This window comes from Ruegeria halocynthiae (assembly GCF_000743705.1).
GTDB classification, from domain to species: domain Bacteria; phylum Pseudomonadota; class Alphaproteobacteria; order Rhodobacterales; family Rhodobacteraceae; genus Ruegeria; species Ruegeria halocynthiae_B.
Genome location: NZ_JQEZ01000004.1, coordinates 115344 through 172139 on the forward strand (window position 1 = coordinate 115344; position 56796 = coordinate 172139).

The following is a 56796-nucleotide window of genomic DNA, read 5'->3' on the forward strand; positions in this document are numbered from 1 at the left end:
CCACGTGGCCACAGGCGAGACCTATCACGTCTATATCAACCCCGAACGGTCAATGCCCGAAGAGGCGTTTGGCGTGCATGGCATCGGCCCCGACCTTCTGGACAACCCGCGCCCGCCCGAAAAGGGCGAGGTCACGCTGAAGGACAAGCCGGTTTTTGCCAAGGTCGGTCAGGGATTCCTGGATTTCGTCAGGGATTCGAAACTGGTGATCCACAACGCCTCTTTCGACATGAAATTCCTGAACGCAGAACTCAAATGGATGGGTTTGCCGCAGATCCCGATGGATCAGGCGCTGGATACGCTGGCCATTGCGCGCAAGCGGTTTCCGGGTTCACCGGCCTCGCTGGACGCATTGTGTCGTCGATTCAATATCGACAATACGAACCGGGTGCTGCACGGGGCGTTGCTCGACTCGGAAATTCTGGCCGAAGTCTATCTGGAACTGACCGGTGGGCGGCAGCCGGATTTTGGCCTGTCCACGGCGGCGTCTTCTGCTGCGGGTGGCGCGGATAACTGGCGTCCGACTGCGCGCCCGACCCCCTTGGCGTCAAAGATCACCGACGAAGAACGTGCGGCGCATGAGGCTTTTGTTGAAAAACTGGGCGAAAACGCCCTGTGGACCCGCGCCTGAGGTCAAGCCCGGCGCGGGTCAATCTTATCAGGCGTCGGTTTTCTGGGATTCAGCCTGACGACGCATCAGTTCATTGCGGTACAGGGCGACAAAGTCGATGTTGTCCAGATTGACGGGCGGATAGCCACCGTCGCGGGTGATGTCGCTGACGATGCGGCGCAGGAACGGGAACAACATGCGCGGGCATTCGATCATCAGGAACGGGTGCAGCTGATCTTCGGCGACACCTTCGATGTGAAACAGGCCGCAATAGTCAAGCTCACACAGGAACAGGATGTCTTCCAGACCCTTGGCCTTGGACTTGAGGTTCAGCTTGACTGACACTTCGTACTGGTGCTCGGTCGGGCGCTTTTTCGCGTCCAGGTTCACCTGAACGGCGATTTCGGGCTGAACGTCACCGGACACGCCTTTTTGCGCCATTACGTTTTCAAAGGACATGTCCCGAATGAATTGTCCCAGAACGCGCATCTGAATTTGCGGGGCGGCCTGTGCCGCGGTGTTTTCTGCAGGGCTTTCGTCAGCCATGGAACTACTCCAAAAATGAAATTCTCCACTGCTTAGCAAGTTGGGCGCGGCACCTCAATGCTGGTGCGGCCCTTCGACCCATTTGGATGGCTTTGACGGGTCTTGACGCGGGCGGACCTCGGTGAATTCGCCGTCGATCACGTCATCGGGATCAGACTGGGCAGGACCGGTGCGAAACTGCGCGCCGGTGCCCATCTGGAACTGTGTGAACTTTACCCGGGACTTGAGATACCGAAAGACCGAAACGCGCACCGCCGGGATAAGCAGAGCAAACCCAACCGCATCGGTGAAAAACCCCGGCGTCAGCAGCAAAACACCGGACAGCAGGATCATTGCGCCATGGGCCAGAGGTTCGGTCGGATCGTCCAGTTCGGCAAAGGATCGCTGCAGATTGGCCAGCGCCATGCGACCTTGTGTCCTGACCAGCGCAGTGCCCAGAACCGCCGTCAGAACCACGATTGCAAGGGTTGGCCACAGGCCGATCAGGCCACCAACCTGAATGAACAGGGCAATCTCGATGATCGGAACCAATAAAAATGCCAAGAACAGATACATATGCGTTATCCTTTACCAGAGGCCCAACGGTGGACTTGCCACGAACTGTCACCTACATAGTGGCAAGAGGCTGCGTATACAAAGTCGCGGTCTGAAAAGAGGATGAAATGAACGAACCGATGATCCAGTTGCTGGTCCTGGCCGGAATTGCCATTTTCCTTATCCTGCGCCTGAAAAGTGTGCTGGGTACCCGTGAAGGTTTTGAGAAACCTCCCGTTCAGCAACAGCCAGACACGCAGAGTGCCCGCCACGGGTTCGAAGTGATCGACGGTGGCCCGGATCACGACATCACCGACCATGTCGCCGAAGACAGCGAACAGGCACAGACGCTGGCCGCGATGAAGCGGATCGAGCCCGCATTTTCCGTCACCGAATTCGTGCAGGGTGCGCGTGGTGCCTATGAAATGATCGTCATGGGGTTCGAAAAGGGAAATCTGGACGAGATCCAGCCCTTCCTGTCCGAAGAGGTGTTCGATACTTTCGTCTCGGTCGTTGCCGATCGCGAAGACAAGGGCCTGACCATCGAGGCCGAGTTCATTGGCGTTCGTGAAACCACGCTGGCCGATGCGAAGTTCGACAAGGATACCAATCAGGCCGAGATCACCATGAAATTCGTGGGTGAGCTGACCTCGGTCGTGCGGGATCGCGGCGGCGATATCGTCGAAGGCAATCCGAACACCGTCAAACGCCAAAAGGACAGCTGGACCTTTGCCCGCGTCATGGGCGAGGACGATCCGAACTGGCTGCTTGTCGCCACGGACGCATGATTGCCGCACTCCGGTCGCTTATCCTGGTGGGCGCAATGACCACCGCAAGCGCCGCCGGAGCAGAGGCGATGCGCTCGATCCTGTCGTTTGACGACCTTGAAGGCTGGGCCGCCGATGATCACGGGGCGGCCCTTTCGGTTTTTCTGAACACTTGCGGCGATCTGAAAGACCCGGACTGGCGTGCCCTGTGCGGCGTGGCCGGCACCTATGAACCAGACGCGGCGCGGTCGTTTTTTGAGCTGTTCTTTCGCCCGGTTCTGGTCGAAGACGGCAAGGACGCGCTGTTCACCGGATATTTTGAACCAGAATTGGATGGATCGCGCAGCCGGACCGACCGGTTCAAATACCCGATCTACAAGATGCCGCCCGAGGCGCGCGCCGAAGGTCCATGGCTAAGCCGCCGGGAAATCCTGACCGGTGACGTGATGACCGGACGAGAGTTGGAAATTGCCTGGGTCGATGACCCGGTCGAATTGTTCTTTCTGCAAATCCAGGGCTCGGGCCGTATTCGCCTGCCCGGTGGCGGTGGATTGCGGGTGGGCTATGGTGGTGCAAACGGGCATCCCTATCGGTCAATCGGGTCCGAGTTGATCCGGCAAGGGGCGTTGGGCGCGCATGAGGTCAGCGCCCAGATGATCCGCGCCTGGGTCCGCAAAAACCCCGAGGCCGGGGCGGAACTGCTGTTTCACAACCCGTCCTATGTGTTTTTTCGCGAAGTCACACGCGTCGCGCCCGAGCACGGTCCGCTGGGGGCAATGAACCGATCCGTCACCACCATGCGCAGTATTGCCGCCGATCCGGCCTATACGCCGTTGGGGGCTCCGGTCTGGGTGGAAAAGGATGGCAAAAAACCGTTGCGGCGATTGATGATCGCGCAAGATACCGGGGCTGCCATCAAAGGCGCACAGCGGGCGGATATTTTCTTTGGCACCGGCGACGCCGCCGGTCAGGCGGCCGGGCGTCTGAAAGACCCAGGCCGGATGGTGCTTTTGCTGCCGATCCAGCGCGCCTATGCCCTGATCCCGGATGAGTTCTGATGACCCGTCGCAAACTGACCACAGAAGAGATTGATCTGTGGCGCAAGGTCACCCAACAGGCCGAGCGTCTGCACCCCGAACTGCCCCAGTCGGTGCATCCGACCACCCTGCCCAAGCCCAAGCCGACCAAGGCCCCGAAGGCGCGGATTGAGGCGTTCGAACTTGGCCAGACCGCCGCGACCAAACCCGCACGTAACGCGCTGAAACCTTCGGTCACGGACGCCCTGCGCGCAAGCCCGGTGCAAATGGACACCAAGGCCTTTGGCCGGATGAAACGGGGCAAGCTGAAACCCGAAGGCAAGCTGGACCTACATGGTATGCGCATGGATACGGCGTATCCTGCTCTGATCCGGTTCATCCTGACGGCTCAGGCGCAGGGCAAGCGTCTGGTTCTGGTGGTGACAGGCAAGGGCAAGGACCGTGATGAGCCCGGCCCGATCCCCACGCCCCGGGGTGTGTTGCGCAATCAGGTGCCGCAATGGCTGTCGCTGCCGCCCGTGGCGCAGGCCGTGTTGCAGGTAACGCCCGCCCACATCAGCCACGGCGGAGATGGGGCCTATTACGTCTACCTGCGCCGCACCCGCTAAAGGGTGCGGGCCGCACGGGTGATGCCAACCCAGGCCAACAAACAGACCAGCACAAAAAAGCCGCCGATCCACAGGAATTGTGTGTTCAACGAGACACCCTGGTCGATCAACACGCCGGTTAACCCCGGCCCGATGGCAGATCCCAGCACCATGACCGCCGTTGCCATCGCCTTGATCGCGCCGATATGCCGGGTGCCGTAGAATTCCGCCCAGAACGCGCTGGGCAAGGTGTTGTTGGCCCCAACCGTCAGGCCCAAAAAAACCAAAGCCGCCAAAGCCCCGCCAATCGACCCAGTTGTCGAAAGGATCACAAAGCCAACGGACATGGGAAGTTGGTAAAACGGCATCATGCGGGCCGTGCCCCATTTATCCAGCGCCCACCCCGCCGCAAACATCGACAGCAGCGATACACCGGTGAAAACCGGGAACAGGGCGACAAGCTCGATATGTTGCCAGCCTTTGATTTCGGCCAGATGGACCTGATGAAAGAAAAAGGCGGTAATAAAGGCGGATGGGCCAAGCAAGGCGGGTGCCATGAACCAGAACAGGGGATGAAACAGCGCCTCGCGCCGGGTCCAGTGATGGCCCTGCATCCCGGCGGCTGAGTATTCGCTGGCCAGACTTTGTGGTGTTCGTTCCTGGCGCAGCATCCGCGTAAGTGCTGGTATCCCCAGCAGCGTGATGCCTGCCGCAATCACCCAAAGCCAACGCCAGTCCAGAAAGGCCATGGCGGCGACAAAGATCAGTGGCAGCAGGGCCTCGCCCATGGCAAATCCGGTCGATGCAATGGATAACGCTCTGCCACGGGTTACAGTGAACCAGCGCGTCATGGCGACAAGGGCCAGATGGGTGCTCATCCCCTGTCCGAAAAGGCGCAGCAGAAAGATCACCACCGGCAGCAGGATCAGCCACCGGTTCAACGCCATGCACAGCGCCGCAAGCGCAAGCCCGGCCAGAACCACCGGCCCCAGGGTCCGCACGCGGAACGTGTCGGTCAGGGCCCCGGCCCAGATCATCACCACCGCTGAAACAGTCGTACCCAGCGAGTACAGGCTGCCCCAGGCCCCGTGACTCAGCCCGAATTCCGCCCGGATTTCACCCGAAAAGATCGAGATGAAAAAAGTCTGCCCAAAGCTGGACATAAAGGTCAAAAGCACCCCGGCACCCAACCAGGTGGCATTGTCCTGCAAGTAATGACGCAGGCGGGAGTGCATCATGGGGAACTGACCTGCGCCTGCCCGGTTTCGGTCAGAACGATTTCGGTTGCCCCGCTGGGATTGCGGGCCTCTGCCGGTACAAGCACGTCAATTCCGCGCCGGTTCGTGTCAAAGGTCTGGCCCACGCGGCGGGCCGAGGTCAGGATTGCCAGCAAAGCCGGTGATGTCGCCGCCACAAAATGGGACGAGGCGGCGTCGCTGTTGAAGGCGGTCGTATCCAGAATGCTGATCTTATAGTCGGCCAGTGTTTCAGCCGAGCTGATATTGCCCAGCCGCTCACCCTTGGCTGTGCCGCGCAGGCGGGCCGAGATGCCAAGCAGTTTGTCCTTTTGCGAGACCATCACGACAAACGGATCCGGCAGGGTCTTGATACTGTCCATTTGGGATCGGAACAGATCCACATCCAGATCGGGCGAGATCAGAACCACCCCCTCGATGTTTCTGCTGGCCCAGCCCGGTTCGCGCAACTCGGCCTGGCGCATCATTTCCATCGTCAGCGCGCCGCCCATGGAATGGGCAACGATGACCACCCTGCGAATACCCATCGACTTGAGCTGCCGCACCGTCTGTTCCAGCCCATCGCGGGCAAACAACATACTGTCCAGATCATAGGCATAGCCATATCCGGTGGCCTGGCTGGGCCAGGAATATACCATCGTGGCGCCGGGTATGCCGATATCGCGGCTTAGCTGAGCAGCCCGGAAAGTGGTTTCGGATTGGGTGGTGTTATAGCCGTGTACAAAGATCGAAACCTCATCAGTCCCGCGCAAACGGGTTTTAAGGTCCTGTGGTCCCTGCAGCTCATCCACACGGGCCATGACGAATTGTGTTTCGGGATCGGGGTTGGCGTAAGAAAAATCCAGTGTTCCCGGCGTGTGGTTCGGCGGGATCGAAACCGTCATTTCCAGATACTTCAGCCCGCCCCCGCGCCCAAACCTGTAAGACCCATCCGGTTCCCGCGCACGCGTCGTTGTGGCGTAAACCGTTTCCGGTGTGCCCACGTTCAATGCCGCCGGAACAGTCTGAGAGATTGAGCGATCCACACAAGCGGTCAGCATGAGTGGAATCAGGAAAAGAACGATATAGCGCAGCACAACTGACCCTTTGGGTGTTTCGTGCCTACGCTATCTATTTCTTGGCCCGCGTCCAGCGGCGCAGGGCGGAAAATGCGGCGAAAACCGGCTGGCGGCGTTACAAAACGTAACGACTCAGGTCGGTCGATTTGGTCAGCTCGCCCAGATTGTCGTCCACAAACTGCGCGTTCACCGTGATTTCGGCGCCGGCCTGGTCGGGCGCGGTGAACGACAGCTCTTCGAACACGCGTTCCATCACCGTGTACAGCCGCCGCGCGCCGATGTTCTCGATACTCTGGTTCACATCTGCCGCGATGCGGGCCAGTGCTGCAATCCCGTCCTCGGTAAAGCTGACGGTGACTTCTTCGGTGCCCATCAGGGCGGTGTACTGAAGGGTCAGAGCGTTGTCGGTTTCGGTCAGGATGCGCACGAAATCCTCTTCGGTCAGGGCGCGCAATTCTACACGGATCGGCAAGCGGCCCTGCAATTCCGGCAGCAGGTCCGATGGTTTGGCGATGTGGAACGCACCCGACGCGATGAACAGGATGTGGTCGGTTTTCACCGGCCCGTGCTTGGTGGATACGGTTGTGCCTTCGATCAGAGGCAGCAGGTCGCGCTGCACGCCCTCGCGGCTGACATCGCCACCGCGCGCGTCTGTGCGGGCGCAGACCTTGTCGATTTCATCCAGAAACACGATGCCGTTCTGTTCAACGGATTCCAGCGCGACACGGTTGACCGTTTCATCATCCAGCAGCTTGTCGGCCTCTTCCCCAATCAGCGCTTCATAGCTTTCGGCGACAGTCAGGCGTTTTTTGACGGTGCGCCCGCCAAAGGCTTTGCCGAAGATATCACCCAGATTCATCATCCCCATCTGGCTGCCCGGCTGACCCGGAACTTCGAACATCGGCATCGGGTTTGAACTGTCGGACAGCTCCAGCTCGATCACCGTGTCGTCCAGCTCACCTGCTTTCAGCTTTTTGCGGAACATCTCACGCGTGGCGTCACGGGCGTCGGTTCCGGCGATGGTTTCGATCACGCGGTCTTCGGCGGCCTGATAGGCCTTGGCCTTGACGTCCTCGCGCATGTACTCCCGCGTCTGCAGGATCGCGGCATCGGCCAGATCGCGCACGATCTGTTCGACGTCACGGCCGACATATCCGACCTCGGTGAATTTGGTGGCTTCGACCTTGATAAAGGGCGCGCGGGCCAGTTTGGCCAGGCGGCGGCTGATCTCGGTCTTGCCCACCCCGGTGGGGCCGATCATCAGGATGTTCTTTGGATAAACCTCGTCCCGGATATCATCGGCCAGCTGCTTGCGCCGCCACCGATTGCGCAGCGCCACGGCCACGGCACGTTTGGCATCCTTTTGCCCGATGATAAAACGATCCAGTTCCGAGACAATCTCGCGCGGGGTCAGGTCGGTCAAGGGGCAGTCCTTTCGATCGGCATGGGTCAGATGCGGCTTAGGTAATCACCGCCGGGGCGAAAACAACCAAGCTTTTTTCCTTGGCAGCGTTGGTTAGCAACGCCCCACCGGGTTTGCAAATGCTTTCCATAGGTGAAACGCGCGCCTTCTGGTACTGTGTTTTCAAGGCGTTGAGGGTCAGGAGCGCGGATATGACGAAAATTGCCAAGATCACCCTTCTGTTTGTGGTTTTTGTCGACCTGATCGGGCAAGGGCTGGTTTTCCCGATTATCAACTCTCTGATCATGGAGACGAAATCGGGTTTCCTGCCGCAAAGCACCGCCACAGGAACGCGCCATTTGTACTATGGGCTGGTGATCGGATGCTTTTTTCTGTCGTGGTTTCTGGGTGTGGTCTATGTCTCCAAGGTCTCGGATTCCATTGGGCGCAAGAATGCGTTGCTGGTGTGTCTGTGTGGTGCCTTGGCAGGCTATGCGCTGACCATCGCGGCGCTGTATCTCAACAGTCTGTTGTTGCTGATCGTCGGGCGTTCGATCACCGGCTTTACCGCCGGGAACCAGCCCATCGCGCAGGCGGCGATGATCGATGGCAGTACGGATGCCGCTGACCGGGACCGCAACATGGGCTATATTATCACCGGCGTCAGCTTTGGTCTTGTGGGCGGCCCGATCATTGGCGCGGTGCTGTCGGACGCGAACCTTCTGGGCAGTTTCGCCACCCTGAAAACCCCGTTCTACGGCGCGTTTGTCTTGGTGATGATCGCGATTTTCCTGGTGCTGTTCTATTTCAAGGACACCCGGACCGAGCGTACGGCCTTTGTGTTCCGTCCCCGTGACATCACCGACAGTCTGGTTGCGGTGCGCGAACATCCGATGGTTCTGAAAATCCTGCCGGTCTATGCGCTGTTCATGATTGCCAACGTCACCTTCTATGTGTTCGTCGACAATTTCCTGACCAGCGCCTGGGGGTATGGCGTGATCGGCGGCAGCATGGCGATGGTGGTGATCGGCTTTGCGCTGGCGTTTTCCAGCACGTTCCTTGTCAAACCCGCGCAAGAGAGGTTCAGCAAGCACCAGATCATCTATACCTCACTTGTGGTCATGGTGATCTGCGGTTTTGGCTTTGCCTTCAGCCCCAGCGGCGTGCTGAGTTATGTTCCGGTCTTCTTCTTCTATTTCTTCTTCGGTGTGTCCTACCCAACCATGCTGGGGCTGTTCTCATCCGCCGTCAGCGAGACCGATCAGGGTTGGGTCATGGGGGTAACCACCGCCGTCTTCTGTCTGGCGGGTGGTGTCATGTCCCTGGTCGGCGGCGGATTGATGAGCTTTGATATCCGCCTGCCCTATTACATCGTCGTCGCGACAGCGTTGATGGGTCTGATCGGAATGCACCTGCGCTGGAAAGGCAAAGAGATCAAAACGCTATTGGCCTGAGATCGTCTCTACCGTCAGCTTGCCGTTGGTATAAACACAGATGTCGGCGGCGATCGCCATGGCTTCGCGGGCCACGTCCTCGGCGGGTTTGTCGCTGTTCATCATCGCGCGCGCGGCGGCCAGGGCAAAGTTGCCGCCTGATCCGATGGCGGCCACGTTGTGTTCAGGTTCCAGTACGTCGCCTGCCCCGGTGATCACCAGCAGATCTTTGCCATCGGTGACGATCAGCATCGCCTCAAGCTTTTGCAGGTACTTATCCGTGCGCCAGTCCTTGGCCAGTTCGACCGAAGCGCGCGCCAGTTGGCCGGGTGTGGCCTCAAGCTTGGCTTCCAGCCGTTCCAACAGCGTAAAGGCATCGGCGGTCGAACCGGCGAAACCGGCCACAACCTCGAACCCGCCGGGCGACAGGCGGCGTACCTTGCGGGCGGTGCCCTTGATCACGGTCTGGCCCAGGCTGACCTGTCCGTCCCCGGCAATCACCACTTGACCGCCTTTCTTGACGCCAATGATGGTTGTGCCGTGCCAACCGGGAAAATCGCTGTCCGCCATAAAAGCCTCCGTTTCCATCTGGCGTCCTATATGGGCCGGACCCGCCCGCAGCGCAACAGGTCACAAACGGTGCGAAAGATATGCAAGAATCGCAAACCGGGGTTACCGGACTAGCAATTGTGGGACTCAGCCGAAACTTCTACATGAGCCTCACAACCGACAATGGGTCGGCTGTTTCAGTTATAAGGAATGCGCAAATGGCAACCACCGCAAACATCCATGCGCCGCTCGGAGCAGCTACCGTCCTGCATGTAGTGGACGCGTTCATCGGATCATTCGAAAAAGCAGTCGCGTGGAATGAATCCCGCAAGACCCGCAAGGCCCTGTCGGTCCTGAGCGACGAACAGCTGGAAGATATCGGCCTGTGCCGCGCGGATATCAAGAACCTCTGATCCGCGTCCCACCGGACCATTAAAGACAAGCCGCTCGTCCGAGCGGCTTTTTCTTTGTCAGGACAGTTTATATTGGTCCGAGAGGTCCGGCAAAAAAGCCTCGACCGCGGCGGTTGCCACGACATGTCGCGTGCCGGATTCAGTATCTTGAACATCAAGCCCGCCTTTGACGGCCCGCACCTCGGCCCGGCCCCGGGGCAGATCGGCGGCAACCAGGTCACAATCCACTTGATCCGGGTTTTGCACCGCAATCGTGACACGCACGCGCATTTCGCTGTGGTCGATGCCCAGCTTGGAAAACAGCGTGATGGATGAATGGTGCAGCGCATCCTGCACAGCCCGCCGCGCAGCCTTGGTGTAATCCTGCCCGTACAGATCGTTCCCGGTGCCCATTTCCAGAATGATACGCTTTTCAGTCATTGCGCCGGCTCCATATCAAAAGACACGATGATGGCCGCATTGGCTATGACGGTGCGGCCGTCGGTGTGCGGCTTTTCAATGTCCAGCCCACCCTGCGCGACGGTGATGTTCGGGTGACCATAGGGGAATATGGCCTTCAGCGCGTCTTGATCGACCTTGTCGGGCTGCTGCACGCCAATCTCGGCGTCGATGATCATGGCTTCTTTCGGGAAATCGAACAGTTCGGCCATGTTGACCGAATTGTGCCACAGCGCGTCTTTGATGGCCCGCAGCGCGGCCTCGGTATAGTCCTCGCGCCGCAGCGAGGTGCCCATGCCAAATTCAACAAGAACCCGTGTTTTCGCCATTTGTTCCTCCGGCATAAAAAAGGCGCCCTGATGCAGGCGCCTTTGATCTGTATGTCTCTGATCGGAGCACGGATCAGATGGATTCTTCGATCCAGCTTTGCAGGGCAGCCTTTGGTGCCGCGCCCGCGCGGTTCGAAACAACCTGACCGTCCTTGAAGATGAACAGCGCCGGGATACCGCGCACGCCCATGGCGGCGGCGGCATTGGGGTTGCTGTCGACGTCGACCTTGGCGATCTTCACCTTGTCGCCGTATTCCGCCGCCAGCTCTTCCAGAGCGGGGCCGATCTGCTTACAGGGTCCGCACCACTCGGCCCAGAAATCGACAACCACGGGGATGTCAGAGTTCTTGACTTCGGCGTCAAAGGTATCGTCGGTAACGGCTACGGTCGACATATTCTGTCTCCTGAATGGGGAATGCTTGGTCACAGAACCTAGGTGCGGGGTAATCCAAGGTCAAGGCATCCGCGTCCGGGCCAGCGCGCCCGTCACAAGATCGTGTGGCAGCCACATCAGATGCGCCGCCCGGGTCCACAGGATCGCAGTGCGGATTTCATGGCCCGGATAAATCTGCGCCAGCGCGTGCGCATAGGCTCCCATCTGTCGCAGCAAGCCTTCGGGGCAGGTTTCCGGGTTGTCGGGAACCGTGATGTTTGTTTTGAAATCAATAACCTGCACCTCTGTCTCGGTCACGATCAGGCGGTCAATGACCCCATGCATTCGCTGCCCGTTCAGATCGGCGGTGACCGGAACCTCGGCCAATGCGTAATCCGCGAAAACGGGCCTCAGATTATCTGCGCTCAGCACGGCCTGCGCCTCGGCCAACAGCTCTTGCCGGTCCGCGTCCTGCATATCGGGCAGAACCCGGGCGCAGAGCTGGGGCCAGATTTGCGGCTCGGCAGATGGCAGGTGTTCCAACAGCAGGTGCAGACGCGTGCCGCGCAGTTTTGCGGCCTCTTCATCCTGACCGGCCTCACTCGGCAGCGCCTTGGCCCCGCCCAACTCCGAAGGGCTGAGCGTTTCCGGCATCGGGTCCGGCGCGGGGGCGGCAGACAGGAACCGGCCAGGCAGGTCCGTGTCCGCAGTCGCAGTTTCCGGCTTTACAACAAGCGGCGGCGCGTCCCAATCCCCATGCGACAGCCGCAAGGTTCCGGACCCGTGCAGCTGCGTGGCCCCTGCCCGCTCCATCGCGGCCTCGACCATCTGATACCAGCTGGTTCCATCCTTGCCGACATCCCCCGCCGCACCAACGATCAGCCACTTTTCCGCTCGTGTCAGAGCCACATATAGCAAGCGAAGCCGCTCGTTTTCTTCGCGTGCGCGGGCCTGTTCGCGTGCGCGGGCGATCAGCGCCGGAGAGGCGTCCGCAGGCACTTTCCAAAGCGGCGTGCCATCCGCCACCATGATCTCGGCATCGCGCGGGGCCTGTCGTTTGCCGGTATCCGGCAGGATCACGATCGGCGCTTCCAGCCCCTTGGAACCATGCACCGTCATCACCCGGATCATATTGCCAACGCCGGTCATCTGCCGTTTGATTTCCAGATCGTCGGTCTGCATCCAGACCAGAAATCCGGTCAGGCTGGGGATATCGGTACGCTCATAGGCCAGCGCCTGTGACAACAGCGCGTTGATGCCATCCTCGGCCTCGGCCCCCAGACGCCCCAGCAGTTTGCGCCGCCCGTCATGGCGGGTCAGAATGCGTTCGATCAGGTCATAAGGGCGCAGAAAGTCGATCTGGCTGCGCAGATCATTAAGAATTTCCAGCGTTTCGGGAAATTCTTCGGCCCGTTGGCGCAGTGCAGCCCACAGGAACTGTTCCTTGCGGCGGTGGGCCAGATCGAAAAGCTGTTGTTCGGTCCACCCGAACAGCGGCGATTTCAGCACGGTCGCCAGTGACAGGCTGTCTTCGGGCGTGGCCAAAAAGCCAAGCAGCGCGGCCAGGTCTTTGACCGCCAACTCTGCACCCACTTTCAGCCGGTCGGCCCCGGCGATGGGCAGATTGGCGGCTTTGCAGGCCCGGATGATTTCCGCAAACAGGTCCGATCGGCGCTGTACGAGGATCAGAAAGTCCCTGGGCTGCACCCTGCGCCGTATGAATGTGCCGGGCGTATCGCCGTCCTCGGGGATCGTCTCGCCCGTCTCGATCATGGTCTTGATCGACTGCGCCACCTGTTCGGCCAGAATGACTGTGTGGTGACGCGCGCCGGGCCGGTCCACGGGGTCGGTCCAATCAACGTCATCATCCTCGTCGACCTTGTCGACCACCGGCCACAGATCGACTCGCCCGGGCAGATCGCCCTTAAAGGCGCGGTGCAGGCTGTCTTTGTGAAACCCGGCGTCAGTGCGGTTTTCGAACAGGATATCGACCAGCGACAGGATCGCACTGGACGACCGAAAGGAATATTCCAGCGTCGAATCCCACAGTTTAGAGCCTGATTCTGCCAATCTTCGGCCAAATTCCTCTTGCATTCGGTCAAAGGCCTGCGGGTCGGCACCCTGAAAGGAATAGATCGACTGTTTCTTGTCGCCGACCACAAAGATCGTGCGTTCAACCCCGGACCGGGCCCCCTCGCCGCTGGTGAATTCCTGCGCCAGTTTTTCGACCACATCCCATTGATCGGGGCTGGTGTCCTGCGCCTCGTCCACCAGAATGTGGTCGATGCCGCCATCCAGCCGGTACAGCACCCATTCCGCCACCGCCGGATCGTTCAGTACCTGTCGCGCGCGCAGGATCAGGTCGTCGAAATCCAGCCAGCCGCGCAGCTGTTTGCGCCGTTCGTATTCCGGCAGGAACGCAGTGGCAAAGCGGTGCAGTATATGCGTCTTGCGCGCGGCGATCAGGCCCAGCCGATGTGCGCGCGCGGCTTCGATGCGCAGCATGAACGCCTCAAGCTGTGGCATATACCCGGCCAGCGCCCCTTCGCGCAGGGCTTTGGTGGGAAAGCTGTTGATCTTGGCGGTAAAGGGCTCCTTTGCCCCTTTGCCAGTCAGAAATACGCTTTCCAACAGGGGCAGTTTGCTGATCCGGGCCTCGGTAAACACCGCCAGTTTGGCCGCAGCCTTGGCGTTGTTGCCGCCGCTTTCGGTCAGGGCGGGCAGGATAGCGCGGATCAGATCGACCTCGCCGCCCATATAGGCGCGGCTTAGCAGCGCGTCCTCGTCAAACCCGTCGGGCAAATCGAACTGCTGCAACAGATCGGACCAGTTCAAAGGTTGCGCAAACAGGTTGCGTTTGTGGGTAAGGGCGGCGGTCAGCTTGTCGAACCCGGTATCGGTGACAAAGCGCGCGACCTCTTCGATCAGCCTGGCCTGAGGGCCTTCGGCGAAGTCCTCGACAATTTCATCGCGCAACAGGGCGGCGGCGCGGTCCTCCATCTCGGAAAACTGGGGGCTGACCCCGGCCTCAAGCGGAAAGCGCCGCAGCAGCGAGGCACAGAAAGAGTGGATCGTCTGGATTTTCAGACCACCCGGCGTTTCGATCGCGCGGGCAAACAGGGTGCGGGCCTGCGCCAGCCGGTCGGGGTCAATCACCCCCTGCACACCAAGATCGGTCAGTTGTGCCAGCAGAGGGTCATCCCCCAGCATGGCCCATTGCCCCAGCCGTTTGAACAGACGGTTCTGCATCTCGCTGGCGGCAGCCTTGGTATAGGTCAGGCACAGGATGTGCTGTGGCTGCACACCCCCCAGCAACAGGCGCGCCACCCGGTCGGTCAGAACCCGCGTCTTGCCTGATCCCGCATTGGCCGCCAGCCAGGTTGAGGCATCGGGCCGCGCGGCCTGCACCTGCCGTTCCGTGGCATCGTTGCGGGCACTCATGTCAGATCTTCGGGTGTGGTTTCATCGGTGCGGTCCCATTCGCCGAACCGGGCCAGATGGTCATAATCGCCAATATCGGTGTCTTTGTGCAGCATCCGACGCGCGGTGAAACCCTGATCAGGCTCTAAATAGGCAGAAATCAGTTCTTTCAGCTCAGCCAGAACCTTGTCGGGCGGCTCTTTGACAAGCGGTGCGGCGACCTCTTTGTAGGCGCCGCCCATGCCAATAAACACCGCCTCGGCGACAGGGATCGGGTCGAACCCTTTGATGCCTCCCCGCTCGGCCATGGCGGCCTCGATCAGCAGCTGCTTGTCGAATTTGGCCTGCTGGCTTTCAGTCGGAGGGGTGCCGGTCTTGTAATCCACAATCCGCAGCGCGCCACGGCTGTTGCGGTCGATCCGGTCGGCGCGGCCTGCGATGGTGAAATCCAGCGGGGTCAGCGCCAGTTTCATGACGGCCTCAAAGGCGACCGGCCCGCCATCGCCCCGCCGGGCGATCTCGGCGCTCAGGAAATCATCGGCAATCCGCTCCAGCCGCGCCAGCCACAGCTTGCGGGCAGTGGGCCAGGCAACATGTTGGTTCAGCAGGGTTTCGGCGCGTTTCAGGAAATTCTCACGGGTCAGCAGGGCCGCGTCCAACACGCTGTCTTTGACGAAATGCTCAAGGATTTCGTGGATAACGATGCCGCGCAACAGGGCATCGGGGGCCTGCACCAACGGGTCCAGCGGCCGCAGCCGCAGCACATGCTTGGCGTAGATCGCATAGGGATCGCGGATCAGCCGCTTGATCTCGGTCACGCTCAGGCCCCGTGGGCGCGACGCGACCGGCGGGCGTGGCGATGGGCGCGGTGCCGGATCAAGCCGCGGCGCGACTTCAAGCTGTTCTGACCAGCGCACCCATTGCTGCCCGCGGGTGCGCATTGCGGAAAGGGCGTCAGGACCACCCTGCCCCGGCAAGCCCTGCAACAGGTTCGTCATGCGGTTCAACCAGCGCGACGGCACGGTTTCGGCGTCATCCGAGCGTGTCGCGCGGGTCAGCCAGACCTCTGGCGCGCCGACCGCCTGTTGAAAATCATGGGCCGACAGGCCGATGCGGCGTTCTGGCAGCAACAGCCCGGCCTTGTCGCGCATCTGGCGGTTCAGCCAGGGGTCCGGTGCGGCGGCCTCGGGCCAGCTGCCTTCGTTCAACCCGCCCAGAATCAGCAGATCCGCCCCCTGCACGCGTGCCTCAAGCGTGCCCCAGATCATGATGTGCGGATGTGGCGCGTCGCGGTCGCGTACCTCTTCGCCAGCCAACAGCGCGCCCAGAAGGTCGGCAAAATCATGGGCAGTCATTGGGCCGCCGTGCTGCGCCTCGGCCTCCAGCGCGGTCAGAACGGCCAGCGCTTTTTGTCCTGCGTTCTTGTCCCACAGCGTGCCGGTGTCGCCCGTGCTGCCGGCCGAAATCGCCTCGGCCAGACTGCGCAGGCGGGTCACCCAATCGGACAAGGGAAGCTCTGCCGTTACGTGCTGATTGCAGAAATGGGTGGTCAGCCAGCGCATCCAATCCTCGGGGACTTCTTTGCGGATGGCAAAGGCGGTCAGGCTGACCGTATCGGGGAATGGCGGGCCGTGACGGCGCAGATCCAGTTCCAGATCACGGGAATGCAGCAGATGTGCCCCCCGATCACCGCCGCCATGACACAGCGGATGTTTCAGCAGGGTCAGCAGCGCGTCACCTTCCAGCCGTCTTGCGAACAAGCCCGCCACATGGCGCAGGAACCGACCGGGCGGAGACAGCTGCAGCGGCAAGCCCGCGCTGTCGTCGGGCAGGATGTTCCAGCGGTCCAGCGCGGCGCTAACCTGACGTGTCAGCATCCGGTCCGGCGTGATCAGGGCGGCGGTCTGCCCGGTTTCCGCCGCTTGCCGTAGGCGCAGGGCAATGGCCAACGCCTCGGCGCGGGGGGATTGCGCCTCGATCAATGCCAGGTCTTTGGTGGCACTGTCCAGATCGGTCAGCCGGGGACCCTCGGACATCCAGGCATCGGTAATGGGCGCGGGGCGTAATGCCAGTGAAATCAGTTTGTTACGGGCAGGTGAGGGGGCAGGGTCATCGGTCCAGCGTTCAATCTGATCCGGCTGCACCTCAAGCCGGGTCATCAGTTTGCGAAACCGGAATTGCGGATGATCTTCCGAGGTCAGCGCATCGTCCAACCCCTGCCAGACATGGTGTGGCTGGTCGAAATCAAATCCGGGAAGGATCAGCGCCCCTTGCGGCAGGCGGGAGACCGCCTCCATCAGCATCAGCGTGGTGCCGCGCGAACCGGTAGAGCCGGCAAGGATCACCGGATGTTGCGGCGGGGCGAATTGCCAGCGATCAATCAGGTTTTCCACCACGCGCCGTTGCCGTGCCTGCGCGTCCAGCGCATCGGGGCCGGTGTCGATGAAGTGATCGGCGATGCCAATAAAGGCCTGCGCACGGGCCCAATGGCCGGACATGTCGCTGACGTCCAACTGTCGGATGGCATCCGGTGATACCCCTTCGCCCTGCATCTCATCAATCAGGGCGGCCAGGCTGTCAGACAGATCAAACAAAGAGGATCGCGCAGCCAGATCAGGCTGTTGTTCCAACAGTTTGGAAATCAGCTGCGTCAGCTCCAATCTGCGTCGCAGCGGTGGGATCGCGGGTGGAAGCTGTGCCAGATCGACGCTTTCGCCCAGATCGGTGACCAGCGACAGGCGTGGCAACAGGCAGGCGGGACCGCGATCAAACAGCTCGCGCACGCGGCGGGCCATGCGGCGGGTGTTGACGACCAGCTGCACCCGCGCCAGCGCCTCGGGCGGGTGATCGGCGCTGCGGTGTCGCAGCCCGTCCACCAGCGCCCTGGGAAAATCCGCACCGGGTGGAACGGCAAAGACGCGGGGCGCGGTGCTGGGCTTAAACATCGGCGATCAGCCCTTCGGCCAGCGCGATCCCTTCGGGGCGGCCCACATCGCACCAGTGACCGGGAAAGGTGGCGGCAAACAGGCGGTTCTGATTTTGCATCCGGTCCCACAGCAGGTTCAGCGAGAATGCTTTTTCCGGCACCGCCTTCAGCCCCTCGGTTTTTACAATCTGCGCGCCGCCATAGACCAGACCGGGTCCGCGGGTGATCCGGCCCGCGTCATCCACCGTGAAATCACCCGGCCCTGTATGCCCGATGGTCTGTGCGACCGGAATGCACATCAACAACGCGTCCATCTTATCGGGGTCCCAAGCATCGCGCAGCAGGGTCAAAGGGTTTGGACCCGACCAGATCGCATCGGTGTTCAGAGTAAATACCGGCCCAGACCCCAGCAGGGGCAGAGCCGCGCGCAGCCCGCCGCCAGTTTCCAGAATCTCGGGCTGTTCGTGCGACAGCAGCACGCCTTTGGAGGTCAGATGCGTTGCAAGGTGATCAGGCAGATAGTGCAGGTTGGCCGCCACTCGCGCGGGGCGCAGATCGTCCACCAGATCCAGTGCGTGGTCGATCAGAGGGCGACCTGCGACCTGAATCAGCGGCTTGGGCCGGTCCTTGGTCAAGGCGCCCATGCGGGTGCCGAACCCTGCGGCAAACAGCATCACGGCTTCGGGGCATTGGGTCATTTCGGTCTGAGCCTGTCCAGATGGTCCGGGGTTGGCGCGGGCAGGGCCGTGCGCAGCAGATCGGCGACGGTGACCAGCGCAGGATGGTCCAGATCGCGCATCAGATGCGCCCAAGTGGCCGGGATAAGATCAACGTACTGCGGTTTGCCGTATTCCGTTGCCAAACGGGCAAAGATCCCCAAAATCCGCAGGTTCCTCTGCGCGCCCAAAACTGCATAAGCGGTGCGGAAATCGTGATCATTCACGCCGGTTGCGGTGATATAGCGGTCCACCATCCGCATTTCAGTGCCCGCAGCCACGTCGCGGCGCACGTCCTGCAACAGCGACACAAGATCATAGGCCGGATGCCCCAGCATGGCGGTCTGGAAATCCAGTAAACCCACCCGTTTCACCCCCGTGCGCTCGGGCAGCCAGATCAGGTTTTCGGCGTGGTAATCGCGCTGGACGACAACCTTCGCGCCCGATGTTTCGTTATGCAATATGTCTGAGAACCGGTATTCGAACCGTTCCCGCGCGTCCGTGTCATGCGTTCCAAGAACCGATTGCGCGTATTTGGTAAAGGACAGCGCGGCCAGCTCGGTCATCAGGGACGGGCCGTAAGACGGCAGCGACAGGATGGGTGCCTTGTGCAGATCAATCAACACGTCGGTTGCGGCCCCGTACAGCTCGCGCTCCATGCGCGGGTGCTGCTTGAGAATGCGGGCAAACAGGTCATCCCCCAGATCTTCCAGCAGCAGAAACCCGTATTGGGTGTCTTCGGCGTAAATCTCGGGCGCGCTCAGTCCGATCGAGCGGAGATGATTGGCCATGCGCACAAAGGATTCAACGCTTTCGGCCTTGCCGGGTGGAGAATCCATCAACACGGCCGTCCGGCCGCTGTCCGGGTCTGTCAGCCGTTCATAGCGCCGGTTCGAGGCATCCCCCGCCAGCGGCGCACGGGTTGCGTTGGCCCATGGGGTTTGTGCAATCAATGCCGCAGCCAGCACTGCCCGGTTGGTCATGCGGCAATCTCCAGTTTCGGGGTCCAGACCGGGTTGCTCCAGCTGAGGGTCAATTGCCGCGTTTCCATTGTGTTAGGGTCTGTTTCAAAGGTCATTTTCAAGGCGGATTCCGGTGTCAGCGGACCCAGTTTATCGGGCCATTCGACCAGGCAGATGGCGGTGTCGAAGGCGTCGATCAGGCCAAGTTCCTCAACCTCTTCCACGGCGCTTAGGCGGTACAGGTCGCAATGCCAGATTTCACCGGATTCGGTGTCATATGCCTGAACCAGCGTGAATGTGGGCGAGGGGACATCCTCGGGTATGGCCATCAGCGATTGGATCAGGCTGCGCGCGAAATGGGTTTTGCCGCTACCGATATCCCCTTCCAGCAACAAGATGTCACCGGGCCGCAACGCAGCGCCAAGCCGGGTTGCAAACAGGGCCGTTTCTTCGGGCGAATTCAAGGTGATCGAAAGGGGTGGCGCGGTCATGGCGCCACAATGAACCTACGCCCGGTTGGCTGCAACCCGGTTCAGGCGCTGATCTGCCGTATCTCTTGCCGCACCCCTGCGCCGACGTCGGTGGCAAAGCAGATGATCGTGGCCCCGTTCTGCATCGGGCTGACAGTGCACCTGAGCGGCACGCCGTTTCGCATCTGAATGTCGCCATACCATTCGACCCGGTTGTCGCGCGTTTCAACAAAGTCCCGGATTTCGCCCAGAATGGGCGTGGCGGCGCAATGTTCCTGCCACGCGCGCGTCACCTCCAGCACGGAATCCGGTTCAAACCCGGTTTCCCCGCTGTCCCCCCACAGCTTTTGATAAGCGGTGTTCGTGATCGCCAGCGTACCGTCGTCGCCAAATACGGCAATGGCGTCGGCCAGCTTGTCCAGCACGGATTGCATCAGGTCCATTTCTGACCGAAACCGCCGGGTCAGCGTGATTTCGGCGGTGATGTCTTCGAACAGAAACGCCACTGCGCCGTCCGGATGGGGGCGGCCGCTGACGGAATAGACCGACCCCGACGGCAGCGACCAGGTTTCCTGATAATTCCCGTCCTCAGCCGCCTCAAGAAGGTCATTCATCTGGCTGCGCCAACTGCGATAGTTCTTGGGTTCCGGCATCATGTGCTGATCGCGCATCCGGTCGAAAAAGCTGGACAGGCTGGGGCGGCAGCTCAGGAAATCCGGGGGCAGGGTGGTCAGGTCGATCAGGGCCGGGTTGAACAGCGCCAGCTGGCGGTTCCGGTCGAAAATCGCCAACCCAATGGACAGCTGGGCAAAGGTTTTCGTCATGGTCTGGACGAATTTGCGTTGGGCGGTTTCCGCGGCAACGATGGCATTGATATCAACGGCGTAACACAGATGCCCTTCGGGGTGATCGACCAGGGTAAGATCGAACCACAGTTTGTTGTCGCTTCCTTCCGACAGGATCGAGACACGGGTCTTGGCGCTCAGCCGGGTGTCATCGTCCGCGCTGGGAAACAGCGGCGCGGTCAGGTCCGTATCCTGCCCACGAACCTTGCGCACCAATGAGACATAGGCGGCATTGCACCAGCGGACGTTGCTGTGATGATCCAGCAGCCAGACCGGATAGGGGGCCTGCTCCATCGCCAGGCGGCTGGGGTCGTTGGGGTCGCGCAAAACGGTTGCGGGGCATTCGGAACTGTCGCGCAGCTGCACGCGTACAATGCCGTCAATCCATTCGCACAGCACATCACGCTCCACCGTGCAGTCGATGGCCGGGATAACCAGATTCCCCTCGCGCCGAATCCGGTCGGGTGTTTCGGGAAACGTCGGGAAATCCCGTTGCAGCAGGCGGCGCAGGTCCGACCAATCGCGGACCGATTCAAACCCTTCCAATGCCATGTCGGAATGGCTGATCAGGCGATGGCCGTCGAACAGAAATACCGCATCGAACAGCGATGCCGGTGCGGATAATCCAAAGTTGTCGCCCCGCTGTCTGCGGCGGGGCAAAAGCCATTGAACCGCAAGGCTGGCCGAAACCAGGCTGATAGCGGCCAGAATGATCCAGTCGACCATGCGTTCTCCGGTGCTGAAACCACGAGACGGGACTATCGGTCTTAATGGTTAACGGGGTGTTAACTCAGGCCTGGATGCGTTGGTTTGCGCCCGATGGAACGGGCGTATCCCCGAACTGGGCGTCCACCAGGTTCCGAGGCCACCGGACCTTGACAATCGCGCCCCGGCGTTCGGGGTTGTCGGTCAGGGTCTGATAGGGGTCTGACCCGTTGGCGAACTCCAATTCGGCACCGCTGCGTTCCAGCAGGGTTTTGGCGATGAACAGGCCCAGACCCATACCTTCGTATTCAGGGCGGGCGCGCTGGTCGGTTTCGGCGCGGCGGCGGCGCATGAAGGGGTCGCCAATGCGGCCGATCATCTGCGACGGGTATCCGCGCCCGTCATCCATGATGCTGACGGTGATCTGATCGGTGGTCCACTCGGCCTCGACCCAGACATTGGCGCGGGCGAAATCCACCGCGTTCTGGATCAGGTTGCGCAGGCCATGAATGATCTCGGGCTTACGCAGGATCGAGGGTTGCTGCACATCGCCGTCCTCTGCCGGACCTTCGCCGAAATGAACGGTCTTGCCCCGATGGATATGTGGTTCGGCCGCCTCGTGGATCACGGTGGACAGCGGGGCCTGCCGCAAATGCAGGTCGTCTTTACCGGCCCGGCCCATGTCGCGCAGAATATCCCGGCACCGGTTGGCCTGTTCGCGGATCAGGGCGGCGTCTTCCTTGAGGTCAGGGCGGTCGTCCAACTCTTCGATCAGCTCGGCGCTAGTCAGCTTGATCGTGGCCAGCGGCGTGCCCAGCTCATGCGCGGCCGCGGCGACCACACCACCCAGATCGGTCAGCTTCTGTTCGCGCGCCAGGGCCATATGGGTGGCAGCCAGCGCTTCGGACATCGACTGCACCTCGGAGCTGACGCGGTGGGAATAAGCCCCGAGAAACACAATGGCGATGACAATCGCGGCCCAGTTTCCGAACAGCAGGATATCGGGAATATCCAGTTCGACACCCAAATCGGTTTGCAGCGGCAGGTGAAATTCAGCCAACAGAGTAGTCAGGGCAATGGCCACGCCACCGATAATCAGGGTTGATCGGGTGCTCATGACGCTGGCCGAGATGGTCACCGGCCCCACCAGCAACAGCGCAAACGGGTTGTTCAGCCCGCCGGTCAGATACAACAGGATGGTCAGCTGAAGCAGATCGAACAGCACCATCAGGAAGTTCTCGAATTCGGACAGGCGCTTGCTGCGGGGGAACAGCAGGATCGCTGTCAGGTTCCCCATCACCGAAACCCCGATGGCCAGATAACAAAGGGTGACATCCAGCCGCACGTCATAGGTTTGCTGGGCGACGGTAATGGCGGTGATCTGGCCGAATATGGCCACCCAGCGCAACAGGATCAGTGTTCGCAGCCGAATCCAACTGCTGCGTTCCTGACCGCGCCACAAAGTGATGTTGGAAATTGCCATCGGTCTATTATGTCCTGTTGCATCGGCTGATCATCTTGATAGGTGTCCCGGCCGAAACGTTCAACAACCCCTCGCATGTCAGGATAGATGTCATGGTCCGCCTTTATGCCATCCTCGCAACCGTTGTTTTGGCCGTTGGCCTTGGTGCCATGTGGCTGCTGACCCGAGGCACCGGATCGGACGACAAGTTCGCGCAATGCCGCTCAAGCCAGATCGCAGGCGGCACGGCGGCGATCGGCGGCCCGTTCGAATTGGTCAACGGCAAGGGCGAAACGGTCACGGACAAGGATGTGATCACTGAGCCGACGCTGGTTTACTTTGGCTATACTTTCTGCCCCGATGTCTGCCCGTTCGACATGTCGCGCAACGCCGAAGCCGTTGATGTTCTGGCCGAACGCGGCCAGTCGGTGACACCGCTTTTCATCTCGATCGACCCGGACCGCGACACGCCCGAGGTGATGGGGGATTATGCCTTTAACCTGCACGAACGCATGATTGCGCTGACCGGATCGCCGGAACAGGTCAAGGCCGCCAGCAAGGCTTATAAGACCTATTACAAGGCTCAGGACAAAAGCGACGAATATTACCTGGTCGATCACACGACCTATACCTATCTGGTCACGCCCGAGGATGGATTCATTGAGTTTTTCAACCGCGACGACACGGCCGAGCAGATGGCCGACAAGGTTGGATGTTTCCTGGACAAGATATAGAACGCAACGGCCCGTTTGACGTTTGGAATGGCGCTGCTATTACTCATGTTTAAGCCAAAGGCGTGAAATAGCGGAAAGAATATAATATGGCGGACAGCTCTCAACTCGATATCGGCGCGGACAAATCCCTGCTGTTGGTGGATGATGACGAGCCGTTTCTGAGACGCCTGGCCAAGGCCATGGAAAAACGCGGGTTCGAGGTTGAAACCGCCGGTTCCGTCGCCGCAGGCCGCGCCATTTCGACCGCCCGCCCGCCCGCCTATGCGGTCGTCGATCTGCGGCTTGAGGATGGCAATGGTCTGGATGTGGTCGAGGTGCTGCGTGAGAAACGCCCCGACAGCCGGGTTGTGGTTCTGACCGGATATGGCGCGATTGCCACTGCCGTGGCGGCGGTCAAGATCGGTGCGACGGATTACCTGTCTAAACCCGCCGACGCCACTGACATCACCAACGCGCTGCTGGCCAAGGGCGACGAACTGCCCCCGCCGCCGGAAAATCCCATGAGCGCGGATCGTGTGCGCTGGGAGCATATCCAGCGGGTCTATGAGCTGTGTGACCGGAATGTCTCCGAGACGGCGCGCCGCCTGAACATGCACCGCCGGACTTTGCAGCGGATATTGGCAAAGCGTAGCCCGCGGTAAAATTTTTAAGAACTTTAGAGAAAAAATTTAACAATTTCAAATGATTAATTGTAATAAATGGCATGTGCGATAGTTGGATTGAAGTAATAAAAGAGTGGCAGACGCTTGTTGCAGGATTATTAGCGTTGGGTGCTGCCTTTTTGACTATTCGCACCATGCGGAAGCAAATGGTGAACGAGAGTATCCGTCACGAAAGCCAACTGCGTCGCCAGAAAAAGGCTGCTCGAGCGAAAATGCCAGACGCGTTGAGTGAAATGAGCGAATATGCGCGTCAGGTTGGAGGGTATTTACTCGAAACTCAGGAGGAACCCCCTCAGCCTCCGTCCGCCTCCATTACAACTCTGCAGCAAGTCATTGAATATATTGACGATGATGCAGCAGACCGGGCTTTCGAGCTTGCCTCGTTGTTTCAGGTTCAACATGCCCGGATGACAAGTTCCGGACCCAAGAGACAACATATCCTACATAAATATGACATCGCGTTGTTGCAGGCATATACCAATAGTCTGTTTGACTATGCTCGAAACGAGGTGGAGTCAGTTTCAAATGAAAAACCTTCTCGCGAAGATATGAGAACGGCTACGGTCAATGTTTTTGATCGTATTCGGATAAATCAAAACCGACCGCTATTTTCAGAGCTTCAAAAATTAATCGAGAGTAAGCACTAGATTGGTATCTGAGAAAGCTATTGCTGAATTAGCAATTCACTATGCCGCGCCAAATACGCCTCTCTTACCTCAACCGGCGGCCTCAACCTGATCTCCAAACCCTCCATCACCGCCTTGTCCGGGCGGCCAAAGAATTTGGTGGCCTCAGACTCGGAAAACCCCGCGATTTGGGTGGCCTCCATCCAGGCGCTGATCCTGTCGGCCTTTTTGATCTGCCGTTTCACCGTTTTGGGCACCGCAGCAGGCAAGCCGAAGCGGATGTGGATCGCTGCCGCCAGACGATCATCCAGCGCGCCGTAATCCGGCCCGACGGCGGATTTGACCGGCGAGATCATATCTCCGATCACATATTCCGGCGCATCGTGTAACAGGGCCGCCAAACGCCATTTCACCGGCGCTTTGGGGGCAATCCGGCCGAAAAGCTCTTCAACCAGAAGGGAATGTTCGGCCACGGAATAGGCGAAATCGCCCGCCGTTTGCCCGTTCCAGCGCGCCACAAACGCCAGCCCGTGCGCGATATCTTCGATCTCGATATCCACGGGCGTGGGGTCCAGCAAATCCAGCCTGCGCCCTGACAGCATTCTTTGCCATGCTCTGGGTTGTGTTGCCATTATGCCATGCCTTGTGAAGTTGCACACTTTGAATTCGCGTTTTTATGCTATGATGTACCTGTCTGGATCACTTGCTGCCAACGTTTTCTTGAGCATTCGTGCTTTGAACCGGTGCGAAACGATCCCGACATCATGGACTGAGGGGGGTGCAGACTCCTCCCAGTTGCGCCTCCTCTCGAAACGAAACTCGTATCGAAAGGAGCTTGCTATGTTCAAGCGTTTGTTTGCACTCGCCCTGACCTTTGGAATGGCCGCCACCGCGCCGCCCGCCTTCGCCCAGAATTGTGCGCAGCGCGAGCATGTGATCACCAAATTGCAAGACAGCTATTCGGAACAGCTGGTCTTTGGTGGATTGCAGAAAACACGGGGTGCGCAGTCGGTCATGGAGGTTTGGACCTCAGAGGAAACGGGAAGTTATACCGTCCTGGTGACCCATGCGAACGGCATGAGTTGTATTGTCGCCGTTGGCACCGATTTTTTCGAAGCTATTCCGAAAATCAAGGTTGAGGGTACGCCAAGCTGATTTATTCGGCGTAAATTCCCGTTTCCGGCCATCTTCGTTGCCACCTGTCCCAAGGAATGCTAGGGGCACTCCGGATCAAGATTTACCGGAGTGGAGCACCTGATGGCCGGGGACTATATCGTCAAAGACATTACACTGGCCGGGTTCGGCCGCAAGGAACTGGATATCGCCGAAACCGAGATGCCGGGCCTGATGTCCCTGCGCGCCGAATATGGCGAGGCAAAGCCGCTGAAAGGCGCGCGCATCGTCGGGTCGCTGCATATGACCATTCAGACCGCTGTTCTGATTGAAACGCTGGTGGCGCTGGGCGCGGATGTGCGCTGGGCATCGTGCAACATCTTCTCCACCCAGGATCACGCCGCGGCTGCGATCGCTGAGGCTGGTGTGCCGGTCTTTGCTATCAAGGGCCAGACCCTGGAAGAGCATTGGGATTACCTGGACAAATCCTTCCTGTTCGAAGACGGCCCAAACATGATTCTGGACGATGGCGGCGATGCGACGCTGTACATCCTGCTGGGTGCCCGCGCCGAAGCAGGCGAGGATATCATCCCCGTTCCCGGTTCCGAGGAAGAAGAGGCGATCAAGGCGCAGATCGCCAAGCGTATGGCGGCCTCACCCGGCTGGTTTACCAAGATGCGCGGTCAGATCCAGGGCGTTTCCGAGGAAACGACCACCGGCGTGAACCGTCTGTACCAACTGGTGAAAGAGGGTCAGCTGCCATTCCCAGCGATCAACGTGAACGACAGCGTCACCAAATCGAAGTTCGACAACAAGTACGGCTGCAAGGAATCGCTGGTTGACGGCATCCGTCGCGCCACCGACACCATGATGGCCGGCAAGGTTGCCGTGGTCTGTGGGTACGGCGATGTGGGTAAAGGCTCGGCCGCGTCACTGCGCGGTGCCGGTGCTCGTGTGAAAGTGACCGAGGTCGACCCGATCTGCGCCCTGCAGGCTGCCATGGACGGGTTTGAAGTGACGCTGCTGGAAGATGAAGTCGAAAGTGCAGACATCTTCATCACCACCACTGGCAACAAGGACGTGATCCGGATCGAGCATATGCGCGCGATGAAGGACATGGCCATCGTTGGCAACATCGGCCACTTTGACAATGAAATTCAGGTGGCCAACCTGAAGAACCACAAATGGACCAACATCAAGGAACAGGTGGACATGATCGAACTGCCCTCAGGCAGCCGCATCATCCTGTTGTCCGAAGGCCGTCTGCTGAACCTTGGCAACGCCACCGGTCACCCGTCGTTTGTGATGTCGGCGTCCTTCACCAACCAGGTTCTGGCGCAGATCGAACTGTTCACCAAGGGTGACGAATACGAGAACGACGTCTACATCCTGCCCAAACATCTGGACGAGAAAGTCGCCCGCCTGCATCTGGACCGCATCGGCGTCAAGCTGACCAAGATGGACAGCGAACAGGCGGCCTATATCGGTGTGAAACCTGAAGGCCCCTATAAGCCCGAGCATTACCGCTACTGATCGCGGATCGGGTATGACAGAACGCAATGGACGCCGCCGGTTTTTGCATCTGGCGGCGTCTTTGTTTTTTACGGTCGTTGCCTTGCTGATCATCGTGGGCGGGGGCGGATGGTGGGTCTTGTCGCATCCGCAATCCCCGGTGCCGTCACATTGGAACCCGCTGCGGGATTTAACCGTACGGGCACCAGTCACGCCGATAACCACATATCAACTGCAGCGCGCTTTGGGGGATGAGGCGCAATGCCGGGCGGCCCTGTCTGCCGCCGGGGTGACCTTTGCGCCGATGGATGATCTGGTGGTTGACCCGAACTGCGGCATCGCAGGTCGGGGCCTGTTGTCGCGTCTGGTTACGGCCAGGGTTGCCGCGGTCGAAACCAGCTGTACCACAACCCTGCGGCTGGCCATGTGGGAACATCACGTGGTGCAGCCCGCCGCGCGGGATGTGTTGGGCACCGATGTTCGCGCCCTGCATCATCTGGGCAGCTACAACTGTCGTCGGATGCGCACCGCGCAAGGCCAGGACAGCGGCTGGAGCAGCCACGCCACCGCAGATGCAATTGATATCATCAGTCTGGATCTGGAGGATGGGCGCAAACTGACCCTGCTGTCCGATTGGGCTGTACCCGGACCCCAGGCCGAGTTTTTGCGCCGCATCAACCAGGGTGCCTGTGATTGGTTTCGGGTCGTTTTGGGGCCTGATTACAATCGCTTGCACGCAGATCACTTCCATCTGCAAGGCCCTGGGTGGGGCTTTTGCAGATAGCCCGATCCGGCGGCCCTCCTTTACCTGTAGCCATGGAATCTCAGGGGGGAGAAATCCCCGAACTTTTTCCTTTCGGAAACATTGCTGTCACGGCTAACCTTATCTGCGACGGCAGTTTGTGCCGTGAAAACACAACCAATGGAGACCGGGACATGGGAAAACGCGACGAGTTGATCGCCAAATATGCGGAAGATCTGAAAGACAAATGCGGGATGGATGCGGATATGGATCTGCTGACCAAGGTTACCATCGGCTGCGGCCCGGCGATTTATGACGCCGACGCGTCGACCGTGGCAGCCACGCAAGAAGCCGAGCTTGAGACGGTCAAGAACAATTTCCTGATCAAGAAACTCGGCCTGTCCGACGGGCCTGAACTGATGCAAGCGATCAACAAGGCGCTGGAAACCTATGGCATGTCCGAGCGCAACAAGTACCGCGCCGTGGTCTACTACATGCTGACCAAGCAGTTTGGCAAAGAGTCGGTTTACGGCTAATCCTTTGGATTACAGACGCCCGTCAGATTGCTGACGGGCGTGTTCAATTTTAGACATTTGGCGTTTGTACCAGGCGCCGGAAATCGACTAATGTCAGCATATGACCAGGACGGTCAGAACCAAGGTTTTTCCAGATGCGTGTGGTGAGTAGGGAGCACGCGGGGGTAGGGAAGGTTCTGCATCCGTCAGGACCTTCCCTTTTTTACTGATTCAGTCTGCTTGTGTCTGACCCAGATCGCAGATCACCTGCCATTCCGCATCGCTGACCGGCTGCACCGACAGGCGCGAGTTTTTCACCAGCACCATCTCGGCCAGCCGTTCATCCGCCTTGATCTGATCCAGCGTGACCGGGGCTGTGAACGGCCGCACCGCCTTGATGTCCACGCATTCCCAGCGTTCATCATCGGTGGTGCTGTCGGGATGGACCTCGGCGCAGACTTCGACAATGCCGACGATCGCCTTGTCCTTTTGCGAGTGGTAGAAAAACCCTCGGTCGCCGACCTCCATCTGCCGCATGAAATTGCGCGCCTGATAGTTGCGCACGCCGTCCCATTCCTCGCCCGCGTTGCCTTTGGCAACCTGCTGGTCCCAGCCCCAGGTCGAGGGTTCGGATTTGAACAGCCAATATGCCATCAGCCCACGACCTTTTTCCAGGCGATCAGATCGACGGATTTGAACAACCCGGCCTTGGCATAAGGGTCATTGTCGGCCCAGTTTTGCGCGGCGGCCATATCTTCGACCTCAAGGATGATCAGCGATCCGGTCATGGCGTCACCGTCCGACAGCGGTCCGGCCTGCGACACGACGCCGGTCTTCTCGATATAGGCCAGATGGTCGGCACGGTTGTCCAGCCGGGTTTGCAAAGCGCCGTCCTTGTCACGGGCGATGAGGGCGATCAGCATGTTATTCCTCCTTGAGGGGTCGGTTGAGCAGGGTTTGGATGGCCTGGGTTACACTGTATGCGCCACTGCTGAGGTCCGCCACTGTTGCGCTGATGGGCATGTCCAGCCCTTCGGCGGCGGCGATACCGGACATGGCGCGCGCAGTGGCGACACCTTCGACTGTGGTGCGGGCGTCAAAGGTTTGATTCAGACCCAAAGACAGGCCAAACCGATAGTTTCTGGACAATTCGGACGAGCAGGTCAGCACCAGATCCCCCAATCCAGACAGGCCCATCAGCGTATCGGGACGCGCGCCTCGCATCAGGGCAAAGCGCTGCATCTCGGCAAACCCCCGGGTCATCAGCGCGGCGCGGGCACTGTCGCCCAGCCCCGCACCAATCGCGGCCCCGCAGCCGATGGCCATGACGTTTTTCAGCGCGCCACCCAGTTCCGCGCCGACCACGTCGGTTGTGCGATACAGGCGCAAATTGGCCGTGGTCAGCCTGCGTTGCAGATCCTGACCCAGCGCGTCATCGCCACACGCCAAAGTCAGCGCAGTCGGCAGGCCTCGCGCGATGTCATCGGCAAAGCTGGGTCCAGTCAACAGGGCAGGATGGGCGTCGGGGATCGCCTCGTGGATCACCGACATGGGGCCCAGACCCGAGGTCAGCTCGATGCCCTTGCAACAGGCGACCACGGTTTTTCCACTTAAGACCGGGGCGTGTTGTTGCAGGGCGCTGCGCAATTGCTGCATCGGGACCGAAAGCAACAAAGTGTCGCTTTCGGCGGCCTGCGCAATATCCGATGTCGCCGTGATGTTCGGGGGCAGGGTGACCTGAGGCAGCCGGGGCGCATTTTCGCGGGTTTCTTGTAGTATCTGCGCCTGTTCGGGGTCGCGCGACCACAGGGTCACCGGGCCATTCCCGGCCAGTGAAATTGCCAGCGCCGTGCCGAATGCACCTGATCCCAGTATTGAAACGCTCATGCTTTGGCCCCTTTCTTGCCGCTGCCCAGCATGGCGGGGCTGGTTTGATCCAGCGGCCAGCGGGGCCGGGCGGTCAGGTCCAGACCATCGCGCGCGCCAAGCTGGAACCGCTCCAGTCCGGCATAGGCGATCATCGCAGCATTATCGGTACACAGGTTCAGCGGAGGCGCCGTGAATCGCGCGCCTTTTTCTGCACAAACAGTCTCTAACGCTGCACGTATGGCGGAATTTGCCGCGACACCGCCCGCCACGGCAATAACCGGGTCGACGGGATTTTCTTCCAGATACCGGTCAATCGCGCGGCGCGTTTTCTCGGCCAGCGTGTCGACAATGGCCTGTTGAAATCCGGCACATAGATCGGCGCGGTCCTGACGGGTCAGGCCGCCCTGCTCGGCAATGATCTGATCCCGCATCCGCATCAGCGCGGTCTTGAGCCCCGAGAAAGACAGATCGCAACCGGGTCGGTCCAACAGCGGCCGGGGAAAGCGGAACCGTTTCGGGTTGCCCGACCGCGCCTCGACCTCGACCGAGGGGCCGCCGGGTTGCGGCAGGCCCAACAGGCGGGCGGTTTTGTCGAACGCTTCACCGGGGGCATCGTCGATGGTGCCACCCAATCGGGTGAATTCTTCTGGTCCGTGGGTGATCAGGTACTGACAATGCCCGCCTGAAACCAACAGCATCAGATAGGGGAAGCCGATCCCGTCGGTCAGGCGCGGCGTCAGCGCATGTCCGGCCAGATGGTTGACGCCAATCAGGGGCAGGCCGGTTGCGGCGCTTAGCCCTTTGGCGCACATCACGCCCGACATGACACCACCGATCAGGCCGGGCCCGGCGGTCACGGCGATGGCGTCCATATCGTTCAGGGTCAGGCCCGCGGCCTCCAACGCCTGTACGACGCAGGTATCCAGCTTTTCCGCATGGGCCCGGGCAGCAATTTCGGGCACCACGCCGCCAAAGGCGCTGTGCAATTCGGTCTGGCCATGCACGATGGAAGACAGCACCTGGGCCGCCCCAGTCCCGGTTTGGCGCACAACGGCGGCGGCCGTGTCATCACAGCTGCTTTCCAACCCGAGGACGGTAAGTGTTTGCACCATTGGCCTGATCCGTTACACCGTGATTGCCAAGCGGGGTATCACCCTGCGCGGATGCAAACAATCCCAAGGCCGAAGGCGCCGACTGTTGTATTTGTTGATGACCCGCCCGCGCGCTGCCTCTGAAAGGTTTGTGGCGCAACTGTCGGCCCGCACCAGATCCCGGGTTCAGGTCATCTATTCCCCGATTCTTGAGATCAAGCCGCTGCCTGTGCAGGTCGAGGCCGTTGGAATACAGGGGCTGATCTTTACTTCGGCCAATGCGGTGAACGCCGCCGCGTCGCTTGGGGTCGAACGGGGCCTGCCCGCCTATTGCGTGGGTCCGGCCACGACAGGAACCGCCCGGGCCGCTGGTTGGGATGCCCGGATGGCCGGGGCAACCGCCGAGGAACTGGTGGCCTATCTGTTGAAACACCGGCCCATCAGCCCTTTGCTGCATCTGCGGGGCGAGCACAGCCGCGGAAACGTGGCCGAGCGGCTGACCGAATCGGGGCTGACCGTGCAGGAACAGGTGGTCTATCAGCAGCGCGTCCTGCCCCTGACACCGGAGGCCGCAGCCGCAGCGATCGGAGATGCGCCTGTGATTGCACCGTTGTTTTCGCCCCGAACGGCGCGACAATTTGCCGATATCTGGTCCGGTTCAGCGCCTTTGTGGCTGGCTGCAATCAGCCAGGCAACCGCCGATCCCCTTAATTCCTTGACCTGCGCCCGCCTGAAGATTGCCAGAGAACCAACGCCCAAGAAAATGCGGAAAGCCGTTAAAAAGCTTGTGAAACATGCGATGCGGGTTGAGAGCGGCGAGACCACCGACTAACTTGGGCAGGACTGTTATTCTTGTGTTTTTGGATTCGATAAGGGGAACGTTGCGTTGGCTGGTAAGAAGAAAACCGATCAAAAGCCGGTGGAAGACCCCAAATCGGACGAGGTGATCGACCCGGCCACCGCGCCGGAAGACACAACGCTTGACGCGGCAGAGCCGGTCGAAGAGGCCCTTTCCGAAGCCGAAGCCGAAGCCGAAGCCGAAGCCGAAGCCGAAGCCGAAGCCGAAGCCGAAGCCGAAGCCGAAGCCGAAGCCGAAGCCGAAGCCGAAGCCGAAGCCGAAGCCGAAGCCGAAGCCGAAGCCGAAGCCGAAGCCGAAGCCGAAGCCGAAGCCGAAGCCGAAGCCGAAGCCGAAGCCGAAGCCGAAGCCGAAGCCGAAGCCGAAGCCGAAGCCGAAGCCACCAACGAACGGGCTGAGGAAAAACCCACCGAACCTGTGGAACAAAAGCGCGGTGGTTTTGTACCGGCCCTGATCGGCGGTGCGATCGCGGCGGCGATCGGGTTTGCGGCAGGCAGTGCGGGGGTGTTCAGTTCGGGCCAGTCCGACGCACTTACAACGCTTGAGACAAAGCTGAACGAACAATCCAGCCAAATTGCGGCACTGACGAAATCCCTGTCCGACACGGCGGACCTGAACACAAAGATTTCGGCGCTGACCGATCAGGTTGCGCCGCTCAGTTCGGATTTGGACACGCTGAAATCCAACCTTGCGGGGCTGGCGGGCAAGGTGGATCCTTTGGCCGGCCGTCTGAACGAATTGGAAACCGGTGCGCTGACGCAAGGCGCGTCGCCCGAAACTTCGGCGGCTTTTGAGGCCGAGTTGAAGAAATTGCAGGACTCGCTGGCCGCGCAGCGGGCCGAGGTCGAGAAAATGGTTTCCGACGCGCAGACACTGGAAGCAAAGGCCGCTGCTGACGCGCAGGTGGCGACAAATGCGGCGGTTCTGTCTCAGGTTCATGGGCAATTGGACGCGGGTCAGCCCTACAACGATCTGGTTGACGAATTGACAGCAGGTGGCCTGTCCGTGCCCGAGGCCCTGTCAGCCCCGGCAGAAAACGGTGTTGCGACCTTGGCCGCGTTGCGCGCGTCCTTTGCGCCCGCAGCCCGCTCTGCTTTGGCGGAAGCGCGCGACGCAGACAAGGGCACGGGTCTGGTTGCATTTCTGCAACGTCAGACCGGCGCGCGGTCGGTGACACCGCAAGAGGGTGACAATCCCGACGCGATCTTGTCGCGGGCACAGGCGGCTCTGTCAGAGGGCGACGTTGCCTCGGCGCTGAGTGAACTCAAATCCCTGCCCGATGCGGCGCAGGCTGCACTGGCCGATTGGGAACAGGCGGCGCAGACGCGTGTGGCTGCCGTTGAGGCCGCGAATGCGCTTCAATCCAGCATAAACTCGAACTGAAGGACCTGCCATGCTGTGGTCATTGTTTAAGATCCTTGTTTTTGTAGCGATTATCGGCCTGCTGGCCATGGGTGCCATGTTCCTGATGGAAACCAGCGGTGGCGTGCAGATCACCGCCGGGGGCACGGAATTCACTTTGGGGCCACTGCAATCGGTCATCGCGCTGGGCGTGCTGGTCGTTGCGATCTGGGTGTTCTTCAAACTGCTGACCCTGCTTATCGCCACATTGAAATTCCTCAACGGTGATGAAACCGCCCTGTCGCGATACTTTGACCGCAGCCGGGAACAGCGCGGCTATCAGGCGCTGGCCGACGGGATCATGGCGCTGGCCTCGGGCGAGGGGCGCGTGGCCATGAGCAAGGCCACCAAGGCCGAAAAGCTGCTGAACAAGCCGGAACTGACCAACCTGTTGGTGGCCCAGGCAGCCGAGATGAATGGCGACACGAAAAAGGCCTCGGACACCTATAAGAAGCTGGTCACCAACAATGCCACCCGTTTTGTCGGCGTACGCGGCATCATGAAACAGAAGCTGTCCGAAGGGGATGACGAAACCGCCCGCAAGCTGGCCGAAAAGGCGTTGGCGATCAAACCGCGCCATCAGGAAACGCAGGACATTCTGCTGGGTCTGCAGACCAAATCGCAGGATTGGGCCGGGGCGCGATCCACCCTGACCGCCAAGTTGAAGGCGGGTCATCTGCCGCGCGATGTGTTCAAGCGTCGCGACGCGGTTCTGGCCCTGTCCGAGGCCAAAGAGATTCTGGACGACAGCGCCAGTGTCGAACAGCAAGAACACGCGATTGAGGCCAACCGCCTGTCACCCGATCTGGTGCCCGCTGCCGCGATGGCCGCGCGGGCCTATATCGAAAAGGGCAAGCCGCGCCCTGCCACCAAGATCCTGAAAAAAGCGTGGGAGGTGCAGCCCCACCCTGATCTGGCCCACGCCTTTGCCGAGATTGCGCCAGATGAAACACCGCATGAGCGGATCAAACGATTCACCGCACTGACCCGCATTCACCCGGAAAACATGGAAACCCGCCTGATTCTGGCCGAACTGAACATCGTGGCCGAGGATTTCCCCGAAGCCCGCCGTGCGCTGGGCGATGTGGTGGAAAAACAGGCCGATGCGCGCGCTTATACCCTGATGGCGGCGATTGAGCGGGGCGAGGGTGCCTCGGACGCGGTGGTGCAGGGCTGGCTGGCCCGGGCACTGAACGCGCCCCGCGGGCCGCAGTGGGTTTGCGACAACTGCCATGACATTCAACCGGAATGGGCCCCAGTCTGTCAGAACTGCCACAGCTTTGACACGCTCAGCTGGCAGACCCCGCAAACGCCCGAGATAGCCACCGCAACCGGCGTCCACATGCTGCCGCTGATCGTCGGCGCGCTGGAGGATAACGCAGAACCCGAAGTTGTGCCTGAAGTGGATGAGGTTGAGGACACGCCCGAGGCGGATGTCATCGAGGTAGAGGTCGAGCCCGTCCGGCCCGATGTCGAACCCGCAGTCGAAAAGCAGGTCTAGCGCGGGTTTTACCCAACGGATGCCATGGGTCATTTTGGGCAACCCGTGCCATGGCGATTGTGAAGGGATCGCCCGCGCGCAGCGGAACGCCCGGCAATGTCCGGCGTTGGCCCAGCCCGTTGAATTGAAGCCAACAGGTTGAGTCTTCTGGATTACAGAAAACGACCCTCCAAAACCCGGCTCCTGACATTGCCTCGCAAACCGACCCCGCCCATTTTTCCATGGTAGTCAGCCGCAGCAAAGCTGATACGCTGGCTGCGGACTTTGCCATGCAGGGGTTGGATCACACGCCGGGAGAGTGCAGTGGCAAAGTTCGGGAGTATCAGGGGGGAGCCTTGTGACGCATATTCAGCTAGCCGCTGCGGCGGTGGAAACCGCGAGTCTGGCCTGATCCCGGAAGGTATTGAACAAAGGAAACGTGAATGGAACTGAGCGACGAAATCCGCATCGCGGCACCCTTGGACGTGGTGTATCAGGCCCTGAACAACCCTGAAATCTTGCAGGAATGTATTCCGGGTTGCGAAGACCTGACCCAGACATCCCCCGAAATATTTGCGGCGAAGGTTGTTCTGAAGATCGGGCCGGTCAAGGCGCGGTTTACTGGCGAAGTCACGCTGGACACAAGCGGCGCGCCCGCTGGCATGACCCTGACCGGCGAAGGCAAAGGCGGGGCGGCCGGTTTTGCCAAAGGCGGCGCCGATGTGACCCTGACCGAAGATGGGGCCGAAACGGTTCTGGCCTATACCGCCAATGTGGATGTCGGCGGCAAGATTGCCCAATTGGGCAGTCGTCTGATTGCGGGCACGGCCAAAAAGCTGTCGGGGACGTTCTTTACCCGATTTGGTGAGATCGTTTCGGATCAACCGGTGTCCTGACGGCAAAGGTAGCAACAGTTTGCGACACAACCCACGACTCGAACCTGTGGATCAGGTGCCCAATCACTGGATTCGGTCAATCTGCGCCCTGCCCAGACTGTCCGGACATGTCACCGACGCGCTGGCCGCCGCGGGTCTGACACCCGCTGCATTACAGGACATCGGAGCGCCGGTTCCACGCGGGTCCGAGGCAGCAATTCTGCAATTTCTCTCAGCCCGTTTGAATGACCCCTTTGTGGGGGCAGGGATCGGGTTGGAGGTAAATTCGCGCAACTCGGCCATGCTGACATATATTCTGTTCAACTCGCACACGCTGCGGGATGCGCTTTATCATGTGCAGCGCTTTGCCCCTGTCACCCGCCCACGCGCGACGATCGGGATTCGCACAGCTGCTGATCATGTTGATTTCATCCTTGATGGGATCGGGCCGAATTTGCTGCTCGACACTCATTTGGTCGAATTCTCGCTGGGTGCCTTGCTGGGCGCATTTCGCACCGCGACGGGCACAGCGCATCTGGCCACACAGATCGGGCTTGCCACCCCACGCCGCCACGGTCAGCGGAACCTGGCAACCCTGTTTGGTTGCCCCGTGGTATTGGGCGCGCAGGAAAACTATCTGCGGTTTCCGGCCGCATCGCTGGACACGCCAATTCGCGACGCGGACTTGCAGCTGTTGGGTCACCTGACCAGCTATGGCGAGATCTTGCTAAGCCGCGCACGGCCCGCCCCGGTTACTTTGTCCGAGGCGATTGAGCGCCATTTGCTGCATGGGATGGCGGCGGGCCGCCCCAAATTGTCCGATGCCGCCGTTGAACTGGGCCTGTCCGAACGCACGCTGAACCGCCGATTGCAGGAAGAAGGCACAAGCTTTCGGGCCTTGGCGACACGCGCACAACTTAAGCTTGCGAACGCATTTCTAAGCGATCCGCATCTGTCACTGGCTGAAACCGCGCATCTGTGCGGATTTTCCGATCAAAGCAGCTTTACCCAAGCTTACCGAAGATGGACAGGCCGCACCCCCAACGCAGACAGGAAATCGCTGATAAAAGGGGAAAAGTTGCGGTAACCCGCTTATGGCAGAGTTTCTAAAAGAATTGGCGGACCCGCAACGTGAATTCCATGCTTTAGTTGATACCTACACGTCCACCACACGTGGAAGAATCAATCTAAAGATGAAGGCACACTCACAATGTCCAAGGGCACGTTCACCGATTTCCTCTCGGCGCTGCTGGCGTTCGAATCCGGCTGGGACCGGGATAGATATGAAAATGGCATCATCACCGATGCCCAGCTTGACACCTGGTCGCGCGGCCAGGTCACGGATTTCTTTCCCGATTACACCAGTTGGGGCGATCTGACCGACGGCGAGTGGGAATCGATGGCCTATCGGTCGATGAACTCGCTGGGGTTTGTCGGGTTTCAGTTCGGCGAGGCCCTGCTGATTGATTTGGGCTATTACGATGACGATGTCTTTTATGGCAACGGCGCTGCGACCAACACATGGGACGGGGCCTGGACGGGTAAGAACGGTGTCAGCTCTCTTGAGGAGTTCACGACCAAAGAGGCCCAGACCGTCGCCATTCAAGAAGCGTTTGGCCTGAACCTTCAGATCATCGAAAACGGTCTGGAAAACGCGGGCAAAAGCCTGGATGACTTTCTGGGTCAGACCACCAGTTATACCGACAGCGATGGTTCGACCGTCACGGTTGAACTGACGCTGACCGGCATACTGGCCGCCGCCCACCTGCGCGGGGCTTTCGGCACGCTGAACCTGCTGCTGAACGGTGCTGTGTCCACCGACGAATACGGCACCTCGATCCTGCGTTATGTGGATCAGTTCGGCGGCTTCGACAGCCCGTCGGTCGACGCGATGATTGCGTTTTTCGAAGACCGCAAGACCGGAGACGAAGGGCTGGGCACCCCTGATGGTGACCCCGTAGGTGATCCCGATACCGGCGGTCCTGTGGACGGCGGATCCGCCAATGTGGACAAGGACAATGCCGATGTGGTTGTGACATGGTCGTATGGGTCAGACACCCGTGTCACCGATTTCGATCCGGCCACCGGCACGATATTTGTCGATTGGATTTCGGCGGCTGAGCTTGAGGTGACCGAACAGGATGGATCGGTTGTCTTTTCGGTGCCGTCCAACAATCAGACGCTGACGCTGGTTGGGGTGACGCTGGCTGATCTGACGGCTGGGAACTTTACCATTCTCGATAATACCGCCGCGCAGGAAATCCTGGGCCTGATCGGTCAAGGCGCACCGGCCCCAGATCCGACGCCTGATCCCGACCCCACACCTGATCCTGATCCGGAACCCACACCCGATCCTGACCCCGAACCCGAACCCGAACCGACGCCCGACCCGGAACCTGAACCCGCACCGGCGCCGGATGGTGCGTTCGACAACCCTGCGATCACCAAGGAAAACGCCGATGTGGTCGTGACATGGGCCTATGGAACCAATGTGGTTCTGACCCATTTCGATCCGGCCAGCGATACGATCTTTATCGACTGGATCGGTGCTGATGCGCTTGAAATCACCGAAACAGATGGTTCCGTCGTCATCTCTGTGCCGTCAAATAACCAGGCGGTCACACTGCAGGGGGTAACGCTGGATATGCTGCAGCCCGGCCTGATCCACGCGCTGGACGCAACCGCACAGGCCGAGCTTGCCACGTTGATCACGTCCGACAGCGGCGATGGGCACGGTGGCAGCGGCGACGGGCATGGCGGCGCTGGCGATGGTGATGGCGACGGGCATGGCGGTCATACGCATATGCACGTCACGATCGGCTATGACAGCCCGGCCCGCGTGATCGACGGGTTCCGGCCGGATATGGGTGATGTGATCGAGATCGCCACAGACGTCACCGCCAGCAACTTCGAAATTTTCGAGGAATCCGGCGATGCGCTTGGCACCACGGTGCGGATCAGCGTGACCCGGGACGGCGTCACCACCCAGACCGTTTTGACGGGCGTCAGCCTGCAAGACCTGACGGTTGCCAACTTCTCGGTCGACAATCAGGCCGTTCTGAACGAAATCGCCAGCGTTCTGGGGCAGGATATCTCGGCCCCCGCTACCGGTGGCTATACACTGATTGATGACACCGACGGGTCAAACCCGCCCGAGGTGACAGGCACCACCGAAGATGGCGGTCGCATCTTTCGGGCGGACAGCAACGCTGATGACATCACCGGGTTCGACCCGGCCCGCGATCAGCTGGATTTCGGCGGTACCTCGGTTCACGGCATGATCGTGACGAAATCGCCCACCGGTGAGATCGTGATTGACAGCCCCTGGTCGGATGCCGCGCAGATCGTGCAGGGCGTCGGCTTTCAGGATGTCGACATCGACACCTTCGGCGTGGTCGGGAATGAACACCTCCGGCAGGATTTGGGCGGCGTGGTTTCCTGGGAACAAGGCGTCGGTCCGCGCGCGGCCGACACGGTCTATATCCGCAGTCACGAGTATGGCCGGTCCGAGGTGATCAACGATTTCGACCCTGAAACCATGAAGATCAGCTTTCTTTACTTCGGCACCCGCGAGCGGCTGTCGGTCGAGGACACGGATGCGGGTCTGGTGATTTCGACCCTGCCTTCTGGTCAAAGCTTTACCTTCACCGGTGTCACCAAGGCGGATCTGGTGCCGGGCCGGGTCGAGTTCCATTTCGATCAGGTGATGGAGGACAATCTTGAAACGCCATTCGGCTTTGATCAGGACGATGTCACGCTGGTCGACCGCACCGTCTTGCTGACGCCTGCCGCGCCGGATGGGGCCACCACAGACGGGCATCAGACCCGCACCGGGGATATGACGGGCGGCTCACAGGACCCGGACGATGGGTCGGTCGATCCTGCGCCTGCCGATCCTGCGCCGGACGGGGCCGTGGTGCTGGGCGATGGGGTCGATACGGTTGATATCGACTGGAGCTGGGGCGCGCAGACCCGGATCGAAGGGTTCGACCCCGCCAATGACAACTTCGATTTCAACGCGCTTGGCGGCGATCAGGTCGATATCCGTGAGGTGGACGGCAACCTTGAGATCGAGGTGCTGGGCAATGGCGGCAATATCTCGACCCTGGTTGGAATTCAGGCCGAGAACCTGACCGCGGCCAATCTGACCGCAGATGCCAACAATCCGATCCTGGACGACACCGGATTGCTGTTCGCCCAACTGACCGATCTTGGTTTCGACCCCCTGGCGTAACGGCAAGGGTCGGGGCGGTGCGCTGATTTCAACCGAAATCACCACCGCCCCGCCCATTATGATACGCCCGGTAGCCTTCCGATCCTGCTGGTCAGAGGAAGACGAGCGGCTTCTTTTCATGTGTTGAATGTCGCAGGCAGAGTGGAATCCCGCGCTGGATGATCAAGCAAACCAGCTCCACGGAAAGAACACGGTTAAACCGGTCAGAGCATTCCAGCGCCGCAGTTTCAGACAGCAAACGACCTGATCTAACACGGTAGCTTAACAGCGAGAGTTGAACGGAAATCCCACAGTGTAACACCTTAACAAATAAAGAATTACAGGGGATTTGGTGCCCAGGAGAGGACTCGAACCTCCACGTCCTTACGGACACTAGCACCTGAAGCTAGCGCGTCTACCAATTCCGCCACCTGGGCAGGTGTCGTGGAGCGGCGTTTAAGCCTACTGGCCGAGGGCGTCAACCAGATTCGAGAAGTTTTTGGAAAGTTTTTTGACCCTCACCCAAAAGCGTCCGGTTCCGGCTGGTTTTTTCCCGGATGCGCGGCGTTATTGCGCCTTGTTTGCCGAGGATTTGGGCGGTAGATCGGGACAAGACCCACGTAGCAGGAGCCCACTCATGTCCAAACTGGTCACGATTTATGGCGGATCGGGATTTGTCGGTCGGTACATCGCGCGGCGCATGGCCAGCGAAGGGTGGCGTGTGCGGGTTGCAGTTCGACGCCCCAACGAAGCGATGTTCGTTAAACCCTATGGTGTCGTGGGGCAGGTTGAGCCCATTTTGTGCAACATCCGCGATGACGACTCGGTCGCTTTTGCGATGCGTGGGGCCGATGCGGTGGTGAACTGCGTTGGCGTTCTGAACGAACTGGGCAAGAACGCATTTGATACCGTTCACGCCGAAGGGGCCGAGCGGATCGCGCGGCTGGCGGCTGATCAGGGGATTGCGCGGATGGTGCATATCTCGGCAATCGGGGCTGATGCCGGGTCTGACAGCGAATATTCGCGAACCAAAGCACAGGGCGAGGCTGGTGTATTGGCGCATATGCCGAACGCAGTGATCTTGCGGCCTTCGGTCGTTTTCGGGACCGAGGACCAGTTCTTTAACCGCTTTGCCGGGATGACCCGGATGGGACCGTTTCTGCCGTTGGCGGGTGCTGGCACCAAGTTTCAGCCGGTTTTCGTCGACGATGTCGCCAAAGCCGCCGTGCAGGGTGCGCAGGGCCAGGCCGAGGCCGGTATCTATGAACTGGGCGGACCCGAGGTGAAATCCTTCCGCGCGTTGATGCAGCAGATGCTGGATGTGATCTATCGCCGCCGCGTGATCATCGGGATGCCGTTCTGGGTGGCCCGCATCATGGCCAGCGTTTTGGACATCCTGAAATTCGCCAGCTTTCAACTGTTCCCGAACCACATCCTGACGCGCGATCAGCTGAAAAACCTGCGTCGTGACAATGTGGTGTCCGATGGGGCCAAAGGATTTGCCGATCTGGGAATCGAGCCGGCTGCGCTTGAATCGATCCTGCCCGACTATTTGTGGAAGTTCCGCCCCTCGGGCCAGTATGACGACATCCAGAATTCGGCCAAAAACCTGCGGATGTGATCAGCTGTAGGCGATCACCAGCAGGGCGACACCCAAGATCACGCGATAGATGACATAGGGTGTAAAGCTGATACTGCGCAGCAGGCGCATCATCATGGTCAGGGCCAGTAGGGCCGAGAAAAAGGCAAAGACGGCGGCAATCGCGCCGTCTATGGCCAGTTGGGCATCAGCCTCGCGAATGACCTCTGCCGACAGCAATACGCCCGAGGCCAGGATTGTTGGAATCGACATCAGCATGGCGATCCGTGCGCCATCTTCCCGGGTATATCCCAGTTGCCGCGCACCGGTGATCGTGATGCCGGACCGTGATGTCCCCGGGATCAGCGCCAGAACCTGCCATAACCCCATGATAAATGCGTCCCGAAGACCCCAGTTGTCCGCCTTTTTGGACTGTGGGCCTTTCTGATCCATCCAATACAGCAGCAGGCCAAACCCCAGCATCGTCCATCCGATCACAGTGATGGACCGCAAGGATTGGCTGAGGCCGGTTTTGAACAGGATGGCCCCGACGATGACAGTTGGGATTGTGGCGACGATCAACCCCAGAGCCAACCGCGCCTGCGGGGTATCCGTTCGCCCGGTCACAGCACGCGGCAGCCCGGCGATGGCTTGTTTCACGTCCGTCCAGAAATACAGAATGACCGCGCCCAGGGTGCCGACATGGACGGCCACGTCGATGGCAAGCCCCTGATCATCCATGTTCGTCAGATGCGGCAGCAGGATCAAATGACCCGACGACGAGATTGGCAAGAATTCGGTTATTCCCTGAATAATTGCCACAAGAATCAACTGAAAAAGACCCATCTGCCCCGCCGTGTTGTCGTCACGTGTTGTTTGGTTTCAATGGGTATAAGTGTGGTGCTGAAAAGAAAAGCGCGCATATAAGTCCGAATCGGACATAAAAATCTAAATATTTTCCAGCAATTTGTCTGGCGCGAGCGAAAATCTCTGTTTTAGGTCAATAAGGTTGACTTTTCATCCGAAGTGCCATCTCTTAAACAGGTTCGACCAAGCCAATTCATGGAGTCTGACCCGTGGCCAAGCAACCGATGCTGAAATTTGTCCAGATCGACCGTGTCATGCCGGAAAAGCGTGCCGCCGATGACCGCAAGGAAGACTTTGACGAAATCTATGCCGAATACGCTGCCGAAAAGGCTGCCGAGCAGGCCAGCCGCTGCAGCCAGTGTGGCGTGCCCTATTGTCAGTCCCATTGTCCGTTGCACAACAATATCCCCGACTGGCTGAACCTGACAGCAACGGGGCGTCTGGAAGAGGCGTATCAGACCAGCCAGGCCACCAATACCTTCCCGGAAATTTGTGGCCGCATCTGCCCGCAGGACCGCCTGTGCGAAGGCAATTGTGTGATCGAACAATCCGGCCACGGCACTGTCACTATCGGTACGATCGAGAAATACATCACCGATACCGCCTGGGAAAAAGGCTGGGTCAAACCCACTCAGCCGGGGGCCGAGCGCGGTGAAAGCGTCGGCATTATCGGCGGTGGCCCCGGTGGGTTGGCCGCGGCGGACATGCTGCGCCGCGCCGGTATTCAGGTCACCGTCTATGACCGCCATGACCGCGCGGGCGGGTTGTTGATGTATGGCATTCCGGGCTTCAAGCTGGAAAAGGACATCGTGCAACGCCGTAATGACCTGTTGGCTGATGGCGGGGTTGAATTTGTTCTGAACTGCGACGTGGATGCGGCCAAGTTCGAAGAGATCCGCGCCAAACATGACGCTGTGATCATTGCGACTGGCGTTTACAAATCCCGCGACCTGTCCATGCCGGGCAGCGGTCTGGCGGGGATCGAAAAAGCCATCGACTTCCTGACCGTTTCGAACCGCAAGAGCTTTGGTGACAGGGTCGAGGATTTCGACAATGGTCGTCTGAATGCCGAAGGCAAAAAGGTTGTCGTGATCGGTGGCGGTGACACTGCGATGGATTGCGTGCGCACCTCGATCCGTCAGGGCGCGACCTCGGTCAAATGTCTGTATCGCCGCGACCGGGCCAACATGCCGGGCTCGCAGCGCGAAACCCAGAACGCCGAAGAAGAAGGCGTCATTTTCGAATGGCTCAGCGCGCCCAAAGGGTTCACCGGCGACGATAAGGTTGCGGGCGTGATGGTGCAGAAGATGCGTTTGGGTCAGCCCGATGCGTCCGGCCGTCAGGCGCCCGAAGTGATCGAAGGCGCGGATTATGTCGAAGACGCCGATCTGGTCATCAAGGCGCTGGGGTTTGAGCCCGAAGACCTGCCGACCCTGTTCGGTCAGCCCGACCTGCCGGTAACCCGCTGGGGCACCGTCAAGGCCGCCTTTCAGACCGGCGAGACCGAGATGGACGGTGTCTACGCCATCGGTGATATCGTGCGCGGCGCGTCCCTTGTCGTCTGGGCGATCCGTGACGGGCGTGATTGCGCGGATGCGATCCTCGACCGGTTCAACACCAAGGCCGCTGTGGCGGCTGAATAACCCAACCGCCCAGCGACAGGAGGGTCAGGAATGCCCGAATTGCAAGGCCAATGCATGTGCGGCGCGGTCACGGTGACCGCCACTCCGGCGCGGGATGCGCTGGGCGCGTGCCATTGCGACCAGTGCCGCCGCTGGACCAGTTCGATGCTGGTGACCTTTCAGGCCGAACATGGATATGCGGCGCTTGGCCCGGTCAAGGTCTATACCTCGTCCGAATGGGCCGAACGCGCCTTTTGCGCGGATTGCGGATCGGCGCTGTGGTATCGGATCACCCTGCCCGGTGAGATGCACGGACACACACAAATGGCAGCGGGCCTGTTTGACAACGGCGCAGGCCACCCGCTGCAACTGGAACTCTATATCGACAAAAAACCCGAAGGGTACGCGTTCGAAGGCGAACGCCGGCAGATGACCACAGCCGAGGTCCAAGCCATGTATGCCCCGCCGGAAGAAGGAGACAGCCAATGACCAAATATGATGCCGAGTGGGTACGGGCCGAAGAAGCCAAACGCCGGTGGATGGCGGAAAACGGTCTCTATTCCGAGGATGAGGAGCATTCGTCCTGTGGCGTGGGTCTGGTGGTTTCGATCGACGGTAAGAAAAGCCGCAAGGTGGTGGATGCCGGGATCGACGCGCTGAAGGCGATCTGGCACCGCGGGGCGGTGGATGCCGATGGCAAAACCGGCGACGGCGCGGGTATTCACGTGCAGATTCCGGTGCCCTTCTTTTATGACCAGATCCGCCGCACCGGTCATGAGCCCCGGCTGGATCAGCTGGTTGCGGTCGGACAGGTCTTCCTGCCGCGCACCGATTTTGGCGCACAGGAGCAATGCCGGACCATCGTTGAGACCGAAGTTCTGCGCATGGGCTATTACATCTATGGCTGGCGTCATGTGCCGGTCGATGTGACCTGTCTGGGTGAAAAGGCCAATGCGACCCGGCCCGAGATTGAACAGATTCTGATTTCGAATTCCAAAGGCGTGGACGAAGATACGTTCGAGCGCGAGCTTTATGTCATCCGCCGCCGCATCGAAAAGGCAGCGGTGGCCGCCGGAATCTCGGATCTGTATCTGGCCTCGCTGTCCTGCCGTTCGATCATCTACAAGGGCATGATGCTGGCCGAGCAGGTCGCGGTGTTCTACCCCGATCTGATGGATGAAAGGTTCGAGAGCGCCTTTGCCATCTATCACCAGCGTTATTCCACCAACACTTTCCCGCAATGGTGGCTGGCCCAACCGTTCCGCATGTTGGCCCATAATGGCGAGATCAACACGCTGAAAGGCAACGTCAACTGGGTGAAAAGCCATGAGATCCGCATGGCCTCGTCGACCTTTGGTGACTATGCCGAGGATATCAAACCGATCATCGCGGGCGGATCGTCGGATTCCGCCGCATTAGACTCGGTTTTTGAGGTTCTGGTGCGCGCAGGCCGTTCGGCCCCGATGGCGAAAACCATGCTGGTGCCGGAAAGCTGGTCCAAACAGGCGGTGGAACTGCCGCAGGCTTGGCGCGACATGTATTCCTATTGCAACTCGGTGATGGAGCCGTGGGACGGCCCCGCCGCGCTGGCCATGACCGATGGCCGCTGGGTCTGCGCCGGGCTTGACCGCAACGGCTTGCGTCCGATGCGTTACGTGGTGACGGGCGATGGTCTGGTCATCGCCGGGTCCGAGGCCGGTATGGTGCCGATTGATGAGGCCAGCGTGACCGAAAAAGGCGCGCTGGGGCCGGGCCAGATGCTGGCCGTGGACATGAAAAAGGGCAAGTTGTTCCGCGACAAGCAGATCAAGGACAAGTTGGCCGCCGCGCTGCCTTTTGGCGACTGGGTTGGCAAGATTGCTGATCTGGATGACGTGCTGGCCAGAGTGACCGAAAAGCCGATGTTCTCGGGCGAAGAACTGCGCAAGCGCCAGATCGCTGCCGGATATTCGGTCGAGGAACTGGAGCAAATTCTGGCCCCCATGGCCGAAGACGGCAAAGAAGCACTGGCCTCGATGGGTGATGATACGCCCTCGGCCGTGTTGTCGAAGCAATACCGCCCGCTCAGCCATTTCTTCCGCCAGAATTTCAGCCAGGTGACCAACCCGCCGATCGACAGTTTGCGCGAGTACCGCGTGATGTCGCTGAAAACCCGGTTCGGCAACCTGAAAAACGTGCTGGATGAGGACAGCAGCCAGACCGAGATCATCGTGCTGGAAAGCCCGTTTGTCGGCAACGCGCAGTGGGAGGAGCTGGCCGAGAATTTCCACGCGCCGCTGGCGAAAATCGACTGTAGCTTTGAGCCCGGGCAAGGTGCGCTCAGCGACGCTCTGACCCGCGTCAGGGCCGAGGCGGAAGAGGCCGTGCGTTCCGGCGCGGGGCATCTGGTGCTGTCGGATATGAATTCCGGTCAGGGCCGTGTGGCGATGCCGATGATTCTGGCGACCAGCGCGGTGCATTCGCATCTGACCCGTCAGGGGCTGCGGACCTTCTGCTCGCTGAATGTGCGTTCGGCGGAATGTGTTGATCCGCATTATTTCGCGGTGTTGATCGGCTGTGGTGCGACCGTTGTGAACGCCTATCTGGCCGAAGATTCGCTGGCCGATCGTATTGATCGCGGTCTGCTGGACGGAACCCTGACAGAAAATGTGGCGCGATACCGCGAGGCGATTGATCAGGGTCTGTTGAAGATCATGGCCAAGATGGGCATCTCGGTGATCTCATCCTATCGCGGCGGTCTGAATTTTGAGGCTGTCGGCCTTAGCCGCGCCATGGTGGCGGAATACTTCCCGGGCATGACCAGCCGGATTTCCGGTATCGGCGTCACGGGCATTCAGTCCAAAGCCGAAGACATCCACGCCAAGGGCTGGGACAGCGGTCTGGACGTGCTGCCCATCGGTGGTTTCTACAAGGCGCGCAAGTCGGGTGAGACCCACGCGTGGGAAGCGACCTCGATGCATATGATGCAAATGGCCTGCAATAGGGCCTCATACGAGTTGTGGAAGCAGTATTCGGCCAAGATGCAGTCGAACCCGCCGATCCATCTGCGCGATCTGATGGACTTCAAAGCGCTTAACAACCCGATCCCGATTGAAGAGGTGGAATCGATCACCTCGATCCGCAAGCGGTTCGTGACGCCGGGCATGTCACTGGGCGCGCTCAGCCCCGAGGCGCATAAAACGCTGAACGTAGCGATGAACCGGATCGGCGCGAAATCCGACAGTGGCGAAGGTGGCGAAGATCCGGCGCATTTCGTGCCGGAACCCAACGGCGATAACCCGTCGGCCAAGATCAAACAGGTGGCCAGTGGCCGCTTCGGTGTGACCGCCGAATACCTGAACCAATGTGAAGAGTTGGAGATCAAGGTCGCGCAGGGTGCAAAACCCGGTGAGGGCGGTCAGCTGCCGGGCATGAAGGTCACCGATCTGATTGCGCGTCTGCGGCATTCGACCAAAGGCGTGACGCTGATTTCACCACCGCCGCACCACGACATCTATTCGATCGAGGATTTGGCCCAGCTGATCTATGACCTGAAACAGATCAACCCGCGCTGCAAGGTGACGGTCAAGCTGGTGGCGTCCTCGGGCGTGGGCACGATTGCCGCTGGTGTGGCCAAGGCCAAGGCGGATGTGATCCTGATCTCGGGCCACAATGGCGGTACGGGTGCGTCTCCCGCGACCTCGATCAAGTATGCTGGTCTGCCGTGGGAGATGGGCCTGACCGAGGCGCATCAGGTTCTGGCGATGAACAACCTGCGGGATCGCGTCACCCTGCGCACCGATGGCGGTTTGCGCACGGGGCGTGACATTGTCATGGCCGCGATGATGGGGGCCGAGGAATTCGGCATCGGCACCGCCGCCCTGATCGCGATGGGCTGTATCATGGTGCGCCAGTGCCAGTCGAACACCTGTCCGGTTGGTGTGTGTACGCAGGACGATTCTCTGCGCGCCAAATTCACCGGCAATGCGGATAAGGTGGTGAACCTGATCACCTTCTACGCGCAGGAAGTGCGCGAGCTGCTGGCCAGCCTTGGCGCGCGGTCCATTGACGAGATCATCGGCCGCGCCGATCTGTTGGCGCAGGTCAGCCGTGGGTCCGCGCATCTGGACGATCTGGACCTGAACCCGCTGCTGATCACCGTCGATGGGGCACATGACATCGTGTACAACCGCGACAAGGAACGTAACGCAGTGCCCGATACGCTGGACGCCGAAATCGTGCGCGATGCGGCACGGTTCCTGAAAGACGGTGAAAAAATGCAGCTGTCCTATGCGGTGCAGAACACGCACCGCACGGTCGGCACCCGTGTTTCCAGCCATATCGTGCAGAACTTCGGGATGCGGAACACGTTCCAGCCTGACCACCTGCACGTAAAGCTTCAGGGCTCGGCTGGCCAGTCGCTGGGGGCCTTTGCAGCGCCGGGTCTGAAACTGGAAGTGTCAGGTGACGCCAACGACTATGTCGGCAAGGGCCTGTCGGGCGGCATGATCGTCGTGCGCCCGCCGCAGGTCAGCCCGTTGAAGGCGGATGAGAACACCATCATCGGCAACACCGTCCTCTATGGTGCCACCGATGGGGACCTGTTTGCCGCAGGTCGCGCGGGCGAACGCTTTGCGGTGCGAAACTCGGGCGCCCGGGTTGTGATTGAGGGCTGCGGATCCAACGGGTGTGAATACATGACGGGTGGCCTCGCGGTGATCCTGGGTGATATCGGTGCCAACTTTGGCGCGGGGATGACGGGTGGCATGGCCTATCTGTATGACCCCGACGGCAAGGCCCAGGCGCTGATGAATATGGAAACACTGGTGACCTGCCCGGTGACTGTCGACCATTGGGAACAGCAGTTGAAAGCGCTGATCGAAACCCATCAGGCCGAAACCTTTAGCCGCAAGGCCGCCAGCATCCTGCAGCATTGGGACGTTGAAAAGACCAACTTCCTGCAGGTCTGCCCGAAAGAGATGCTGAACAAGCTCAGCCATCCTCTGACACATGAGGCCGCGGCTGTTCCGGCAGAATAGGTCGCCTGACCAGCCATGATCCCAAAAACCGCGTGTCACCAGAAACACGCGGTTTTTTTCTGATTTTCGACAATTTGTCCGCACTTATTGCGAATTTACGCAGGCTACGCCTAGCTTTGGTCTTAGTTTCTTCGGGATTTGCAGCCAAACTGCTTCCCAGTGTGACGAGTAGGCAGGAGCAGACGCATGCCGACAAGTTTTACAGACCAGTTCTTTGTGCTGGACCCGGCGAACCCAGGTGCCAACGGTACAGTTGTGGGGTCGTCCCTGACCGTGCAGAAATTCGACATCGTGGATCACAACGATGACGATCTGATCAACCGGCTGAATCCGCCTGGTGGTGGTGCTGGCGACACGGTGGATGGCGTCGATATCACCGCCTCGTATTTCAACGATATGGTGACGATCGAACTGCCCGACGGGACCGAGGTGACCTATTCCGGCGTGACCTTCTATCTTGCTGACGGGCGCGAGGTGTTTACCCCCACTGATGGTCAGGTTTTGCAAAACGGGACCTTTGTCGGATCATCCGTCACGGATTTCAGTGATTTTGGGGGGTCCTTCGGCTCGGTCGATATTTCCAATGGTGATCTGGGTCCGCCCTGTTTCACGCCCGGTACGTTGATCGAAACGCCAGGCGGCGCGCGCCGGGTTGAGGATCTGAAACCCGGCGATTTGATCATCACCGCCGATCACGGCGCGCAGCCGCTGCTGTGGATGGGGCGCACCACAGTGCAGGCGCAAGGTAAATTGGCGCCGATCCGGTTTGAGGCCGGGGTGCTGGGGCTTGATCGTCCGCTGACCGTCTCACCCCAGCACCGGATGCTGGTGGCCGATTGGCGGGCCCCCTATCTGTTTGGCCATTCCGAAGTGCTGATCGCCGCGCATTGTCTGGTGAATGGCGACACAGTGACCCGCGTCGAAGGGGGCGAGGTGGAGTATATCCATCTGCTGTTTTCGCGGCATGAGATCGTGATCGCCAATGGGGCCAAAAGCGAAAGCTACTATCCCGGTCATGCGCTTACACAATCTGACCGGGCTACGCTGGCCGAGGTGTTGCAACTGTTTCCGGAACTGCGCGCCCGCAATCCGGTTCTGCCGACAACCGCGCGTCCGGTTGTGCGCCCGCGAGAGGCACGCGCGTTGGCGATATAAACGTTTTCAAACTCCGGCACCGCGTCGTATAGCAACAGCATGGCAAAAAAAGCAGCGCGCAAATCGAGCAGTCAGAAAAGCAAAGCGTCGAAGGCTAAAAAGCAAAAATCCCTGGGGATTCGCGGTTGGGTAACGCGGGTCGCACTGGGGCTGGTTGCTTTTGTTGTAGGGCTGGTGATACTTTTTTCTGTGGTGAATCCGCCTGTGACCCACACGATCTGGTCTGAATGGCGCCGATTGGGCAAGGTCGAACGCGACTGGGTTCCGATCGAAGAAATCTCACCAATCATGGCCCGTGCTGTTGTGGCCGCCGAGGATGCGAATTTCTGCCAGCACTGGGGCTTTGACGTCGAGGCCATCCGCGACGCGCTGGAGGATGGCGGGTCGCGCGGTGCATCGACCCTTACACAGCAAGTGGTCAAGAATGTATTCCTGTGGCAGGGCCGCAGTTGGGTGCGCAAGGCACTGGAAACTTCGATCACACCGGTGGTTGAGGTTTTCTGGAGCAAGCAGCGCATTCTTGAAGTCTATCTGAACGTGGCCGAGACGGGGCAGGGTGTGTTTGGCGTCGAAGCGGCCGCGCAGGGGTATTTCCGCGTTCCTGCTGCGAGGTTGAGCCCGGTGCAGGCGGCCCGGATTGCCGCGATTTTACCGTCGCCGCGCAACCGATCGGTCACCGATCCCTCGGTTCGGACGCGCAGACGCGCGGCGGCGATCCTGGATGGGGCGGCCACCATCCGCGCAGATGGTCGCGCGGATTGTTTCGAGGATTGAAACTTACGCCCTCTCAAGGCTAAAGCTTGTTAGGTATACACTGGTTCGATTGGAAGCTCATGGCGCGTTTGTTTCACGTTCCCCTGTCCCCCTATTGCCGCAAAGTACGGCTGTCGCTGGCGGAAAAAAAGATCGAGGTCGAGCTGGTCGAGGAAAGATACTGGGAACGGGACCCGGACTTCTTGCGCCGCAACCCGGCCGGAAAGGTACCGGTTTTGCGGCTGGACGGGCAGGTGATGTCGGAAAGCGCGGCAATCTGTGAATACATCGAGGAAACCCGCCCCGAGCCTTCGCTGATGCCCAAAACGCCCGAGGGTCGGTATGAGGTGCGGCGTCTGGTGGGGTGGTTCGACGACAAGTTTCATCACGAGGTCACCTCGAAGCTGTTGTATGAGCGGGTCAACAAGAAGGTGACCGGCGAGGGGTATCCCGACAGCAAGAACGTCAAGGAAGGCGCGCGGGCGATCAAATACCATCTGGACTATATGGCATGGTTGCTGGATCACCGTCGTTGGCTGGCCGGCGACCAGATGACGCTGGCGGATTTTGCGGCGGCGGCACATTTGTCGGCGCTGGATTACATCTCGGATGTGGATTGGAACCGAAGCCATGCGGTCAAGGATTGGTACGCCAAGATCAAGTCGCGACCAGCCTTCCGGTCGATCCTTGCGGATCAGGTGCCGGGATTCCGGCCGCCTGCGCATTACGCTGATCTGGATTTCTGATAAGGTGGAGCAGGGGGCTGTCTGCCCCCTCTTGGCCCTTTGGGCCAATTCACCCCCGAGGATATTTTTGGCCAGATGAAGAACGGATCGGGTTTAAAGGAAAAACTGGTGGCGCAGGCCCTGAGTGAAGGGTTTGTTTCCTGCCGTATTTGTCGGCCTTGGGATGTACCAGCTGTTGCGGCGCGGTTGGAGGCATTTCTGAAGGCCGGGTATCATGGCCAGATGGGGTGGATGGCCGAGCGGACCCATTGGCGCGGCGATCCGGCGGCTTTGTGGCCCGAGGCGCAGTCGGTGATCATGCTGGCCGAGAGCTATGCGCCTGACCATGATCCGACTGAGGTGTTGGGTTTCCCGGACCGGGCGGCGATATCCGTTTATGCGCAGAACAAGGATTATCATGATCTGGTCAAGAAACGGCTGAAGCGACTGGCGCGGTGGCTGATTGCCGAGGCCGGGGGCGAAGTGAAGGTCTTTGTCGATACGGCACCGGTGCCCGAGAAGGCGCTGGGTCAGGCTGCAGGTCTTGGGTGGCAGGGGAAACACACCAACCTGGTCAGCCGGGATTGGGGGAATTGGGCCTTCATAGGGTCTGTTTTCACAACTCTGGACCTGCCGGCGGACATGGCTGATGCGGATCATTGCGGGTCGTGTCGGTCCTGTCTGGACGCCTGTCCGACGGATGCCTTTCCGGCCCCTTACCAGTTGGACGCGCGGCGATGCATTTCCTATTTGACCATCGAACATAAAGGTCCGGTTTCGGAAGAGCTGCGCAGCAAGCTGGGCAACCGGATCTACGGGTGTGACGATTGTCTGGCGGCGTGCCCGTGGAACAAGTTCGCTGTGGCGGCAAGCGATATTCGCTATGCGGCGCGGGATGATCTGAAAGCCCCTGCTTTGGCGGATCTGGCCAGTCTGGATGACGCGGCCTTTCGGGCAAAATTCTCGGGCTCGCCGATCAAGCGGATCGGGCGGGATCGGTTTGTGCGCAATGTGCTGTATGCCATTGGCAATTCGGGCGTGGCTGCATTGCAGCCCGTTGCCCGGACATTGGTGGATGATCCTGATCCGGCGGTTGCGGATGCGGCGCGCTGGGCGGTCAAGCGATTGTCATAAGTGACGCAAACAGGCTGGACGTGTCGGTCCAAACCGCTACACCCTTTTGCAGCGAACAGGAAGGAGATCCCGATGGCGCTGGCTTTGGGGGTGGATACGGGCGGAACCTATACGGATGCGGTGCTGATCCAGGATGAAAGCGAGGTTGTCGCCTCGGCCAAGTCTCTGACCACGCGGGCTGATCTGGCGATTGGGGTCGGCAAGGCGATTCAGGCGGTTCTGGATCAGGCTGGGGTGTCGCCGGATCAGATTTCGATGGCGTCCCTGTCGACCACTCTGGCCACAAATGCGCTGGTCGAAGGGCAGGGCGGGCGCGTTGCGCTGATCTATATCGGCTTCAAGGACGGCGATCTGGACAAGCACGGGTTGAAGGATGCGCTGAAGGGCGATCCGGCACTGGTTATCCGAGGCGGTCACACCCATTCCGGAGGGGAAGCGGAGCCGCTGGATGTAGTGGCGCTTGAGGCGTTTCTGGAATCCCATCAAGGTATTTCTGGCTTTGCCGTTGCCGCGCAGTTTGCCACTCGGAACCCTGCGCATGAGTTGCAGGCGGCGCGGATCATCGCAGACAGGACCGGCGCGCCGGTGACCTGTTCACATCACCTGTCGGCAAAGCTGAACGGCCCGAAACGGGCGGTGACGGCGGTGTTGAATGCGCGGTTGATCGGGATGATTGATCGGCTGATCGGGCGGGCGCAGGATCGGTTGCGGGATCTGGGTATCTCGGCCCCGATGATGGTGGTGCGTGGTGACGGCGCGCTGATGAGCGCCGAACAGGCGCGGGCGCGGCCGATTGAAACGATCCTCAGCGGGCCAGCGGCGTCGATTGTCGGGGCCAGTTGGCTGACGGGGGTCGAGAACGCCCTGGTTTCGGATATTGGCGGAACCACAACCGATGTGGCGCTGATCCGGGGTGGCAAACCTGCGATTGATCCCGCCGGTGCGCGGGTCGGCGGATTCCGCACCATGGTCGAGGCGGTGGCGATGCGCACCCACGGCTTGGGCGGTGACAGCCAGGTACATGTAGTGACCGAAGGGCTGGGCGGCGGCGTGTTTCTGGGTCCGCGACGGGTGTTGCCGGTCTCTTTGATCGCGTCCGAGGCGCCGGATGTCGTCCACGCGGTTCTGGATGCGCAACTGCGCGCGACAACAGCGGGTGAGCATGACGCGCGTTTCGCCCGCCGGGTTCCGGGAATTCACGCCGAAGGTCTGGGCGTGCGGGAAGAAGATCTGTTGCAGCGGCTGGGTGACCGGGTTCTTCCGCTAAGCGATCTGCTGCGCACCCGGCTTGAAAATGGCGCGTTGACGCGATTGGTGGATCGCGGGATCGTTCAGGTCTCAGGCGTGACGCCGTCGGATGCCAGTCATGTTCTGGGTCGGTTGCAGGCCTGGGATGCCGATGCTGCGCACAAGGCGCTGGAGCTGATGGCGCGCAAACGTGTTGGAACCGGCGACATGTTGGCAGGCTCGCCACAAGAGCTGGCGCAGATGATCGTGAACCAGTTGACCGAACAAACCGCATTGACCTTATTAGAGACTGCTTTTGCTGAAGAGGCAGAGCCATTTGGCGTCCCCTCGGCCGATCTGGCGCGCCATGTTCTGACGCAAAAGGGCTTAACCGGGCATCGCGGTCTGCTGGCTTTGGATGCAGAGTTGAATGTCGATGTGGTGGGTCTTGGGGCCTCGGCCGCCAGCTATTACCCTGCGGTTGGCACGCGGTTGCGTTGTCGCATGATCCTGCCGGAACATGCGGGTGTGGCCAATGCCATTGGCGCGGTTGTTGGCCGCCTGACCCTGCGCAGATCAGGTACGGTGACATCCCCGTCCGAGGGGCGCTACAGGGTGCATCTGGAAGACGGGCCGCAGGATTTCACTGAATCCGACAAGGCGCTGAAGCTGCTGGAATCGGTGTTGCGGGATCAGGCTGAGGGCGCTGTGCGTCAGGCCGGGGCCGAGGATATCCGGGTCGTGGTCGACCGGGATATCCGAACCGCCCGCATTGAGGCGCAGGAGGTCTTTGTTGAGGCCCAGATCACCGTTGAGGCCAGTGGCCGGCCCCGGGTGGCGTCGGGTTAGACCCGCAGAGGGGGCTTGTTCCCTTATTCCGCCGCGTCGCGCTTGGGCAGAACCCAATCGGCGCGTGGGAAATGGCAGGTATAGCCGTTCGGGATACGCTCAAGGTAATCCTGATGCTCGGGCTCTGCCTCCCAGAAATCGCCGACGGGTTCGACCTCGGTCACCACCTTGCCGGGCCAGATGCCACTGGCATCCACATCGGCGATCGTGTCCAGCGCGGCCTGTTTCTGCGCGTCGTCGATATAATAGATCGCCGAACGATAGCTCATACCACGATCATTGCCTTGGCGGTTGATGGTGCTGGGGTCGTGGATCTGAAAGAAAAACTCCAGCAGATCGCGAAAGGTGATCTGCGCGGGATCGAACCGGATTTCGATCCCTTCGGCGTGGGTGCCATGGTTGCGATAGGTCGCGTTGGGCACGTCACCACCAGTATATCCGACGCGGGTATGGGTGACGCCCGGCAGTTTGCGGATCAGGTCCTGCATACCCCAGAAACAGCCCCCGGCAAGAACGGCGCGTTGTTCGGTCATTGGATGTCCTCCACATGGATCAGATATTCGCCATAGCCTTCGGTCTCCATCTCGTCGCGATGGATGAACCGCAGCGCGGCAGAGTTGATGCAGTAGCGTAGCCCGCCATGTTCACGCGGGCCGTCGGGAAACACATGCCCCAGATGGCTGTCTCCGTGTTTCGAGCGGACTTCGGTGCGGATCATGCCAAGTGTCTGATCCTGCAACTCTTCTACGTGCTCATGAATGATCGGTTTGGTAAAGCTGGGCCAGCCGCATCCGGATTCGTATTTGTGGGTCGACGCGAACAACGGCTCGCCCGAGACGATGTCCACATAAATGCCGGGTTCCTTGTTGTTCAGGTGCTTGCCGGTGCCGGGGCGTTCGGTACCGCTGCGCTGGGTTACGTGGAACTCTTCTTTTGACAGGGCGGCGATGGCCTCGGGGGATTTTGTGAATCGGGTCATGGGTCCTCCGGACTTAGGGGCTTTGGCCTAGTAAATGGGGTTTATGCGGCGAAAGCAAAGGGGTGTTTCAACCGCCTCGCGTGGACGTGCGGGGATCACCCGGTTTTGGCGCGGGTTGGCGGGCAAGCTGCACGGCCAGAATGCCCAGCGTTGTTGTGGCGACGCCCACCGCATCCAGAGGTCCCAGTTTCTCACCCAGTAGGATGGCCGCGATGGTAACGCCGAAGACCGGGTTGAGAAAGTGGAACGTGGCCGCGCGCGTGGCCCCGATCCGATCCAGCAACAGAAACCAGATCAAGGTCGCCAGCAGGCCGGGAAACAGCGTGGTGTAGGTGAACGCAAGCGCCAAGGGCACTGTGGG

Annotated in this window: 54 protein-coding genes and 1 tRNA gene (2 of these 55 running past the window's edge); 28 read left to right on the forward strand and 27 right to left on the reverse strand. The window is 60.2% G+C overall.

Annotation, left to right across the window (positions count from 1 at the left end; translation table 11 throughout):
- On the forward strand, positions 1–631 hold the 3' portion of the coding sequence (gene dnaQ, locus JT51_RS15530) for a DNA polymerase III subunit epsilon (RefSeq protein ID WP_037314733.1). It extends 92 nt beyond the left edge of the window; the window shows 631 of its 723 coding nt (coding positions 93–723); its start codon lies beyond the left edge, outside the window; its stop codon occupies positions 629–631.
- Positions 632–658: 27 nt separating this feature from the next.
- Here the strand turns inward: dnaQ and secB are convergent, their stop codons facing one another.
- Both secB and JT51_RS15540 read right to left on the reverse strand, forming a co-directional pair.
- Positions 659–1156 carry a protein-export chaperone SecB gene (secB, locus tag JT51_RS15535; RefSeq protein WP_037314736.1) on the reverse strand — a complete coding sequence of 166 codons (498 nt, stop codon included), beginning with the start codon at positions 1154–1156 and terminating at the stop codon, positions 659–661.
- Positions 1157–1210: 54 nt separating this feature from the next.
- The gene (locus JT51_RS15540; protein WP_037314739.1) at positions 1211–1711 is read right to left on the reverse strand and encodes an FxsA family protein; all 501 of its coding nucleotides are present in this window, start codon (positions 1709–1711) and stop codon (positions 1211–1213) included.
- Between the two features lie 107 nt (positions 1712–1818).
- Between JT51_RS15540 and JT51_RS15545 the strand changes: the two genes are divergently transcribed.
- The 3 genes from JT51_RS15545 to JT51_RS15555 are packed head-to-tail and all read left to right on the forward strand — an operon-like array spanning position 1819 to position 4102.
- Positions 1819–2478, forward strand: coding sequence for a Tim44/TimA family putative adaptor protein (locus tag JT51_RS15545; RefSeq protein WP_037314742.1), 660 nt, complete (start codon positions 1819–1821; stop codon positions 2476–2478).
- Positions 2475–3515, forward strand: a complete 1041-nt coding sequence (locus JT51_RS15550; RefSeq protein ID WP_037314745.1) for a murein transglycosylase A — start codon at positions 2475–2477, stop codon at positions 3513–3515. Before JT51_RS15545 ends, JT51_RS15550 begins: the two co-directional genes overlap by 4 nt.
- Positions 3515–4102, forward strand: coding sequence for a Smr/MutS family protein (locus tag JT51_RS15555; RefSeq protein WP_037314749.1), 588 nt, complete (start codon positions 3515–3517; stop codon positions 4100–4102). The genes JT51_RS15550 and JT51_RS15555 overlap by 1 nt, the downstream gene beginning before the upstream one ends.
- On the opposite strand, the gene JT51_RS15560 is transcribed toward JT51_RS15555, so the two are convergent.
- The 4 genes from JT51_RS15560 to JT51_RS21995 all read right to left on the reverse strand — a co-directional run bounded on the left by JT51_RS15560 (position 4099) and on the right by JT51_RS21995 (position 8026).
- The gene (locus JT51_RS15560; protein WP_235216194.1) at positions 4099–5319 is read right to left on the reverse strand and encodes an MFS transporter; all 1221 of its coding nucleotides are present in this window, start codon (positions 5317–5319) and stop codon (positions 4099–4101) included. The two genes, JT51_RS15555 and JT51_RS15560, sit on opposite strands and share 4 nt — an antisense overlap.
- On the reverse strand, positions 5316–6377 hold the full coding sequence (locus JT51_RS15565) for an alpha/beta hydrolase (RefSeq protein ID WP_081894714.1): 1062 nt from the start codon (positions 6375–6377) through the stop codon (positions 5316–5318). Before JT51_RS15565 ends, JT51_RS15560 begins: the two co-directional genes overlap by 4 nt.
- 133 nt (positions 6378–6510) lie before the next feature.
- Entirely contained in the window at positions 6511–7818 is a 1308-nt protein-coding gene (gene hslU / locus JT51_RS15570) for an ATP-dependent protease ATPase subunit HslU (protein ID WP_037314754.1), read from the reverse strand.
- Between the two features lie 37 nt (positions 7819–7855).
- A complete protein-coding gene (locus JT51_RS21995; RefSeq protein WP_160175195.1) occupies positions 7856–8026 on the reverse strand; it encodes a hypothetical protein in 171 nt (56 codons plus the stop codon).
- Here JT51_RS21995 and JT51_RS15575 point away from each other — a divergent pair.
- On the forward strand, positions 8010–9251 hold the full coding sequence (locus JT51_RS15575) for an MFS transporter (RefSeq protein WP_037314757.1): 1242 nt from the start codon (positions 8010–8012) through the stop codon (positions 9249–9251). The two genes, JT51_RS21995 and JT51_RS15575, sit on opposite strands and share 17 nt — an antisense overlap.
- Here JT51_RS15575 and hslV read toward each other — a convergent pair.
- On the reverse strand, positions 9240–9800 hold the full coding sequence (hslV, locus tag JT51_RS15580; protein WP_037314760.1) for an ATP-dependent protease subunit HslV: 561 nt from the start codon (positions 9798–9800) through the stop codon (positions 9240–9242). The genes JT51_RS15575 and hslV overlap by 12 nt on opposite strands.
- A 197-nt stretch (positions 9801–9997) precedes the next feature.
- Here hslV and JT51_RS15585 point away from each other — a divergent pair, with 197 nt between their 5' ends.
- Positions 9998–10192 carry a DUF1127 domain-containing protein gene (locus JT51_RS15585; protein ID WP_037314763.1) on the forward strand — a complete coding sequence of 65 codons (195 nt, stop codon included), beginning with the start codon at positions 9998–10000 and terminating at the stop codon, positions 10190–10192.
- A gap of 57 nt (positions 10193–10249) precedes the next feature.
- Here the strand turns inward: JT51_RS15585 and JT51_RS15590 are convergent, their stop codons facing one another.
- The 10 genes from JT51_RS15590 to regB all read right to left on the reverse strand — a co-directional run bounded on the left by JT51_RS15590 (position 10250) and on the right by regB (position 22859).
- Entirely contained in the window at positions 10250–10612 is a 363-nt protein-coding gene (locus JT51_RS15590) for a Lin0512 family protein (protein ID WP_037314766.1), read from the reverse strand.
- Entirely contained in the window at positions 10609–10959 is a 351-nt protein-coding gene (locus JT51_RS15595) for a Lin0512 family protein (RefSeq protein ID WP_037315402.1), read from the reverse strand. Before JT51_RS15595 ends, JT51_RS15590 begins: the two co-directional genes overlap by 4 nt.
- Positions 10960–11032: 73 nt before the next feature.
- On the reverse strand, positions 11033–11353 hold the full coding sequence (gene trxA, locus JT51_RS15600) for a thioredoxin (RefSeq protein ID WP_037314769.1): 321 nt from the start codon (positions 11351–11353) through the stop codon (positions 11033–11035).
- Positions 11354–11413: 60 nt separating this feature from the next.
- Complete coding sequence (addA, locus tag JT51_RS15605; RefSeq protein ID WP_037314772.1) at positions 11414–14773, reverse strand: double-strand break repair helicase AddA; 3360 nt, start codon at positions 14771–14773, stop codon at positions 11414–11416.
- Positions 14770–17697, reverse strand: coding sequence for a double-strand break repair protein AddB (gene addB, locus JT51_RS15610; protein ID WP_037314775.1), 2928 nt, complete (start codon positions 17695–17697; stop codon positions 14770–14772). Before addB ends, addA begins: the two co-directional genes overlap by 4 nt.
- Positions 17690–18376, reverse strand: coding sequence for a nucleotidyltransferase family protein (locus JT51_RS15615; RefSeq protein WP_037314778.1), 687 nt, complete (start codon positions 18374–18376; stop codon positions 17690–17692). Before JT51_RS15615 ends, addB begins: the two co-directional genes overlap by 8 nt.
- On the reverse strand, positions 18373–19377 hold the full coding sequence (locus JT51_RS15620) for an aminoglycoside phosphotransferase family protein (RefSeq protein ID WP_037314782.1): 1005 nt from the start codon (positions 19375–19377) through the stop codon (positions 18373–18375). The genes JT51_RS15615 and JT51_RS15620 overlap by 4 nt, the downstream gene beginning before the upstream one ends.
- A complete protein-coding gene (gene tsaE / locus JT51_RS15625) occupies positions 19374–19847 on the reverse strand; it encodes a tRNA (adenosine(37)-N6)-threonylcarbamoyltransferase complex ATPase subunit type 1 TsaE (protein WP_037314784.1) in 474 nt (157 codons plus the stop codon). Before tsaE ends, JT51_RS15620 begins: the two co-directional genes overlap by 4 nt.
- Before the next feature lie 41 nt (positions 19848–19888).
- Entirely contained in the window at positions 19889–21397 is a 1509-nt protein-coding gene (locus JT51_RS15630; RefSeq protein WP_037314786.1) for a PAS-domain containing protein, read from the reverse strand.
- Between the two features lie 64 nt (positions 21398–21461).
- Complete coding sequence (gene regB, locus JT51_RS15635) at positions 21462–22859, reverse strand: sensor histidine kinase RegB (RefSeq protein WP_037314788.1); 1398 nt, start codon at positions 22857–22859, stop codon at positions 21462–21464.
- Positions 22860–22951: 92 nt separating this feature from the next.
- On the opposite strand from regB, the gene JT51_RS15640 reads away from it, so the two are divergent.
- From JT51_RS15640 to JT51_RS15650, 3 genes are all read left to right on the forward strand, one after another.
- A complete protein-coding gene (locus tag JT51_RS15640) occupies positions 22952–23572 on the forward strand; it encodes an SCO family protein (protein WP_037315405.1) in 621 nt (206 codons plus the stop codon).
- An 86-nt stretch (positions 23573–23658) separates the two neighbouring features.
- Positions 23659–24213 carry an ActR/PrrA/RegA family redox response regulator transcription factor gene (locus tag JT51_RS15645; RefSeq protein ID WP_037314790.1) on the forward strand — a complete coding sequence of 185 codons (555 nt, stop codon included), beginning with the start codon at positions 23659–23661 and terminating at the stop codon, positions 24211–24213.
- A gap of 62 nt (positions 24214–24275) precedes the next feature.
- Entirely contained in the window at positions 24276–24881 is a 606-nt protein-coding gene (locus tag JT51_RS15650; RefSeq protein ID WP_051927605.1) for a hypothetical protein, read from the forward strand.
- Positions 24882–24898: 17 nt separating this feature from the next.
- On the opposite strand, the gene JT51_RS15655 is transcribed toward JT51_RS15650, so the two are convergent.
- On the reverse strand, positions 24899–25492 hold the full coding sequence (locus JT51_RS15655; RefSeq protein WP_037314792.1) for an HD domain-containing protein: 594 nt from the start codon (positions 25490–25492) through the stop codon (positions 24899–24901).
- Positions 25493–25700: 208 nt separating this feature from the next.
- On the opposite strand from JT51_RS15655, the gene JT51_RS15660 reads away from it, so the two are divergent.
- The 4 genes from JT51_RS15660 to JT51_RS15675 all read left to right on the forward strand — a co-directional run bounded on the left by JT51_RS15660 (position 25701) and on the right by JT51_RS15675 (position 28763).
- A complete protein-coding gene (locus tag JT51_RS15660) occupies positions 25701–26015 on the forward strand; it encodes a hypothetical protein (RefSeq protein WP_037314794.1) in 315 nt (104 codons plus the stop codon).
- Between the two features lie 102 nt (positions 26016–26117).
- Positions 26118–27506, forward strand: coding sequence for an adenosylhomocysteinase (gene ahcY / locus JT51_RS15665; protein ID WP_037314796.1), 1389 nt, complete (start codon positions 26118–26120; stop codon positions 27504–27506).
- Between the two features lie 13 nt (positions 27507–27519).
- Positions 27520–28269 (forward strand): extensin family protein, encoded by a 750-nt coding sequence (locus JT51_RS15670; protein ID WP_037314798.1) that lies wholly within the window; start codon positions 27520–27522, stop codon positions 28267–28269.
- Positions 28270–28421: 152 nt separating this feature from the next.
- Positions 28422–28763: a DUF2853 family protein gene (locus JT51_RS15675; RefSeq protein ID WP_037315411.1), complete on the forward strand. Its 342-nt coding sequence runs from the start codon at positions 28422–28424 to the stop codon at positions 28761–28763.
- Positions 28764–28973: 210 nt separating this feature from the next.
- On the opposite strand, the gene JT51_RS15680 is transcribed toward JT51_RS15675, so the two are convergent.
- Genes JT51_RS15680 through tsaD form a run of 4 tightly spaced genes read right to left on the reverse strand, consistent with a single transcriptional unit; the run spans position 28974 to position 31723 of the window.
- On the reverse strand, positions 28974–29396 hold the full coding sequence (locus JT51_RS15680) for an EVE domain-containing protein (protein WP_037314800.1): 423 nt from the start codon (positions 29394–29396) through the stop codon (positions 28974–28976).
- Entirely contained in the window at positions 29396–29665 is a 270-nt protein-coding gene (locus tag JT51_RS15685; RefSeq protein WP_037314802.1) for a YciI family protein, read from the reverse strand. Before JT51_RS15685 ends, JT51_RS15680 begins: the two co-directional genes overlap by 1 nt.
- A 1-nt stretch (position 29666) precedes the next feature.
- Positions 29667–30629, reverse strand: coding sequence for an NAD(P)H-dependent glycerol-3-phosphate dehydrogenase (locus tag JT51_RS15690; protein WP_037314804.1), 963 nt, complete (start codon positions 30627–30629; stop codon positions 29667–29669).
- Entirely contained in the window at positions 30626–31723 is a 1098-nt protein-coding gene (tsaD, locus tag JT51_RS15695) for a tRNA (adenosine(37)-N6)-threonylcarbamoyltransferase complex transferase subunit TsaD (protein ID WP_037314806.1), read from the reverse strand. The genes JT51_RS15690 and tsaD overlap by 4 nt, the downstream gene beginning before the upstream one ends.
- A gap of 85 nt (positions 31724–31808) precedes the next feature.
- Here tsaD and JT51_RS15700 point away from each other — a divergent pair, with 85 nt between their 5' ends.
- From JT51_RS15700 to JT51_RS22280, 6 genes are all read left to right on the forward strand, one after another.
- Positions 31809–32534, forward strand: a complete 726-nt coding sequence (locus tag JT51_RS15700; RefSeq protein ID WP_235216195.1) for a uroporphyrinogen-III synthase — start codon at positions 31809–31811, stop codon at positions 32532–32534.
- Positions 32535–32588: 54 nt separating this feature from the next.
- Complete coding sequence (locus tag JT51_RS21815) at positions 32589–33941, forward strand: COG4223 family protein (RefSeq protein WP_037314809.1); 1353 nt, start codon at positions 32589–32591, stop codon at positions 33939–33941.
- A gap of 10 nt (positions 33942–33951) precedes the next feature.
- Positions 33952–35460, forward strand: coding sequence for a heme biosynthesis protein HemY (locus JT51_RS15710; RefSeq protein ID WP_037314812.1), 1509 nt, complete (start codon positions 33952–33954; stop codon positions 35458–35460).
- 422 nt (positions 35461–35882) lie between these two features.
- Complete coding sequence (locus JT51_RS15715; protein WP_037314815.1) at positions 35883–36335, forward strand: CoxG family protein; 453 nt, start codon at positions 35883–35885, stop codon at positions 36333–36335.
- A 55-nt stretch (positions 36336–36390) separates the two neighbouring features.
- Positions 36391–37401 carry an AraC family transcriptional regulator gene (locus JT51_RS15720; protein ID WP_160175196.1) on the forward strand — a complete coding sequence of 337 codons (1011 nt, stop codon included), beginning with the start codon at positions 36391–36393 and terminating at the stop codon, positions 37399–37401.
- Positions 37402–37524: 123 nt separating this feature from the next.
- Entirely contained in the window at positions 37525–40548 is a 3024-nt protein-coding gene (locus tag JT51_RS22280; RefSeq protein ID WP_051927607.1) for a hypothetical protein, read from the forward strand.
- 329 nt (positions 40549–40877) lie between these two features.
- Here the strand turns inward: JT51_RS22280 and JT51_RS15730 are convergent.
- Positions 40878–40964: transfer RNA gene (locus JT51_RS15730), tRNA-Leu, on the reverse strand.
- A gap of 200 nt (positions 40965–41164) precedes the next feature.
- On the opposite strand from JT51_RS15730, the gene JT51_RS15735 reads away from it, so the two are divergent.
- Positions 41165–42148: a complex I NDUFA9 subunit family protein gene (locus JT51_RS15735; RefSeq protein ID WP_037314823.1), complete on the forward strand. Its 984-nt coding sequence runs from the start codon at positions 41165–41167 to the stop codon at positions 42146–42148.
- On the opposite strand, the gene JT51_RS15740 is transcribed toward JT51_RS15735, so the two are convergent.
- Positions 42149–42952: an undecaprenyl-diphosphate phosphatase gene (locus JT51_RS15740; protein ID WP_037314826.1), complete on the reverse strand. Its 804-nt coding sequence runs from the start codon at positions 42950–42952 to the stop codon at positions 42149–42151. It abuts the gene before it with no gap.
- Between the two features lie 230 nt (positions 42953–43182).
- Here JT51_RS15740 and JT51_RS15745 point away from each other — a divergent pair, with 230 nt between their 5' ends.
- From JT51_RS15745 to JT51_RS15780, 8 genes are all read left to right on the forward strand, one after another.
- Entirely contained in the window at positions 43183–44616 is a 1434-nt protein-coding gene (locus tag JT51_RS15745) for an NAD(P)-dependent oxidoreductase (RefSeq protein ID WP_037314828.1), read from the forward strand.
- 30 nt (positions 44617–44646) lie between these two features.
- On the forward strand, positions 44647–45084 hold the full coding sequence (locus JT51_RS15750) for a GFA family protein (RefSeq protein WP_037314830.1): 438 nt from the start codon (positions 44647–44649) through the stop codon (positions 45082–45084).
- Positions 45081–49613, forward strand: a complete 4533-nt coding sequence (gene gltB, locus JT51_RS15755) for a glutamate synthase large subunit (RefSeq protein ID WP_037314833.1) — start codon at positions 45081–45083, stop codon at positions 49611–49613. The genes JT51_RS15750 and gltB overlap by 4 nt, the downstream gene beginning before the upstream one ends.
- Before the next feature lie 186 nt (positions 49614–49799).
- Complete coding sequence (locus JT51_RS15760; protein WP_037314835.1) at positions 49800–50768, forward strand: Hint domain-containing protein; 969 nt, start codon at positions 49800–49802, stop codon at positions 50766–50768.
- A 39-nt stretch (positions 50769–50807) separates the two neighbouring features.
- The gene (gene mtgA, locus JT51_RS15765; RefSeq protein ID WP_037314838.1) at positions 50808–51542 is read left to right on the forward strand and encodes a monofunctional biosynthetic peptidoglycan transglycosylase; all 735 of its coding nucleotides are present in this window, start codon (positions 50808–50810) and stop codon (positions 51540–51542) included.
- A 59-nt stretch (positions 51543–51601) separates the two neighbouring features.
- Positions 51602–52267: a glutathione S-transferase family protein gene (locus tag JT51_RS15770; RefSeq protein ID WP_037314841.1), complete on the forward strand. Its 666-nt coding sequence runs from the start codon at positions 51602–51604 to the stop codon at positions 52265–52267.
- A 75-nt stretch (positions 52268–52342) separates the two neighbouring features.
- A complete protein-coding gene (gene queG / locus JT51_RS15775) occupies positions 52343–53380 on the forward strand; it encodes a tRNA epoxyqueuosine(34) reductase QueG (protein WP_037314844.1) in 1038 nt (345 codons plus the stop codon).
- Between the two features lie 72 nt (positions 53381–53452).
- Positions 53453–55456 carry a hydantoinase/oxoprolinase N-terminal domain-containing protein gene (locus JT51_RS15780; protein WP_037314847.1) on the forward strand — a complete coding sequence of 668 codons (2004 nt, stop codon included), beginning with the start codon at positions 53453–53455 and terminating at the stop codon, positions 55454–55456.
- Between the two features lie 23 nt (positions 55457–55479).
- Here the strand turns inward: JT51_RS15780 and msrA are convergent, their stop codons facing one another.
- The 3 genes from msrA to JT51_RS15795 form a co-directional block, all read right to left on the reverse strand.
- Positions 55480–55989: a peptide-methionine (S)-S-oxide reductase MsrA gene (msrA, locus tag JT51_RS15785; protein ID WP_037314850.1), complete on the reverse strand. Its 510-nt coding sequence runs from the start codon at positions 55987–55989 to the stop codon at positions 55480–55482.
- Positions 55986–56435: a peptide-methionine (R)-S-oxide reductase MsrB gene (gene msrB, locus JT51_RS15790; protein WP_037314853.1), complete on the reverse strand. Its 450-nt coding sequence runs from the start codon at positions 56433–56435 to the stop codon at positions 55986–55988. The genes msrA and msrB overlap by 4 nt, the downstream gene beginning before the upstream one ends.
- 67 nt (positions 56436–56502) lie before the next feature.
- Positions 56503–56796 carry the end of a DMT family transporter gene (locus JT51_RS15795; RefSeq protein WP_037315421.1) on the reverse strand. It continues 612 nt past the right edge of the window, so 294 of the gene's 906 nt are visible here — the last part of the coding sequence; its start codon lies beyond the right edge, outside the window; the stop codon is at positions 56503–56505.

Bases quoted from the DNA above. Each gene is read 5' to 3' on its own strand.
- addA (WP_037314772.1), bottom strand. From the start codon at position 14,773: ATGAGTGCCCGCAACGATGCCACGGAACGGCAGGTGCAGGCCGCGCGG.
- JT51_RS15615 (WP_037314778.1), bottom strand. From the start codon at position 18,376: ATGACCCAATGCCCCGAAGCCGTGATGCTGTTTGCCGCAGGGTTCGGC.
- JT51_RS15770 (WP_037314841.1), top strand. From the start codon at position 51,602: ATGGCGCGTTTGTTTCACGTTCCCCTGTCCCCCTATTGCCGCAAAGTA.
- secB (WP_037314736.1), bottom strand. From the start codon at position 1,156: ATGGCTGACGAAAGCCCTGCAGAAAACACCGCGGCACAGGCCGCCCCG.
- tsaD (WP_037314806.1), bottom strand. From the start codon at position 31,723: ATGGTGCAAACACTTACCGTCCTCGGGTTGGAAAGCAGCTGTGATGAC.
- JT51_RS15645 (WP_037314790.1), top strand. From the start codon at position 23,659: ATGGCGGACAGCTCTCAACTCGATATCGGCGCGGACAAATCCCTGCTG.
- JT51_RS15685 (WP_037314802.1), bottom strand. From the start codon at position 29,665: ATGCTGATCGCCCTCATCGCCCGTGACAAGGACGGCGCTTTGCAAACC.
- JT51_RS15565 (WP_081894714.1), bottom strand. From the start codon at position 6,377: ATGCTGACCGCTTGTGTGGATCGCTCAATCTCTCAGACTGTTCCGGCG.
- JT51_RS15590 (WP_037314766.1), bottom strand. From the start codon at position 10,612: ATGACTGAAAAGCGTATCATTCTGGAAATGGGCACCGGGAACGATCTG.
- JT51_RS15680 (WP_037314800.1), bottom strand. From the start codon at position 29,396: ATGGCATATTGGCTGTTCAAATCCGAACCCTCGACCTGGGGCTGGGAC.
- JT51_RS15540 (WP_037314739.1), bottom strand. From the start codon at position 1,711: ATGTATCTGTTCTTGGCATTTTTATTGGTTCCGATCATCGAGATTGCC.
- queG (WP_037314844.1), top strand. From the start codon at position 52,343: ATGAAGAACGGATCGGGTTTAAAGGAAAAACTGGTGGCGCAGGCCCTG.
- JT51_RS22280 (WP_051927607.1), top strand. From the start codon at position 37,525: ATGTCCAAGGGCACGTTCACCGATTTCCTCTCGGCGCTGCTGGCGTTC.
- addB (WP_037314775.1), bottom strand. From the start codon at position 17,697: ATGTTTAAGCCCAGCACCGCGCCCCGCGTCTTTGCCGTTCCACCCGGT.
- JT51_RS15740 (WP_037314826.1), bottom strand. From the start codon at position 42,952: ATGGGTCTTTTTCAGTTGATTCTTGTGGCAATTATTCAGGGAATAACC.
- JT51_RS15575 (WP_037314757.1), top strand. From the start codon at position 8,010: ATGACGAAAATTGCCAAGATCACCCTTCTGTTTGTGGTTTTTGTCGAC.
- JT51_RS15715 (WP_037314815.1), top strand. From the start codon at position 35,883: ATGGAACTGAGCGACGAAATCCGCATCGCGGCACCCTTGGACGTGGTG.
- hslV (WP_037314760.1), bottom strand. From the start codon at position 9,800: ATGGCGGACAGCGATTTTCCCGGTTGGCACGGCACAACCATCATTGGC.
- ahcY (WP_037314796.1), top strand. From the start codon at position 26,118: ATGGCCGGGGACTATATCGTCAAAGACATTACACTGGCCGGGTTCGGC.
- JT51_RS15630 (WP_037314786.1), bottom strand. From the start codon at position 21,397: ATGGTCGACTGGATCATTCTGGCCGCTATCAGCCTGGTTTCGGCCAGC.
- JT51_RS15710 (WP_037314812.1), top strand. From the start codon at position 33,952: ATGCTGTGGTCATTGTTTAAGATCCTTGTTTTTGTAGCGATTATCGGC.
- trxA (WP_037314769.1), bottom strand. From the start codon at position 11,353: ATGTCGACCGTAGCCGTTACCGACGATACCTTTGACGCCGAAGTCAAG.
- JT51_RS15560 (WP_235216194.1), bottom strand. From the start codon at position 5,319: ATGATGCACTCCCGCCTGCGTCATTACTTGCAGGACAATGCCACCTGG.
- JT51_RS15555 (WP_037314749.1), top strand. From the start codon at position 3,515: ATGACCCGTCGCAAACTGACCACAGAAGAGATTGATCTGTGGCGCAAG.
- JT51_RS15655 (WP_037314792.1), bottom strand. From the start codon at position 25,492: ATGGCAACACAACCCAGAGCATGGCAAAGAATGCTGTCAGGGCGCAGG.
- JT51_RS15735 (WP_037314823.1), top strand. From the start codon at position 41,165: ATGTCCAAACTGGTCACGATTTATGGCGGATCGGGATTTGTCGGTCGG.
- JT51_RS15690 (WP_037314804.1), bottom strand. From the start codon at position 30,629: ATGAGCGTTTCAATACTGGGATCAGGTGCATTCGGCACGGCGCTGGCA.
- JT51_RS15760 (WP_037314835.1), top strand. From the start codon at position 49,800: ATGCCGACAAGTTTTACAGACCAGTTCTTTGTGCTGGACCCGGCGAAC.
- regB (WP_037314788.1), bottom strand. From the start codon at position 22,859: ATGGCAATTTCCAACATCACTTTGTGGCGCGGTCAGGAACGCAGCAGT.
- JT51_RS15620 (WP_037314782.1), bottom strand. From the start codon at position 19,377: ATGACCAACCGGGCAGTGCTGGCTGCGGCATTGATTGCACAAACCCCA.
- JT51_RS15750 (WP_037314830.1), top strand. From the start codon at position 44,647: ATGCCCGAATTGCAAGGCCAATGCATGTGCGGCGCGGTCACGGTGACC.
- mtgA (WP_037314838.1), top strand. From the start codon at position 50,808: ATGGCAAAAAAAGCAGCGCGCAAATCGAGCAGTCAGAAAAGCAAAGCG.
- JT51_RS15550 (WP_037314745.1), top strand. From the start codon at position 2,475: ATGATTGCCGCACTCCGGTCGCTTATCCTGGTGGGCGCAATGACCACC.
- msrA (WP_037314850.1), bottom strand. From the start codon at position 55,989: ATGACCGAACAACGCGCCGTTCTTGCCGGGGGCTGTTTCTGGGGTATG.
- tsaE (WP_037314784.1), bottom strand. From the start codon at position 19,847: ATGACCGCGCCACCCCTTTCGATCACCTTGAATTCGCCCGAAGAAACG.
- gltB (WP_037314833.1), top strand. From the start codon at position 45,081: ATGACCAAATATGATGCCGAGTGGGTACGGGCCGAAGAAGCCAAACGC.
- JT51_RS15780 (WP_037314847.1), top strand. From the start codon at position 53,453: ATGGCGCTGGCTTTGGGGGTGGATACGGGCGGAACCTATACGGATGCG.
- JT51_RS15670 (WP_037314798.1), top strand. From the start codon at position 27,520: ATGACAGAACGCAATGGACGCCGCCGGTTTTTGCATCTGGCGGCGTCT.
- JT51_RS15585 (WP_037314763.1), top strand. From the start codon at position 9,998: ATGGCAACCACCGCAAACATCCATGCGCCGCTCGGAGCAGCTACCGTC.
- JT51_RS15650 (WP_051927605.1), top strand. From the start codon at position 24,276: ATGTGCGATAGTTGGATTGAAGTAATAAAAGAGTGGCAGACGCTTGTT.
- JT51_RS15660 (WP_037314794.1), top strand. From the start codon at position 25,701: ATGTTCAAGCGTTTGTTTGCACTCGCCCTGACCTTTGGAATGGCCGCC.
- JT51_RS15675 (WP_037315411.1), top strand. From the start codon at position 28,422: ATGGGAAAACGCGACGAGTTGATCGCCAAATATGCGGAAGATCTGAAA.
- msrB (WP_037314853.1), bottom strand. From the start codon at position 56,435: ATGACCCGATTCACAAAATCCCCCGAGGCCATCGCCGCCCTGTCAAAA.
- JT51_RS15545 (WP_037314742.1), top strand. From the start codon at position 1,819: ATGAACGAACCGATGATCCAGTTGCTGGTCCTGGCCGGAATTGCCATT.
- JT51_RS15595 (WP_037315402.1), bottom strand. From the start codon at position 10,959: ATGGCGAAAACACGGGTTCTTGTTGAATTTGGCATGGGCACCTCGCTG.
- JT51_RS15640 (WP_037315405.1), top strand. From the start codon at position 22,952: ATGGTCCGCCTTTATGCCATCCTCGCAACCGTTGTTTTGGCCGTTGGC.